Origin of the sequence: Enterobacter cloacae complex sp. 6730903, assembly GCF_048283985.1 — a bacterium.
Taxonomy (GTDB): Bacteria; Pseudomonadota; Gammaproteobacteria; order Enterobacterales; family Enterobacteriaceae; genus Enterobacter; species Enterobacter hormaechei_C.
The window spans coordinates 1-55,755 of sequence record NZ_JBLVXX010000017.1 but is presented as its reverse complement, the minus strand read 5'-3'; the positions used below and the strand labels follow the sequence as shown (position 1 = coordinate 55,755).

General features: G+C 58.9%; 54 protein-coding genes and 5 tRNA genes (1 of these 59 only partly in view). 35 read left to right on the top strand and 24 right to left on the bottom strand.

The genetic code is table 11. The features are described 5' to 3' along the window. Positions 1-209 carry the 3' portion of a non-oxidative hydroxyarylic acid decarboxylases subunit D gene (locus ACNQ0W_RS11480; RefSeq protein ID WP_003862116.1) on the top strand. The gene continues 13 nt to the left of window position 1, outside the view, so the window shows 209 of its 222 coding nt (coding positions 14-222); its start codon lies beyond the left edge, outside the window; its stop codon occupies positions 207-209. 140 nt (positions 210-349) lie between these two features. Here ACNQ0W_RS11480 and mutS read toward each other — a convergent pair whose 3' ends face one another. Further along, entirely contained in the window at positions 350-2,911 is a 2,562-nt protein-coding gene (mutS, locus tag ACNQ0W_RS11475; RefSeq protein ID WP_048982056.1) for a DNA mismatch repair protein MutS, read from the bottom strand. 113 nt (positions 2,912-3,024) lie between these two features. After that, complete coding sequence (locus ACNQ0W_RS11470) at positions 3,025-3,255, bottom strand: SymE family type I addiction module toxin (RefSeq protein WP_003862120.1); 231 nt, start codon at positions 3,253-3,255, stop codon at positions 3,025-3,027. Between the two features lie 175 nt (positions 3,256-3,430). Here ACNQ0W_RS11470 and ACNQ0W_RS11465 point away from each other — a divergent pair, with 175 nt between their 5' ends. After that, complete coding sequence (locus ACNQ0W_RS11465) at positions 3,431-3,775, top strand: nitrous oxide-stimulated promoter family protein (RefSeq protein WP_022649174.1); 345 nt, start codon at positions 3,431-3,433, stop codon at positions 3,773-3,775. A gap of 5 nt (positions 3,776-3,780) precedes the next feature. Here ACNQ0W_RS11465 and ACNQ0W_RS11460 read toward each other — a convergent pair whose 3' ends face one another. The 10 genes from ACNQ0W_RS11460 to hypA all read right to left on the bottom strand — a co-directional run bounded on the left by ACNQ0W_RS11460 (position 3,781) and on the right by hypA (position 13,711). Continuing rightward, complete coding sequence (locus ACNQ0W_RS11460; RefSeq protein ID WP_062933528.1) at positions 3,781-5,001, bottom strand: MDR family MFS transporter; 1,221 nt, start codon at positions 4,999-5,001, stop codon at positions 3,781-3,783. 15 nt (positions 5,002-5,016) lie between these two features. Beyond that, positions 5,017-5,778 (bottom strand): ABC transporter ATP-binding protein, encoded by a 762-nt coding sequence (locus tag ACNQ0W_RS11455; protein WP_116330000.1) that lies wholly within the window; start codon positions 5,776-5,778, stop codon positions 5,017-5,019. Further along, the gene (locus tag ACNQ0W_RS11450) at positions 5,778-6,815 is read right to left on the bottom strand and encodes a FecCD family ABC transporter permease (protein WP_062933530.1); all 1,038 of its coding nucleotides are present in this window, start codon (positions 6,813-6,815) and stop codon (positions 5,778-5,780) included. The genes ACNQ0W_RS11455 and ACNQ0W_RS11450 overlap by 1 nt, the downstream gene beginning before the upstream one ends. After that, positions 6,815-7,813, bottom strand: coding sequence for an ABC transporter substrate-binding protein (locus tag ACNQ0W_RS11445; RefSeq protein ID WP_062933531.1), 999 nt, complete (start codon positions 7,811-7,813; stop codon positions 6,815-6,817). The genes ACNQ0W_RS11450 and ACNQ0W_RS11445 overlap by 1 nt, the downstream gene beginning before the upstream one ends. 150 nt (positions 7,814-7,963) lie before the next feature. Next, the gene (gene flhA, locus ACNQ0W_RS11440; protein ID WP_062939375.1) at positions 7,964-10,036 is read right to left on the bottom strand and encodes a formate hydrogenlyase transcriptional activator FlhA; all 2,073 of its coding nucleotides are present in this window, start codon (positions 10,034-10,036) and stop codon (positions 7,964-7,966) included. A gap of 62 nt (positions 10,037-10,098) precedes the next feature. Beyond that, positions 10,099-11,109 carry a hydrogenase expression/formation protein HypE gene (gene hypE / locus ACNQ0W_RS11435; protein ID WP_062933533.1) on the bottom strand — a complete coding sequence of 337 codons (1,011 nt, stop codon included), beginning with the start codon at positions 11,107-11,109 and terminating at the stop codon, positions 10,099-10,101. Beyond that, positions 11,106-12,227, bottom strand: coding sequence for a hydrogenase formation protein HypD (gene hypD, locus ACNQ0W_RS11430; protein WP_062933534.1), 1,122 nt, complete (start codon positions 12,225-12,227; stop codon positions 11,106-11,108). Before hypD ends, hypE begins: the two co-directional genes overlap by 4 nt. A 3-nt stretch (positions 12,228-12,230) precedes the next feature. Further along, positions 12,231-12,503, bottom strand: a complete 273-nt coding sequence (locus ACNQ0W_RS11425) for a HypC/HybG/HupF family hydrogenase formation chaperone (RefSeq protein WP_003862132.1) — start codon at positions 12,501-12,503, stop codon at positions 12,231-12,233. Continuing rightward, positions 12,494-13,357, bottom strand: coding sequence for a hydrogenase nickel incorporation protein HypB (gene hypB / locus ACNQ0W_RS11420; protein ID WP_062933535.1), 864 nt, complete (start codon positions 13,355-13,357; stop codon positions 12,494-12,496). The genes ACNQ0W_RS11425 and hypB overlap by 10 nt, the downstream gene beginning before the upstream one ends. A gap of 3 nt (positions 13,358-13,360) precedes the next feature. Next, entirely contained in the window at positions 13,361-13,711 is a 351-nt protein-coding gene (hypA, locus tag ACNQ0W_RS11415; RefSeq protein WP_062933536.1) for a hydrogenase maturation nickel metallochaperone HypA, read from the bottom strand. 210 nt (positions 13,712-13,921) lie between these two features. Between hypA and hycA the strand changes: the two genes are divergently transcribed. The 9 genes from hycA (at position 13,922) to hycI (ending at position 21,701) form a co-directional block, all read left to right on the top strand. Beyond that, on the top strand, positions 13,922-14,386 hold the full coding sequence (gene hycA, locus ACNQ0W_RS11410) for a formate hydrogenlyase regulator HycA (RefSeq protein ID WP_017382804.1): 465 nt from the start codon (positions 13,922-13,924) through the stop codon (positions 14,384-14,386). Positions 14,387-14,457: 71 nt separating this feature from the next. Further along, the gene (locus ACNQ0W_RS11405; protein ID WP_017692772.1) at positions 14,458-15,066 is read left to right on the top strand and encodes a 4Fe-4S dicluster domain-containing protein; all 609 of its coding nucleotides are present in this window, start codon (positions 14,458-14,460) and stop codon (positions 15,064-15,066) included. Next, positions 15,063-16,877, top strand: a complete 1,815-nt coding sequence (gene hycC, locus ACNQ0W_RS11400; protein ID WP_062933537.1) for a formate hydrogenlyase subunit 3 — start codon at positions 15,063-15,065, stop codon at positions 16,875-16,877. Before ACNQ0W_RS11405 ends, hycC begins: the two co-directional genes overlap by 4 nt. Before the next feature lies 1 nt (position 16,878). Then, positions 16,879-17,802 carry a respiratory chain complex I subunit 1 family protein gene (locus ACNQ0W_RS11395; protein WP_022651742.1) on the top strand — a complete coding sequence of 308 codons (924 nt, stop codon included), beginning with the start codon at positions 16,879-16,881 and terminating at the stop codon, positions 17,800-17,802. A gap of 15 nt (positions 17,803-17,817) precedes the next feature. Further along, a complete protein-coding gene (hycE, locus tag ACNQ0W_RS11390; RefSeq protein WP_047726650.1) occupies positions 17,818-19,527 on the top strand; it encodes a formate hydrogenlyase subunit HycE in 1,710 nt (569 codons plus the stop codon). A gap of 9 nt (positions 19,528-19,536) precedes the next feature. Beyond that, complete coding sequence (locus tag ACNQ0W_RS11385; RefSeq protein WP_003862138.1) at positions 19,537-20,079, top strand: formate hydrogenlyase complex iron-sulfur subunit; 543 nt, start codon at positions 19,537-19,539, stop codon at positions 20,077-20,079. Next, the gene (locus tag ACNQ0W_RS11380) at positions 20,079-20,846 is read left to right on the top strand and encodes an NADH-quinone oxidoreductase subunit B family protein (protein WP_045338383.1); all 768 of its coding nucleotides are present in this window, start codon (positions 20,079-20,081) and stop codon (positions 20,844-20,846) included. The genes ACNQ0W_RS11385 and ACNQ0W_RS11380 overlap by 1 nt, the downstream gene beginning before the upstream one ends. After that, on the top strand, positions 20,843-21,253 hold the full coding sequence (locus ACNQ0W_RS11375) for a formate hydrogenlyase maturation HycH family protein (RefSeq protein ID WP_023304315.1): 411 nt from the start codon (positions 20,843-20,845) through the stop codon (positions 21,251-21,253). Before ACNQ0W_RS11380 ends, ACNQ0W_RS11375 begins: the two co-directional genes overlap by 4 nt. Next, positions 21,246-21,701 carry a hydrogenase maturation peptidase HycI gene (gene hycI / locus ACNQ0W_RS11370; protein WP_062933538.1) on the top strand — a complete coding sequence of 152 codons (456 nt, stop codon included), beginning with the start codon at positions 21,246-21,248 and terminating at the stop codon, positions 21,699-21,701. Before ACNQ0W_RS11375 ends, hycI begins: the two co-directional genes overlap by 8 nt. A gap of 88 nt (positions 21,702-21,789) precedes the next feature. Here hycI and ACNQ0W_RS11365 read toward each other — a convergent pair whose 3' ends face one another. Continuing rightward, positions 21,790-23,214, bottom strand: a complete 1,425-nt coding sequence (locus tag ACNQ0W_RS11365; protein WP_062933539.1) for a 6-phospho-beta-glucosidase — start codon at positions 23,212-23,214, stop codon at positions 21,790-21,792. Positions 23,215-23,232: 18 nt separating this feature from the next. Beyond that, positions 23,233-24,684, bottom strand: a complete 1,452-nt coding sequence (gene ascF / locus ACNQ0W_RS11360; RefSeq protein ID WP_116329999.1) for a PTS cellobiose/arbutin/salicin transporter subunit IIBC — start codon at positions 24,682-24,684, stop codon at positions 23,233-23,235. A gap of 189 nt (positions 24,685-24,873) precedes the next feature. On the opposite strand from ascF, the gene ACNQ0W_RS11355 reads away from it, so the two are divergent. The 4 genes from ACNQ0W_RS11355 (at position 24,874) to ACNQ0W_RS11340 (ending at position 29,837) form a co-directional block, all read left to right on the top strand. Beyond that, the gene (locus tag ACNQ0W_RS11355) at positions 24,874-25,911 is read left to right on the top strand and encodes a LacI family DNA-binding transcriptional regulator (RefSeq protein WP_323358203.1); all 1,038 of its coding nucleotides are present in this window, start codon (positions 24,874-24,876) and stop codon (positions 25,909-25,911) included. A gap of 133 nt (positions 25,912-26,044) precedes the next feature. Then, complete coding sequence (gene hydN, locus ACNQ0W_RS11350) at positions 26,045-26,590, top strand: electron transport protein HydN (RefSeq protein WP_017382793.1); 546 nt, start codon at positions 26,045-26,047, stop codon at positions 26,588-26,590. Between the two features lie 6 nt (positions 26,591-26,596). After that, positions 26,597-28,813: a carbamoyltransferase HypF gene (gene hypF, locus ACNQ0W_RS11345; RefSeq protein ID WP_062933542.1), complete on the top strand. Its 2,217-nt coding sequence runs from the start codon at positions 26,597-26,599 to the stop codon at positions 28,811-28,813. 1 nt (position 28,814) lies between these two features. Beyond that, the gene (locus ACNQ0W_RS11340) at positions 28,815-29,837 is read left to right on the top strand and encodes a HoxN/HupN/NixA family nickel/cobalt transporter (protein WP_062933543.1); all 1,023 of its coding nucleotides are present in this window, start codon (positions 28,815-28,817) and stop codon (positions 29,835-29,837) included. A 114-nt stretch (positions 29,838-29,951) separates the two neighbouring features. On the opposite strand, the gene norW is transcribed toward ACNQ0W_RS11340, so the two are convergent. Beyond that, the gene (gene norW, locus ACNQ0W_RS11335) at positions 29,952-31,085 is read right to left on the bottom strand and encodes an NADH:flavorubredoxin reductase NorW (RefSeq protein ID WP_062933544.1); all 1,134 of its coding nucleotides are present in this window, start codon (positions 31,083-31,085) and stop codon (positions 29,952-29,954) included. Then, the gene (gene norV / locus ACNQ0W_RS11330) at positions 31,082-32,530 is read right to left on the bottom strand and encodes an anaerobic nitric oxide reductase flavorubredoxin (RefSeq protein ID WP_417933195.1); all 1,449 of its coding nucleotides are present in this window, start codon (positions 32,528-32,530) and stop codon (positions 31,082-31,084) included. Before norV ends, norW begins: the two co-directional genes overlap by 4 nt. A 187-nt stretch (positions 32,531-32,717) precedes the next feature. Here norV and norR point away from each other — a divergent pair, with 187 nt between their 5' ends. Next, entirely contained in the window at positions 32,718-34,232 is a 1,515-nt protein-coding gene (norR, locus tag ACNQ0W_RS11325; RefSeq protein WP_062933545.1) for a nitric oxide reductase transcriptional regulator NorR, read from the top strand. On the opposite strand, the gene gutQ is transcribed toward norR, so the two are convergent. The 7 genes from gutQ to srlA form a co-directional block, all read right to left on the bottom strand. Further along, entirely contained in the window at positions 34,229-35,194 is a 966-nt protein-coding gene (gene gutQ / locus ACNQ0W_RS11320; RefSeq protein WP_062933546.1) for an arabinose-5-phosphate isomerase GutQ, read from the bottom strand. The two genes, norR and gutQ, sit on opposite strands and share 4 nt — an antisense overlap. Further along, positions 35,187-35,960 carry a glucitol operon DNA-binding transcriptional repressor SrlR gene (gene srlR / locus ACNQ0W_RS11315; protein WP_015571676.1) on the bottom strand — a complete coding sequence of 258 codons (774 nt, stop codon included), beginning with the start codon at positions 35,958-35,960 and terminating at the stop codon, positions 35,187-35,189. The genes gutQ and srlR overlap by 8 nt, the downstream gene beginning before the upstream one ends. Before the next feature lie 63 nt (positions 35,961-36,023). Next, the gene (gene gutM, locus ACNQ0W_RS11310) at positions 36,024-36,383 is read right to left on the bottom strand and encodes a transcriptional regulator GutM (protein ID WP_047052125.1); all 360 of its coding nucleotides are present in this window, start codon (positions 36,381-36,383) and stop codon (positions 36,024-36,026) included. Between the two features lie 67 nt (positions 36,384-36,450). Next, positions 36,451-37,230 (bottom strand): sorbitol-6-phosphate dehydrogenase, encoded by a 780-nt coding sequence (gene srlD / locus ACNQ0W_RS11305; protein WP_017382786.1) that lies wholly within the window; start codon positions 37,228-37,230, stop codon positions 36,451-36,453. Positions 37,231-37,244: 14 nt separating this feature from the next. Then, entirely contained in the window at positions 37,245-37,607 is a 363-nt protein-coding gene (gene srlB / locus ACNQ0W_RS11300) for a PTS glucitol/sorbitol transporter subunit IIA (protein ID WP_017382785.1), read from the bottom strand. Between the two features lie 12 nt (positions 37,608-37,619). Next, positions 37,620-38,579: a PTS glucitol/sorbitol transporter subunit IIB gene (locus ACNQ0W_RS11295; protein ID WP_045911262.1), complete on the bottom strand. Its 960-nt coding sequence runs from the start codon at positions 38,577-38,579 to the stop codon at positions 37,620-37,622. After that, positions 38,576-39,139, bottom strand: a complete 564-nt coding sequence (gene srlA, locus ACNQ0W_RS11290) for a PTS glucitol/sorbitol transporter subunit IIC (protein WP_015571673.1) — start codon at positions 39,137-39,139, stop codon at positions 38,576-38,578. The genes ACNQ0W_RS11295 and srlA overlap by 4 nt, the downstream gene beginning before the upstream one ends. A gap of 251 nt (positions 39,140-39,390) precedes the next feature. On the opposite strand from srlA, the gene mltB reads away from it, so the two are divergent. The 19 genes from mltB to ACNQ0W_RS11195 all read left to right on the top strand — a co-directional run bounded on the left by mltB (position 39,391) and on the right by ACNQ0W_RS11195 (position 53,940). Continuing rightward, positions 39,391-40,491 carry a lytic murein transglycosylase B gene (gene mltB / locus ACNQ0W_RS11285; protein WP_169802594.1) on the top strand — a complete coding sequence of 367 codons (1,101 nt, stop codon included), beginning with the start codon at positions 39,391-39,393 and terminating at the stop codon, positions 40,489-40,491. A gap of 290 nt (positions 40,492-40,781) precedes the next feature. Further along, positions 40,782-41,435 (top strand): metal ABC transporter ATP-binding protein, encoded by a 654-nt coding sequence (locus ACNQ0W_RS11280; protein WP_062933548.1) that lies wholly within the window; start codon positions 40,782-40,784, stop codon positions 41,433-41,435. Beyond that, the gene (locus tag ACNQ0W_RS11275) at positions 41,432-42,292 is read left to right on the top strand and encodes a metal ABC transporter permease (protein ID WP_015571669.1); all 861 of its coding nucleotides are present in this window, start codon (positions 41,432-41,434) and stop codon (positions 42,290-42,292) included. Before ACNQ0W_RS11280 ends, ACNQ0W_RS11275 begins: the two co-directional genes overlap by 4 nt. Positions 42,293-42,306: 14 nt before the next feature. Further along, positions 42,307-43,185 carry a metal ABC transporter substrate-binding protein gene (locus tag ACNQ0W_RS11270; RefSeq protein WP_022649141.1) on the top strand — a complete coding sequence of 293 codons (879 nt, stop codon included), beginning with the start codon at positions 42,307-42,309 and terminating at the stop codon, positions 43,183-43,185. 130 nt (positions 43,186-43,315) lie between these two features. Further along, complete coding sequence (gene pncC, locus ACNQ0W_RS11265; protein WP_003862172.1) at positions 43,316-43,813, top strand: nicotinamide-nucleotide amidase; 498 nt, start codon at positions 43,316-43,318, stop codon at positions 43,811-43,813. A gap of 89 nt (positions 43,814-43,902) precedes the next feature. Further along, complete coding sequence (gene recA, locus ACNQ0W_RS11260; protein WP_015571667.1) at positions 43,903-44,961, top strand: recombinase RecA; 1,059 nt, start codon at positions 43,903-43,905, stop codon at positions 44,959-44,961. A gap of 68 nt (positions 44,962-45,029) precedes the next feature. Continuing rightward, the gene (gene recX / locus ACNQ0W_RS11255) at positions 45,030-45,530 is read left to right on the top strand and encodes a recombination regulator RecX (RefSeq protein WP_017382782.1); all 501 of its coding nucleotides are present in this window, start codon (positions 45,030-45,032) and stop codon (positions 45,528-45,530) included. Between the two features lie 131 nt (positions 45,531-45,661). Then, positions 45,662-48,289, top strand: a complete 2,628-nt coding sequence (gene alaS / locus ACNQ0W_RS11250; protein ID WP_062933549.1) for an alanine--tRNA ligase — start codon at positions 45,662-45,664, stop codon at positions 48,287-48,289. Positions 48,290-48,530: 241 nt separating this feature from the next. Beyond that, a complete protein-coding gene (gene csrA, locus ACNQ0W_RS11245) occupies positions 48,531-48,716 on the top strand; it encodes a carbon storage regulator CsrA (protein WP_000906486.1) in 186 nt (61 codons plus the stop codon). A 342-nt stretch (positions 48,717-49,058) separates the two neighbouring features. Then, positions 49,059-49,151 (top strand) — tRNA-Ser (locus ACNQ0W_RS11240). A 4-nt stretch (positions 49,152-49,155) separates the two neighbouring features. After that, a tRNA-Arg gene (locus tag ACNQ0W_RS11235) sits at positions 49,156-49,232 on the top strand. Positions 49,233-49,296: 64 nt separating this feature from the next. After that, a tRNA-Arg gene (locus ACNQ0W_RS11230) sits at positions 49,297-49,373 on the top strand. A 29-nt stretch (positions 49,374-49,402) separates the two neighbouring features. Beyond that, positions 49,403-49,479: transfer RNA gene (locus tag ACNQ0W_RS11225), tRNA-Arg, on the top strand. A 161-nt stretch (positions 49,480-49,640) separates the two neighbouring features. Continuing rightward, positions 49,641-49,717, top strand: a tRNA-Arg gene (locus ACNQ0W_RS11220). A 117-nt stretch (positions 49,718-49,834) separates the two neighbouring features. After that, the gene (gene yqaB, locus ACNQ0W_RS11215) at positions 49,835-50,401 is read left to right on the top strand and encodes a fructose-1-phosphate/6-phosphogluconate phosphatase (RefSeq protein ID WP_015571665.1); all 567 of its coding nucleotides are present in this window, start codon (positions 49,835-49,837) and stop codon (positions 50,399-50,401) included. After that, positions 50,398-50,826: a YqaA family protein gene (locus tag ACNQ0W_RS11210; RefSeq protein WP_017692791.1), complete on the top strand. Its 429-nt coding sequence runs from the start codon at positions 50,398-50,400 to the stop codon at positions 50,824-50,826. The genes yqaB and ACNQ0W_RS11210 overlap by 4 nt, the downstream gene beginning before the upstream one ends. 83 nt (positions 50,827-50,909) lie before the next feature. Further along, complete coding sequence (gene gshA / locus ACNQ0W_RS11205; RefSeq protein WP_062933550.1) at positions 50,910-52,454, top strand: glutamate--cysteine ligase; 1,545 nt, start codon at positions 50,910-50,912, stop codon at positions 52,452-52,454. Positions 52,455-52,606: 152 nt separating this feature from the next. After that, a complete protein-coding gene (gene luxS, locus ACNQ0W_RS11200; protein WP_116330038.1) occupies positions 52,607-53,122 on the top strand; it encodes an S-ribosylhomocysteine lyase in 516 nt (171 codons plus the stop codon). Positions 53,123-53,175: 53 nt separating this feature from the next. Further along, positions 53,176-53,940 (top strand): AraC family transcriptional regulator, encoded by a 765-nt coding sequence (locus ACNQ0W_RS11195; protein ID WP_003862181.1) that lies wholly within the window; start codon positions 53,176-53,178, stop codon positions 53,938-53,940. On the opposite strand, the gene leuA is transcribed toward ACNQ0W_RS11195, so the two are convergent. Further along, positions 53,927-55,582, bottom strand: coding sequence for a 2-isopropylmalate synthase (leuA, locus tag ACNQ0W_RS11190; RefSeq protein ID WP_062933552.1), 1,656 nt, complete (start codon positions 55,580-55,582; stop codon positions 53,927-53,929). The genes ACNQ0W_RS11195 and leuA overlap by 14 nt on opposite strands. Between the last annotated feature and the right edge of the window lie 173 nt (positions 55,583-55,755).

The window sequence follows — 55,755 nt, the reverse complement described above, 5'->3', positions numbered from 1 at the left end:
GTTGTGCCGATGAACATATTGAAGTGATGGCAACATCACCGGTGAAAGGTGTCTGGACGGTATATCAGTGTCAGCACTGTCTGTATACCTGGCGCGATACCGAACCGCTGCGCCGTACCAGCCGCGAGCATTACCCGGAAGCGTTCCGCATGACGCAGAAGGATATTGATGAGGCGCCGCAGGTGCCGACGATCCCGCCGCTGCTGTAAAAAAAGCCCGGTGGCGGCTGCGCTTGCCGGGCGATAAAATTGTGCGGTCTTTTGCCCGGTGGCGCTACGCTTACCGGGCCTACGGGTTTTGTAGGCCGGGTAAGGCGAAGCCGCCACCCGGCAAAAAAGACCGCAGAGAACTAAACCAGACTCTTCAACCGATAAATCCACTCCAGCGCCTGTCGCGGCGTCAGCGAGTCCGGATCGAGATTTTCCAGCGCTTCCACGGCCGGAGAGGTCTCTTCCGGAACCGCCAGCAGTGACATCTGCGTACCATCTATCTGCGTCGCCGCCGCATTCGGTGACAAACTTTCCAGCTCACGCAGTTTTTGACGCGCGCGCTTGATCACCTCTTTTGGCACGCCCGCCAGCGCGGCGACGGCCAGGCCATAACTCTTGCTTGCCGCGCCGTCCTGCACCGTGTGCATAAAGGCGATGGTGTCGCCGTGCTCAAGCGCATCAAGGTGGACGTTAGCCACGCCTTCCATTTTCTCTGGCAGTTGCGTCAGTTCGAAATAGTGAGTTGCGAACAGCGTCAGCGCCTTGATTTTATTTGCCAGACTTTCCGCGCACGCCCAGGCCAGGGACAGGCCGTCATAGGTGGATGTACCGCGTCCTACTTCGTCCATCAACACCAGACTGTTCTCTGTCGCGTTATGCAGAATGTTGGCGGTTTCGGTCATCTCGACCATAAAGGTAGAGCGACCGCTCGCCAGATCGTCCGCCGCACCCACACGGGTGAAGATACGGTCAATAGGGCCAATCTCAACCTTCTGCGCCGGAACGTAGCTGCCGATGTAGGCGAGCAGCGCGATAAGGGCTGTCTGGCGCATATAGGTACTTTTACCGCCCATGTTGGGACCGGTAATGATCAGCATTCTTCGCTGCGGTGACAGGTTCAACGGGTTGGCAATAAATGGCTCGTTCAGCACCTGCTCAACCACCGGGTGGCGGCCTTCGGTAATGCGAATGCCGGGTTTGTCAGTAAAGGTCGGACAGGTGTAATTCAGCGTATCGGCGCGCTCGGCCAGGTTTACCAGGACATCCAGCTCGGCCAGGGCAGCGGCGCTCAGTTGCAGGTCAGCCAGGTGCGGCAACAGGATGTCGAACAGCTCGTCATACAGCTGTTTCTCCAGCGCCAGCGCTTTACCTTTCGACGTGAGCACTTTGTCTTCGTACTCTTTCAGCTCGGGAATAATGTAGCGCTCGGCATTTTTCAGCGTCTGGCGGCGAACGTAGTGAATCGGGGCCAGGTGGCTCTGCCCACGGCTGATCTGGATATAGTAACCGTGTACCGCGTTGTAGCCGACTTTCAGGGTGTCGAGCCCCAGACGTTCACGCTCGCGGATTTCCAGCTTATCCAGATAATCCGTCGCACCATCGGCCAGCGCACGCCATTCATCCAGCTCTTCGTTATAACCCGGAGCAATAACCCCGCCATCCCGCACCAGAACAGGCGGCGCATCAATGATGGCGCGTTCCAGCAGTTCGCGAAGCTCGGTAAATTCGCCCATGGTTTCGCGCAGCTTTTGCACTGGCGCGCTGTCGATCTCTCCCAGCTGGGCGCGCAGTTCCGGCAACTGCTGGAACGCGTGACGCATACGGGCGAGATCGCGTGGACGCGCGGTGCGCAAGGCCAGGCGCGCCAGGATACGCTCAAGATCCCCCACCTGACGCAGCACCGGCTGCAATTCGGTGTAACGATCCTGCAATGCGGCAATGGTTTGCTGGCGGCCGATCAGCGTGTCGGTATTGCGGATCGGCATATGCAGCCAGCGTTTGAGCATACGGCTGCCCATGGGGGTAACCGTGCTGTCGAGAACCGACGCCAGCGTATTTTCCATGCCGCCAGCGAGATTCTGAGTGATCTCCAGGTTGCGGCGGGTGGCGGCATCCATGATGATGCTGTCTTGCTGACGCTCCATGGTAATGGAACGGATATGGGGCAGGGCGGTACGCTGCGTATCCTTAACGTACTGCAACAGGCAGCCTGCGGCACACAGCCCGCGCGGGGCGTTTTCTACGCCAAAGCCAATCAAATCGCGCGTGCCAAATTGCAGGTTCAGCTGCTGGCGCGCGGTATCAATTTCAAACTCCCACAGTGGGCGACGACGCAGGCCGCGGCGACCTTCAATCAGCGCCATCTCGGCGAAATCCTCTGCATAAAGCAGTTCTGCCGGATTGGTGCGCTGTAGTTCAGCCGCCATGGTTTCACGGTCAGCCGGTTCACTCAGCCGAAAACGACCGGAGCTGATATCAAGCGTGGCGTAGCCAAACCCTTTACCGTCCTGCCAGATCGCCGCCAGCAGGTTATCCTGGCGCTCCTGAAGCAGGGCCTCATCGCTGATGGTTCCCGGCGTGACGATGCGCACGACCTTGCGCTCAACGGGGCCTTTCGACGTGGCCGGGTCGCCAATTTGTTCGCAGATAGCGACAGACTCGCCCTGGTTCACCAGCTTCGCCAGATAGTTTTCAACCGCGTGATGCGGGATACCAGCCATCGGGATGGGCTCGCCTGCCGACGCGCCACGTTTCGTCAGGGAAATGTCGAGCAGCTGAGACGCACGTTTCGCATCGTCATAAAAAAGCTCGTAAAAATCGCCCATACGGTAAAACAGCAGAATTTCCGGATGCTGGGCCTTCAGCTTCAGGTACTGCTGCATCATTGGCGTATGCGCGTCGAAATTGTCGATTGTGCTCATGGAGTTATGATATCCATTTCTTTGAAAATATTACGCTTTGAGCGGCTCAATGGCCGATTGTTCCTTCTATTGTCGCATGAAAAAAAGGTGCGGCGCAGAAAAAAGTCACGACTTTACGAGGCATCTTCCGCCATTAATTCAATGATGATTTTTCCGTGCTCGACGCCCACCCGAACCTGCGAGTTGGTGGTAAATCCCGCTTGCTCAAGCCAGTCGCCTTTCAGGCTCAGCGCTGCGTGTACGCTGTACCGTTTTGGAATTTTCGTTTTACGGTCTTCATGACGTTTTCTGAAGTAACCCACTTTCAAGTGACGATAGGGTTTGGCGATTGCGATCTCTTGCATAAGCGCTCCGGTGAATGCGGTCAAAGGTGGTTATTTATGCCTGTATAAAATACCAGTAAAACGCGGCGGGGGGCGGGGTAATTCTGGAAGGACGCTTCAGAAAACGGAATGCAATGACTGAAAATGTGCAGATAAAAAGGTATTATAAATGCACTTTATTGTTGAGGACGGCGTTATGTCCGGTAAACGTATTTCACGAGAAAAAAAGACGATCGCCAGAATGATCGCCCTGTATGAAAACAGGTGTCCGCACGCCATAAAAGAAGAGGGGCACTATTCGGCGCTCAAGGCTTATGCCGATAAGCGGCTGGATAAATGCGTGTTTGGTGAGGAAAAACCCGCCTGCAAACAGTGCCCGGTGCACTGTTATCAGCCCGCCCGACGGGAAGAGATGAAGCAGGTCATGCGCTGGGCAGGGCCACGTATGTTATGGCGTCATCCAATTCTGACCATCCGTCATCTGATCGACGATCGCCGTCCGGTTCCGGAATTACCCGAAAAGTATCGGCCCAAAAAATAATCAACTCAGCGCCGCAGTGGACGACAAATCACGCTCAGGGCGACGGCGCTGCACAGCGGAAATACCGCCAGCAGCAGCCAGGGGTAAATGGCTTGCGTTGAGGGCACCAGCGCCTTGTCCAGCAGGCCGCCTGACGCTAAATTCCCCGCCAGCACCGCGACGCCGCCAGCAGTTGAGAGCGCGCCATAGTGCGCCCCAAGCGTCGATTCGTCGGCAAAATGAGGGATCAAATCTTTTGCCGACGGCACCAGCAGCATCTGTCCAAGCGTTAAAAGGGTGACAAAGCTTGCAGAGGGCAGCAGGCGCAGCCAGCCTTCCGGCGGCTCTGTCGCGGCAAAAAGCGCCACGCTGGCAAACGCTGCGGAGAGCAGCAAAAAGCCCACCGGTAAAATCCTCACCGCGCCAACCTTTCGGGCGAAGCGGGCGAGGGGCAATTGCAGAACAATGATCAGCACCGAGGCGAGCATAAACAGCGGTCCCAGGTCTTTTTCGTTACCCCCGGCGCGCTGGATCTCCACCGGCAGCGCCAGATAGAGCTGGTTATAGCTTAACAGCCATGAACTGTAGGCAATGATAAAGGCGACGAAACGCGGCTGACGAAACGTCGTCCACCAGGGCAGAATTTTCAGCGGCTTCGTGCTGTGATGCGCCGCGGGCAGGCAGAAAAAGAGCACTACCAGCGCAACGATAAATATCCCTGCGCCAGCGAGCGCAACCTGGCGAAAACCCAGCCCCGTCAGCAGGGCGCCCATCACCGGGCCAAGAACGGCGCCAAGTTCACCGCACACCGCAAACAGCGCAAACCACTCCGCGCGGCTGCGTTTACCCTTCGCCTCGCTTTGCGTTCCCGCTTTGGCCAGCAGGGCTTCTATCGACGGTGAGAACAGCGCGCCGCCGACGCCCGTCAGACAGGCCCCCAGAATGACGGGCCACAGGGTTTGCCCAAAGGCCAGCAGCAGATAACCCGCCACACGAACTATGCAGCCGCTGAGGATCACGATCTTCGCGCCAAACCGGTCTGAAAGCGCGCCGCCGACAATAAACATCCCCTGCTGGGAAAAGGTGCGCAGCCCCAGCACCAGCCCAATCAACCCGCCGGAGAGCAGCATATCGTCACGTAAGAAGATCGCCAGGAAGGGGACGACCGCGTAAAAGCCGATATTAAACACAAACTGGCTGCCCAGCAGAACGGGCGGCCAGAGGGTATTGGCAGTGCGAAGAGGCATCGTTTTAGCTCACCCCTACACGATGAAATGGATGTGCTTTTTGCCGTGGTACGGCGAGATCTCGATTCTGGTTTTCACTCTGAAGACGTCCCAGAGTAGTTCCTCGGATAAGATTTCCTGCGGCGTTCCGGTTGCCACAATCTGCCCTTGCTGCATCACAATCAGCGAATCGCAGAACATGGACGCGTGATTAAGATCGTGAATGGCGACGATGCTGGTTACCGGCAGCTCACTGATAAGCTGCATGAGCTGCATCTGGTGATGAATGTCCAGGTGGTTGGTCGGTTCATCAAGCAGGATCTCAGTAGGCGTTTGCGCCAGGGCGCGGGCGATATGTTCCCGCTGACGCTCGCCGCCGGACAAGCTCAGCCAGCCCTGTTCGCTGCGATCCAGCATATCCACGCGTTGCAGGGCGGCGGTGACGGTTTCGTCATCCTGCGCGCTCCAGTTCGAGAAAGGAGAATGGTGCGGAATACGCCCCAGTTTGACGACGTCGCGCACGCGCATATTGGCGTCGGTCATTCCGTGCTGTTCAACAAACGCCACGCGGCGCGCCAGCTGCTTTTTGGCAATGCGGGCAATGTCCTGTCCGTCCAGCGTCACGCACCCGGCATCCGGGCGACGCAGACCTGCCAGTATGCGCAACAGCGAGGATTTACCACAGCCGTTAGGGCCAAGCAGGCCCACCGTTTCGCCCCGCGAAACCTTCAGCGAAACATGGTTCACGATAACCTTTTTACCTACCTTCCAGGTGATATTGTCGGCGCAGATGCTCATCATTTGTTCCTTGAGCGGTAGATAATCACGGCGAAGAACGGTACGCCCACCAGTGCGGTAACGACGCCAACCGGCAGACTTTGCGGGGCAATCAGCATCCGCGAGGCGATGTCGGCCAGCACCATCAGGATCGCCCCCGCCAGCGCGCTGGCTATCAGCAGCGTGCGGTGCAGCGGCCCGAACAGGAAACGCATAACGTGCGGCACGACCAGTCCGACAAAACCAATAGAGCCCGCCATGCTGACAATGGTCGCGGTGATCAGGGCGGTGGTGGTGAACAAGGCCAGGCGCACCCAGGGCACGGCAATGCCCAACGAGGCGGCGGCATCATCACCGAACGTAAAGGCGTCCAGCGCACGGGAATAATAAAGACAGACGGCCAGCCCCGCCAGCACCACCACCAGCGCCAGCTGGAATTCCGGCCAGCGTACGCCGCTAAAGCTGCCCAGCAGCCAGAACATCACGTCGCGCGCCTGTTGCGCGCTGGCAGAGGTGCTGATGGTATAGGCGGTAATGGCGTTAAACAGCTGAGAGGCCGCTACGCCCGCCAGGATCGTGCGTTCATTGCCGCCGCGCGCGCCGTTGGTCAGGAAGGCGACGAAGGCAAAGGCGGCGAAGGCTCCGGCAAACGCGCCCGCAGAAAGCGACACCGCGCCGCTGCCAATCCCCAATACGACGACCGACACCGCCCCGGTTGACGCTCCCGCCGACACGCCGAGCACGTAAGGTTCCGCCAACGCATTCTTCAAAAGGCTTTGCAGCACGGCCCCGCAGATGGCCAACCCGGCTCCGCAGCAGGCCGCCACCAGCGCGCGGCTCAGGCGAAAGTCCCAGATGACGCTCTCATAGATGCGGTTAAGCGGAACATTGGTCAGCCCCAGCTTATTGCTGATGGCGTAGAACACGTTATTGAGCGGGATAGACAACTCACCGATGCTGACGCCAAGGGCGATCACCAGAAACAACAGTACGAAGGCGAGCAGGCATGATGTGGTCAGGAGCACCCCCTGCCGCATCTGAAGCACGGCGGTGGTCATCAGTTCAGTCCCAGTTTTCTGAGCTGTTCGCCGACCTGCTCAGCACCGTAAAGCGTGCGAATCGTCGGGTTCATGGCCTGGCCGTCCATCACCACAATATGACCTTTCTTCACCGCCTCCATCTGGCTGACGGCTGGATCGCTTTTCAGGAATTTGATTTTTTCTTCGGCGTTGTCCAGCGCCCAGCGGTTACGATCCAGGCTGGAGACCACAATCACGTCCGGATTAGCGGCAATAATGCTTTCCCAGCCGACGGTCGGCCATTCGGTCTCAGAGGTAATGGCGTTATGGCCGCCCAGCACGTTAGCAATAAAGCCAGAGGCGCTGTTTTTGCCGCCGACATAGGCATCAGCCGAAGGTGAGGAGCTTGAGAACCAGAAAACAAAGGAGAGGTCTTTCTTGTTTTTGCCAAATTCCTGGCGCAGGTCGGCTTCACGTTTTTTGAAGTCTGCGATAACGGCCTGACCGCGCGCTTCCACGTTGAAAATCTTCGCGAAATCTTCAATCTCTTGATAAAGGTAGGTCATATCCCATAGCGTCTGGCGGCTGCCGTACATGTCCCCTGCGGCTTTTTTGGTGGCGCACATGCCCGGAGATAAATAGCTGTTTACCCCAACGGTGGCCAGGTCTTCGCGTTTCGCGACCTTACTTTCCGGCCCGAGCAGCAGCGGCAGCTGAGCAGGAACAAAATCAGGGTTTTGCGCAAGAATGGATTCAAGCGTCGGAATTTCGACGGTCAGGGTTTTGATTTTGGCGTTTTGCTCAGCCAGCTGCGGCAATACTTTGGTCGGCCAGAACGCGCTGGCTTTCACCTTATCTTCCAGACCCAACAGAAGCAGGATCTCGACGGTATTCTGACCCAGGGCCACAACGCGTTCCGGCGCTTTGGTGAAGGTTTCTTTATACCCGCAGTTTTCTATCGTCAGCGGGTACGTGGTAGCCAGAGCTGTACTCATTGATGCAACCGCCAGGCCTAACGCGCAGAGAACCTTTTTCATTAAACGCTACCCTTCATTAAAATTATTTTGATGCAAATGAAACGCATTATTAAGGCGGAATTTTATACAGAGGAAAATATATTGTGTCAATGTGGGACAATTACGCAGCGTGATGAAAGGCGGCGCCATATACGCCGCCGGAATGACGGGTTAATTCAGGCTCTCTTTATCGATTCCCAGACGCTTCATGCGCGAGAGCAGGGTGGTACGCTTCAGCCCCAGCCGTTGCGCCGCACCTTTCGGTCCGGCCACTACGCCGTTGGTCTCCTTCAGCACTCGCATAATGCGCTGATATTCATCTTCTCCCTCTTTCGCAGGCTCGGTTGCGGTCACGGTCGTTTCAGAGAGAGTAACCTCTGGCAGAGAGAGCTGGAGCACGTTCCCGCGCGTCAGCAGGACCGCGCGCTCAATGACGTTTTCCAGCTCGCGCACGTTCCCCGGCCACTCCATCGCCGAGAGGGTGCGTAGCGTTTCGGCAGGAATACTGTCGATATTTCGCCCCATCCGGCGGGCAATCTTCGCGGTAAAGGCTTTCACCAGCAGCGGAATATCTTCCGGGCGCTCGCGCAGCGGCGGCAGGCAGATCGGGAAGACGTTCAGGCGATAGTAAAGATCGCTGCGAAACTCGCGGTCGGCGACCATTTTTTTCAGATCGCGGTTGGTGGCGGCAATCAGACGCACGTCGGTCTGGATCAGCTTGTTGCTGCCGAGGCGCTCGAACTCCTGCTCCTGCAAAACGCGCAGCAGCTTGGGCTGAAGCTCCAGCGGCATATCGCCCACTTCGTCGAGGAACAACGAGCTTTTATCCGCCAGTTCAAAACGGCCCAGCCGCTGGCTGCTGGCGCCGGTAAACGCGCCGCGCTCGTGGCCGAACAGGTCGCTTTCCAGTAAGCCCGCAGGCATCGCCGCGCAGTTCATCTTCACCATCCGGCGGCTGTTGCGGTTGCTCAGGTTATGGATCGCCCGGGCAATCAGCTCTTTCCCGGTGCCGGTTTCACCGAGGATCAGCACCGTGCTGTCGCTCTGCGCCACCATTTCCACCTGCTTGAGCACGCTGTACATGGCATCGCTGCGCCCGATGATTTCGCCAAACTCGCTGTCCACGTTGTTGAGCTGCTCGGTCAGCGCCAGGTTTTCGTCCACCAGCCGCTCCTTCAGGCGATGGATCTCCTGATAGGCGAGGGCGTTATCCAGCGCAATGGAGATACGCTCGGCGATCTGGCGCAGCAGCTTCAGGTTGGCAGTGGTAAATACGGCTTCATCACACTGCGCAAGTTTAAGCACCCCGAGCATGGTGTTGCCGGACATCAGCGGCAGCAGACACAGGGTCTGGATCTTGTTGCCCCAGGTGTTGAACAGCATCCGCTCGTAGGGGGCTACCGGATCCTGTTCATTGAGATTGAGCAGCAGGATCTCTTTGCTTTTAAATACCCGCTCGGACAGCGTTCCCGCTTCATCCACTTCGCTCTGCTCGTGCGCCGGGTTAGCTTCATCAAGATAGTGGGTGGAGTAGATGTTCAGCTTGCCTTTCCGGTTGCCGCGTAGCGCAATGCTGATGGCATCGATTTTAAAATAGTGATGGATCTCTTTTGACACTTCGCTGACCAGCTCATCCATGTCCAGGCGGGAGAGCACGGCGTTGGTGATGGCAACCAGAATGCGGAAGTTATCGCGCTCGCGGCTCAGCAGGTCGTAGTCCACGTTATTGGTGACGCGGCTTTGGATCTGCTCCGCGACAACGGCCACAATCTGGGTAAAGGTGTGCAGGCGTTCGTACTCCGCCTCGCTCCAGGGCTGGTCGGTATCGCGGATAAACTCGCAGCCGCCAAAAATTTGCCCTTCCACCGCCAGCGGCAGCATGCTGTAGTGGCCGAACGGGTGGTAAAGGTTGCTTTCTGCCAGCTTCGGCCAGGCCTGGCGAAACTGGTCAAAATTGCAGTGCAGCGCTTCCGGGCGGGAGAGAATGCGCCGCACCGGGCCGTGGGCCAGAAACGTTTCATCTTCATATTCGAAGATTTTGCCGTTATCACGCGTTGAGAAATAGCTCGCGCGGTGGGTTGCGCTATGCCAGAGCACAATGGCGGCGCTGTCCGCCAGCGCTGATTGCCTGACCAGCCGCGTCAGGGCATCGCTCAGCGCGCCGAGATCGGGCTGTTGTAAAAGTGTGCGCGTGATGTCAAACAGGCCCTGCTGTCCAAGATCGCTCATCGGTGTATACGGCATTGTTGCTTTCCAATAGAAACTGGCAAAAAGAGAAATTCAGCGCTGACCGCTTTTGGCGCGGTCTAGCAAATTCGGGGTAACGGTTCAGCGTGCGGCAGATCCAGCGTGCGCTTCACGCCGTAAAGCCCGGTCAGGCGCACCCCTTTGCGCTCAACCACGTCGCCGATGATGGCCGCGTCTTTCCCTAATGGATGCGCGCGCAGCTGTGCAAGTACGGCTTCCGCCGACGCGCGTTCCACGCCGATCACCAGCTTGCCCTCATTGGCAAAGTTAAGCGGGTCTAGCCCTAATAGTTCGCACAGCCCGCGCACGGCAGCTTTTACAGGCAGGCCGCGCTCGGTCAGCTCAATCCCGCACCCGCAGCTTGCCGCGAACTCGTGCACCACGGCATTCACGCCGCCCCGCGTGGCGTCGCGCAAGGCTTTTACGCCCGGCATGTCGCGCAGCGTCTGGATCAGCGGCGTGAGTACCGCACAGTCACTGCGAAGTTCCCCGTCCAGCCCCAGGCCTTCACGCAGGTTCAGGATGGTTGCCCCGTGGCAGCCCAGCGTGCCGCTGACAATCAGCACGTCGCCTGCGCAAAGCTGCTGCGCGCCCCAGTGAATGTCGGCAGGGATCGCCCCCATCCCGGCGGTGTTGATGAAGAGCTTATCCGCCGCGCCGCGCTGCACCACCTTGGTATCCCCGGTGACGATGGCGATCCCCGCCTCGCGGGCGGTGTGCGCCATGCTGTTCACCACCGCCGTGAGCGTCTCCATCGGTAACCCTTCTTCGAGGATAAACCCGCAGGAGAGGTAGCGGGGGATCGCGCCGCTGACGGCGACGTCGTTTGCCGTGCCGCAGACGGCGAGCTTGCCGATATCGCCTCCCGGGAAGAACAGCGGGTCAATCACGTAGCTGTCGGTAGAGAAGGCCAGCCTGTCGCCGTGTGCGGTCAGGGTCGCGAGGTCAATACGCGCCTGATCTTCCTGCTCGGCGAGCCAGGGGTTATTAAAGGCTTCCATAAACAGCCGGTTAATCAGCTGCTGCATCGCCTGTCCACCGCTTCCGTGCGCCATTTCCACCGTGTTCATGCTTCACACTCCTGGTTGCGATAGTGATACCACGCGGCGCATGCCCCTTCGGAAGAGACCATCAGCGCGCCAAACGCGGTTTGCGGGTTACAGGCGTTGCCAAATAACGGGCAGTGATGAGGTTTGCATTTGCCGGTGAGTACGTCGCCACAGCGGGCGCGGGGATCGTCGCACACCTGCTGCGGTTGCGGGCGGAAATGCGCTTCGGCGTCGAAGGCGCGATACGCGGGCGTCAGGTGCACGCCGGATTCGGCAATCAGCCCCAGTCCGCGCCACTCGCTGTCGCCTTCGACGCTAAACACGTCGGCTATTGCCTGCTGTGCCCGTCTGTTACCTGCATCGGGCACCACGCGGCGATACTGATTTTCCACCGCACTCAGGGCCGCTATTTTCTGCTCAACCAGCATGGTCACGCCTTGCAGTAGATCAACTGGCTCGAAACCAGCCACCACTAACGGACGATTGTACTGTTCAGCGATAAAACCGTAGGCTTCTGTGCCGATCACCATGCTGACGTGGCCTGGCGCCAGAAACGCGTCGATACCGTTATCCGGCGCTTCAAGCAGGCTGCGCAGCGTGGGAATAAGCGTGATGTGCTGGCAGAAAAAGTAAAAGTTAGTGACGTTGCGGGCTTTCGCCTGCTGGAGGGTAATGGCGGTGGCGGGCATGGTGGTTTCAAAACCCAGCCCGAAAAAGACGACCTTACGCTCAGGATTAGCCATCGCCAGCGTCAGGGCATCCATCGGTGAGTAGACGATCCGCACGTCCGCGCCGCGCGCCTTCGCCTGGAGCAGCGAGCCATTTTTTCCCGGTACGCGCATGGCGTCGCCAAAGGTGCAAAAAATCACACCGGGACGGCTGGCGATGTCGAGACAGCTGTCGATGCGCCCCATCGGCAGCACGCACACCGGGCAGCCGGGGCCGTGGATAAACTCGATGTTCTCCGGCAGCAGCTGGTCGAGGCCAAATTTAAAGATGGCGTGGGTGTGTCCGCCGCACACCTCCATGATCCGCAGCGGTTTTTCTTTCGTGTAGTCCAGCAGGGACGCGCGGGTTTTCAGGCGATCGATAAGCTGCAACACCTGCTCCGGCGCGCGATATTCATCAACGTAACGCATGTGTTATCGCTCCTCGCCATACAGCAGGGCGCCTACGTCCGGCTCGACATCGAACATATTCTGTAGCGCGTCCAGCGTATCGCGGGCTTCTTCCTCATTAATCACGCTCATGGCAAAACCCACGTGGACCAGCACCCACTGGCCGAGACGCGATGCGCCGGTCTCATCGTGGCTGCCTACCAGCGTCAGGTCGACATCGCGCAGGATGCCGCAGACCTCCACTTTGGCCTGATTGCCGTCGATGGAATGAATTTGTCCGGGGACGCCTATGCACATCGTTCGTTCTCCAGCCAGTTCAGCCAGGCGTCCATCCCGTCGCCGCGCGTGGCGGAAACCAGCAGGATCTCAATGTCCGGGTTCACTTCCCGGGCGTAAGCCAGGCACTTATCCACGTCGAAATTCAGGTACGGCAGCAGGTCGACCTTGTTCAGCAGCATGAGGGAGGCGGCGGCAAACATATGCGGATATTTAAGCGGCTTGTCTTCCCCTTCGGTCACGGAGAGCACCGCCACTTTATGCCGCTCGCCGAGGTCGAAGCTTGCCGGGCAGACCAGGTTGCCGACGTTTTCAATAAACAGGATGCCGTTATCCGCCAGCGGCAGGCGCGGGGCGGCGTCGGCAATCATCTGCGCATCCAGGTGGCACCCTTTCCCGGTGTTGACCTGAATCGCAGGCGTACCGGTTTCGCGGATGCGCGCCGCGTCGTTTACCGTTTGCTGGTCACCTTCGATCACGGCGCAGGAGACGCGTTCGTTCAGACGTTTAAGGGTTTCGGTCAGCAGCGTGGTTTTACCGGAGCCGGGGCTGGAGACCAGGTTCAGCACCAGCTGTTCGCGCGCGGCAAAGCGGGCGCGATTGCGGGCGGCGAGCTGGTTATTCTTGTCCAGCACGTTGATCTCCACCTCCAGCATCTGGCGCTGGCTGATGCCCGGCGCATGCGTACCCGCTTCGCCGTGGCCGTAATGCAGGTCGCCCGCGTCGGAACGCTGCGGGGTAAAGGTGATGCCGGTCAGTGCCGCCGCGGGACGCGGGGCAGGGGAAAAGGGCGCGGAGCGAAACGCGGAGTGGGGACGGTGTTCATCCCCTTCTATATACAGGTTGCCTTCAGCGCAACCGCAGGTACTACACATACATTACTCCTTCTCGATTTCGAGGCGTTGGATCTGCATACCGTCATCCGCCACGATGCGCAGCCCGCTGCTCTGGCACTGCGGACAGCGCTGCACCTTCGATGACAGCAGCGTGACGTACTCCTGACACTGCTCGCACCAGCACTCTGCCTGCTGCTCTTCAATATGCAGCTCGCAGCCTTCCGCCAGCGTGCCGCGGCACACCAGCTCAAAACAGAAGGTGAGGGCGCTGGTCTCGACGCAGGAAAACGCCCCGACCTTCAGCCAGACGCCGGTGACGCGTTTCGCGTGGTTTTGCACTGCCTGCTGGTCGATAAGTTCCAGTGCCCGCTGGCAGAGGGTGATCTCGTGCATGACGCCTCCTTAATGAATTGCCCCTTCAATGCAATAACGGTGCCAGCTTGATTTGCGTTACGGCGTGACGATGTCAACGCTGTCGAAATGACACGTCGACACCGCGGCGATGACAGTACGCATCTCTTTAAAATTCATTTAAATCAATAAATTAAAAACTGGCACGAAATCTGCTTAACAGCCGCTAACTCCATTAACCGGATACCTTTTATGACTATTTGGGAAATTAGCGAAAAAGCGGATTACATTGCGCAACGTCACCAGCAGCTCCAGGAGCAATGGCACCTGTACTGCAATTCACTGATCCAGGGGATTACGCTGTCGAAGGCCCATCTGCATCACGCCATGAGCTGTGCGGCGCAGGGGGATATGCGTTTTGTTCTGTTCGGTCACTTTACGATTTACGTCACCCTGGCGGAGACCTTCAACAGCCACACGATTGAGTACTACGTCGAGACGAAAGAGGGCGACAGGCACTGCATCGCCCGGGCGCAGCTGATGGCGGACGGCATGGTGGACGGTCACGTCAGCAACCGCGATCGCCAGCAGGTGCTGGAGCACTATCTGGAGAAAATCGCGCCGGTTTATAACGGCCTCTACGCCGCCGTTGAGCACGATCGGCCAGTCAACCTGAAACAGCTGATCGACGGAAAATCCTCCGCGAACGTGGCCTGAAAAACGAGTGTCGAGAAGTGTCGATAAGACAGTTTTTTCGTCAAAAATGACCATCACCAGAGGATGACCCGGTGAACCGTTTTGTAATTGCTGACTCGACGGTCTGTATTGGCTGTCGGACCTGTGAGGCGGCGTGCTCGGAAACGCACCGCCTGCACGGGCTACAGTCCATGCCGCGCCTGCGCGTCATGCGTAATGAGAAAGAGTCTGCCCCGCAGCTCTGTCACCACTGTGAAGACGCCCCGTGCGCGGGCGTCTGTCCTGTCAATGCCATCACCCGCGTTGACGGCGCGGTACAGCTGAACGAAAGCCTGTGCGTGAGCTGCAAGCTGTGCGGCATCGCCTGTCCGTTCGGCGCCATTGAGTTTTCCGGCAGCCGTCCGCTGCATATTCCGGCGAATGCCAATACCCCGAAAGCGCCGCCTGCGCCGCCGGCTCCGGCACGCGTGAGTACGCTGCTGGACTGGGTGCCGGGCATTCGCGCCGTTGCGGTGAAGTGCGACCTGTGCAGCTTCGATGAGCAGGGTCCGGCCTGCGTGCGGACCTGCCCGACCCGGGCGCTGGTCCTGGTCAACATCCGCGATATCGCTCGCACCAGCAAACGCAAGCGCGAGCTGACCATCAATACCGACGTCGGCGATCTTTCGCTGCTGCGGGCGCTTAACGAGGGGGCGAAATGAACGCGATAGTTATGATGACCAGCGGCGTGGCCTGGTTTGCCGCCGCCGCTGTCCTGGCGCTGCTCCTCTCCTTCCATAAAACGCTGAGCGGCGCGATCGCCGGTATCGGCGGGGCGGTCGGCAGCCTGATGACGCTGGCGGCGGGCGGGGTTGTCCTGATCGACGGCCAGTCCGTCGACACCCTCATCCCGCTGATTCACCACGCCGTTGAGCTTACGCCGCTGAACGCCATCTGGCTGATAACCTTTGGCCTGTGCGGGCTGTTTATCAGCCTGTTTAATATCGACTGGCACCGCCATCAGCACACCAAAGCTAACGGCCTGCTGGTTAACCTGTTGATGGCTGCCGCGGTCTGTACCGTTGTCGCCAGCAACCTCGGCGCGCTGGTGGTGATGGCAGAAATCATGGCCCTGTGCGGCGTGTTCCTGACCGGATGCAGCGCCTCCGGCAAGCTGTGGTTTGCGCTGGGACGTCTCGGCACGCTGCTGCTGGCGCTGGCCTGCTGGCTGGTGTGGCAGCGTTTCGGCACGCTGGATTTTGCCGCGCTTAACGGTCAGCCGCTGGGCAACGACGTCTGGCTGTTGGGCGTAGTCGGTTTTGGCCTGCTGGCCGGGATTATCCCGCTGCACGGCTGGGTGCCGCAGGCGCATGCCAATGCCTCAGCCCCCGCCGCTGCGCTGTTCTCTACCGTGGTGATGAAGGTCGGTCTGTTCGGCATCCTGATGATAACCCTGACGGGCGGTCAGCCGCCGCTGTGGTGGGGCGTGGCGCTGCTGATTGCGGGGATGATCACCGCGTTCGTCGGTGGCCTCTACGCGCTGATGGAGCACAACATCCAGCGTCTGCTGGCGTACCACACCCTCGAGAACATCGGGATTATCCTGCTCGGCATGGGCGCGGGCGTCACCGGGCTGGCGCTCAACCAGCCGGCGCTGATTGCCGCCGGGTTTATTGGCGGTCTGTATCACCTTATCAACCACAGCCTGTTTAAAAGCACCCTGTTCCTCGGCGCGGGCAGCGTCTGGTTCCGCACCGGGCACCGCGATATTGAAAAGCTCGGTGGGATTGGCAAAAAAATGCCGATGATTTCACTGGCGATGCTGGTCGGGCTGATGGCGATGGCCGCGCTGCCGCCGCTGAACGGCTTTGCCGGCGAGTGGGTGATTTATCAGTCCTTCTTCGCCCTCGGCCAGAGCGAGGCGTTTATCGGGCGTTTACTCGGCCCGCTGCTGGCGGTGGGCCTGGCGATCACCGGCGCGCTGGCGGTGATGTGTATGGCGAAGGTTTACGGCGTCACCTTCCTGGGCGCGCCGCGCACCCGCGAAGCGGAGAACGCCTGCTGCGCCCCGGTACTGATGGCCACCAGCGTGGTCGCACTGGCGCTGTGCTGCATCGCGGGCGGCGTCGCCGCGCCGTGGCTGCTGCCGCTGCTGGGCCACGCCATTCCGCTGCCGCTGGTCACGGCGCATACCGTCGTTTCCCAGCCGATGATGGCGCTGCTGCTGATTGCTGCGCCGCTCCTGCCGTTCGTGCTGATGCTGTTCTTCAGACGCGACCGTCTCGCCTCCCGCTCGCGCGGCGCGGCGTGGGCCTGCGGCTACGAACACGAGCAGTCGATGGTCATCACCGCCCACGGTTTCGCCATGCCGGTGAAGGAAAACTTTGCCGCCGTGCTGAAGCTGCGCCACTGGCTGAACCCGGTGGGCTGGGTGCCGGGCTGGCATGGTGCCGCCGTGCCCGTGCTGTTCCGCCGCCTAGCGCTGATCGAGCTGGCGGTGCTGGTGGTGATTGTCATTTCACGAGGAGCCTGACATGAGTCTGTTACTGGCAATTCTTCAGGCGCTGGTGCTGTTCGCCGCCGCGCCGCTGCTGTCGGGCATCACGCGCGTGGCGCGCGCCCGGCTGCACAACCGTCGCGGGCCTGGCGTGCTCCAGGAGTACCGCGATCTCTTCAAACTGCTTTCCCGTCAGAGCGTCGCGCCGGATGCCGCAGGCTGGGTGTTCCGCCTGACGCCGTTCGTGATGGTGGGCGTGATGCTGACCATCGCCACCGCGCTGCCGGTGGTGACGGTGGCTTCGCCGCTGCCGGTGCTGGGCGATCTGATAACGCTGATCTACCTCTTCGCCATCGCGCGTTTCTTCTTTGCGATTGCGGGCCTGGATACCGGCAGCCCGTTTACGGGTATCGGCGCCAGCCGCGAGGCGATGCTCGGCGTGCTGGTTGAGCCAATTCTGCTGCTGGGGCTGTGGGTCGCCGCGCAGGTTGCAGGCTCGACCCACATCAGTTTTATCACCGACACCGTTTACCACTGGCCGGTTTCACGTTCGCTCCCGCTGGTGCTGGCGCTCTGCGCCTGCGCGTTCGCCACCTTTATCGAGATGGGCAAGCTGCCGTTCGATCTCGCGGAAGCGGAGCAGGAATTACAGGAGGGGCCGCTCACCGAGTACAGCGGCTACGGCTTTGCGGTGCTGAAGTGGGGCATCAGCCTCAAGCAGCTGGTGGTGTTGCAGATGTTCGTCGGCGTTTTCTTCCCGTGGGGGCAGATGACGCACTTCTCTGCGGGCGGCCTGCTGCTGGCCGTGGTGGTGGCTGTGCTCAAGCTGCTTATCGGCGTGCTGGTGATTGCCCTGTTTGAAAACAGCATGGCGCGCCTGCGTTTTGTCGAAACGTCACGCATCACCTGGGCCGGTTTTGGTTTTGCATTTTTAGCGTTCGTCTCCTTGCTGGTGGCGTGATTAAAGAGAGTGTTTATGTCTGAAGAAAAGAAAGGTCAGCAGTATCTCGCCGCATTGCATCAGGCTTTCCCGGGCGTGGTGCTTGAGGAGTCCTGGCAAACCAAAGACCAGATCACCGTCACCATTAAGGTGAACTATCTGCCGGAAGTGGTGGAGTTTCTGTACTACCAGCAGGGCGGCTGGCTGTCGGTGCTGTTCGGCAACGACGAGCGCCAGCTGTGCGGCAACTATGCGGTGTACTACGTGATGTCGATGGAGCAGGGGGAGAAGTGCTGGCTCACCGTGCGCGTAGAGGTCGATCCGGCTAAACCGGAATACCCCTCCGTCACGCCGCGCGTGCCTGCCGCCGTCTGGGGCGAGCGCGAAGTGCGCGATATGTATGGTCTGGTGCCGGTTGGCCTGCCGGACGAGCGCCGCCTGGTGCTGCCGGACGACTGGCCGGATGAACTCTATCCGCTGCGCAAGGACAGCATGGACTACCGCCAGCGTCCGGCCCCGACCACCGACAGCGAAACCTACGAGTTCATCAACGAGCTGGGCAGCAAGAAGAATAACGTGGTGCCGATTGGCCCGCTGCACGTCACCTCCGACGAACCGGGCCACTTCCGCCTGTTCGTCGACGGCGAGAACATTATCGACGCCGACTACCGCCTGTTCTACGTCCACCGCGGCATGGAGAAGCTGGCGGAGACCCGCATGGGCTACAACGAAGTCACGTTCCTCTCTGACCGCGTGTGCGGCATCTGCGGCTTTGCCCACAGCACCGCCTACACCACCTCGGTGGAAAACGGCATGGGGATCGTGGTGCCGGAACGCGCGCAGATGATCCGCGCCATTCTGCTGGAGGTGGAGCGCCTGCACTCGCACCTGCTCAACCTCGGCCTGGCCTGCCACTTCGTCGGCTTTGACTCCGGGTTTATGCAGTTCTTCCGCGTGCGCGAGGCGTCGATGAAGATGGCGGAGATCCTTACCGGGGCGCGTAAAACCTACGGCCTGAACCTGATCGGCGGGATCCGCCGCGACCTGCTGAAGGACGACATGATCCAGACCCGCCAGCTGGCGCAGCAGATGCGTCGGGACGTGCAGGAGCTGGTGGACATGCTGCTCAGCACGCCCAACATCGAGCAGCGCACCGTCGGCATCGGCCGTCTTGATCCGGAGATCGCCCGCGACTTCAGCAACGTCGGTCCGATGGTGCGCGCCAGCGGCCACGCCCGCGATACCCGCGCCGATCACCCGTTCGTCGGCTACGGCCTGCTGCCGATGACCGTGCACAGCGAGCAGGGCTGCGACGTCATCTCCCGCCTGAAGGTGCGCATCAACGAAGTATTCACCGCGCTGAACATGATCGACTTTGGCCTCGATAACCTGCCGGGCGGCCCGCTGATGGTGGAGGGCTTCACCTACATTCCAAACCGCTTTGCCCTCGGCTTTGCCGAAGCGCCACGCGGGGACGACATCCACTGGAGCATGACCGGCGACAACCAGAAGCTCTACCGCTGGCGCTGCCGCGCGGCGACCTACGCCAACTGGCCAACCCTGCGCTACATGCTGCGCGGCAACACCGTCTCTGACGCGCCGCTGATCATCGGCAGCCTCGACCCGTGCTACTCCTGCACCGACCGCATGACCGTCGTGGACGTGCGCAAGAAGAAAAGCCAGGTGGTGCCGTACAAAGAGCTTGAGCGCTACAGCATCGAGCGTAAGAACTCGCCGCTGAAATAAGGATTCGCCATGTTTACCTTCATCAAAAAAGTGATCAAAACCGGCGCGCAGACCAGCAGTTATCCGCTGGAGCCGATCCCGGTGGATAAAAACTTTCGCGGCAAGCCGGAGCACAACCCACAGCAGTGCATCGGCTGCGCGGCCTGCGTCAACGCCTGCCCGTCGAATGCCTTAACGGTGGAAACGGACCTGAAAACCGGCGAGCTGGCCTGGCAGTTTAACCTCGGGCGCTGCATCTTCTGCGGCCGCTGCGAGGAGGTCTGCCCGACGGTCGCCATTCGCCTGTCTCAGGAGTACGAGCTGGCGGTGTGGAAAAAAGAGGATTTCCTCCAGCAGTCGCGCTTTGCGCTGTGCAACTGCCGCGTCTGCAAGCGTCCGTTCGCCGTGCAAAAAGAGATCGACTACGCCATTGCGCTGCTGAAGCACAACGGCGACGTCCGCGCGGAGCATCACCGTGAAAGCTTCGAAACCTGCCCGGAGTGCAAGCGTCAGAAGTGCCTGCTGCCGTCTGATCGCATCGATTTAACCCGCCATATGAGAGAGGCCAGCTGATGGAAAACTTACTCGGCCCGCGCGACGCTAACGGCATTCCGGTGCCGCTGACGGTGGAGGAGTCCATCGCCAGCATGAAGGCGTCGCTGCTGAAAAAAATCAAACGCTCGGCCTACGTCTATCGCGTGGACTGCGGCGGCTGCAACGGCTGCGAGATTGAGATCTTCGCTACGCTGTCGCCGCTGTTTGACGCCGAACGCTTCGGCATCAAAGTGGTGCCGTCCCCGCGCCACGCGGATATCCTGCTGTTCACCGGCGCGGTCACCCGCGCGATGCGCTCGCCTGCGCTGCGCGCCTGGCAGTCTGCGCCGGATCCGAAAATCTGTATCTCGTACGGCGCCTGCGGCAACAGCGGCGGCATCTTCCACGATCTTTACTGCGTCTGGGGCGGCACCGACAAAATCGTGCCGGTGGACGTCTACATTCCGGGCTGCCCGCCGACGCCCGCCGCCACGCTGTACGGTTTTGCAATGGCGCTCGGCCTGCTGGAGCAGAAGATCCACGCTCGCGAGCCGGGCGAGCTGGACAACCAGCCAGCCACTCTCCTGCACCCGGATATGGTGCAGCCGCTGCGGGTGAAGATCGACCGCACGGCGCGCAGGCTGGCGGGCTACCGCTACGGACGCCAGATTGCCGACGATTACCTGCGTCTGCTGGGCCAGGGAGACCATCAGGTAGCGCGCTGGCTGGAGGCCGAGAACGATCCGCGTCTCAATGAGATCGTGGCGAACCTGAACAGCATTGTGGATGAGGCGCGTATCAGATGAGTGAAACGGTGGTGTTCAGCCAGCTGAGCCGTAAGTTTATTGATGAGAACGATGCCACGCCGGATGCGGCGCAGCAGGTGGTCTATTACAGCCTGGCGATTGGGCATCACCTCGGGGTGATCGACTGCCTTGAAACGGCGCTGAGCTGCCCGTGGCCGGAATACCTGGCGTGGATCGCCACGCTGGAGGAGGGCAGCGCGGCGCGGCGCAAAATGGAAGGCGTGCCGAAGTACGGCGAGATCGTGATCGACGCCAACCACATCACGATGCTCGCTAACGCCTTTGACGCGGCGCTGAGCGTACAAACCCCGGCGCAGCAGGCGTGGAGCAAAACGCTGCTCGGCATGCTGCACGATATTCATCAGGAGAGCGCCATCTACCTGATGGTGAGGAGATTACGTGACTGACGTTTTACTGTGTGTCGGCAACAGCATGATGGGCGACGACGGCGCGGGCCCGCTGCTGGCGGAACTGTGCGCCGCAAACCCGCCGGGCAACTGGGTGGTGATTGACGGCGGCAGCGCGCCGGAAAACGATGTGGTCGCCATTCGCGAGCTGCGTCCGGACAGGCTGTTAATCGTCGATGCCACCGATATGGGGCTCAACCCCGGCGAGATCCGCCTGATTGACCCGGACGACATCGCCGAGATGTTTATGATGACCACCCACAATATGCCGCTGAACTACCTGGTCGATCAGATTAAAGACGACGTGGGCGAGGTGCTGTTTTTGGGCATTCAGCCGGACATCGTCGGGTTTTATTATCCGATGACGCCGCCGGTGAAAGAGGCGGTGGACGTGGTGTATTCACGGCTTGCAGGGTGGGTTGGGGACGGGGGTTTTTCTCAGTTCTGAGCAGTGCCGGGTGGCGGCTTCGCCTTACCCGGCCTACCAAACCCATCTCCCTCTCCCACAGGGAGAGGGCTGGGGTGAGGGCAACAGGCTACTCCAGATCCCCCCCGTTACTCGCAATCACCTTCTTATACCACCAGAACGATTTCTTGCGCTTGCGGTCCAGCGTGCCGTTTCCGGCGTCGTCCCGGTCGACGTACACAAACCCGTAGCGCTTGCTCATTTCCCCCGTTGAGGCCGATACCAGATCAATGCAGCCCCAGGTGGTGTAGCCCAGCAGCGGTACGCCGTCCTCAATCGCGTCGCCCATCGCGCGGATATGCTCGCGCAGGTAGCTGATGCGGTAGTCGTCGTTGATCTCGCCGTTTTCATCAATGACGTCCTTCGCCCCCAGGCCGTTTTCCACCAGGAACAGCGGCTTCTGGTAGCGGTCGTACATCATGTTCATGGTGATGCGCAGGCCGAGCGGGTCGATGCCCCAGCCCCACTCGCTCACCTGAATGTGTGGGTTACGCAGGGACTTCACGATGTTCGCCGCGCTGGTGTTGCCCGCGTTCATGTCCGCCGACGCGCAGCGCGAGGCGTAATAGCTGAACGAGACAAAGTCGACGGTGTTTTTCAGCAGTTCATCGTCGCCGGGGTCTTTGACAATCACCACGCCTTTCTCGCGGAACACGCGGGCGGAGTAGGCCGGATAGCTGCCGCGCGCCTGCACGTCGATAAAGAACAGGTTCTCGCGGTCTTTCTCCAGCGCCATCCACACGTCTTCCGGCTTGCAGGAGTACGGGTAGAAATTGCCGCCCGCCAGCATGCAGCCGACCTGGTTTTCCGGGTTCACCTCGTGGGCGATTTTGGTCGCCAGCGCGCTCGCCACCAGCTCGTGGTGCGCGGCCTGGTATTTCACCTGATCTTCGTTTTCACCTTCCTCAAACACCAGCCCCGCGCCGGAGAACGGGCTATGCAGCATGATGTTGATTTCGTTGAAGGTCAGCCAGTATTTCACCAGCCCGTTAAATTCTTCAAAGCAGGTGTGGGCGTAGCGGGCGAAGAAATCCACCATCTTACGGTTGCGCCAGGAGCCGTACTCCGTCACCAGGTGCATCGGCACGTCGAAATGGCAGAGCGTCACCAGCGGCTCGATGTTGTACTTTTTACACTCCTCGAACACCGCGCGGTAGAAGGCAATGCCTTCCTGATTCGGCAGCGGTTCGTCGCCGTTCGGGTAGAGGCGGCTCCAGGCAATCGAGGTGCGGAACACCGTAAAGCCCATCTCCGCCATCAGGGCGATGTCTTCTTTGTAGCGATGGTAAAAATCAATCGCCTCGTGGCTCGGGTAGAATTCGTCGTCCCGCAACGAAAACCGTTTTTCCTTGCCGACTTTTACCGCCAGACGGTTTGCGCCGTGGGGGATCATATCGACCGTGGTCAGTCCTTTGCCGCCTTCACGGTAAGCCCCTTCACTCTGGTTGGCGGCAAGCGCGCCGCCCCATAAAAATCCTTGTGGAAAAACAGACATTCTTACCTCGCTTTCAGTTTATGCTTCTGCTGCTTTGTTCTGTACCGGTGCGGTTTGCAGGGCGCGTGCTTTTTCGGCTTCGTCTTCTACCGGGATATCCTCAAACCCTAACAGCAGGGTCAGCACAAACGACAGCACCACCGCCAGACCCATCACGCCAAACACCCAGACGATGGTCATCGGGTTGGCCGGGTCGAAGAACTGCACGCTGGTGAACAGCCCCGGCGCCGCCATCGAGTGGCTGGCAAGACCGGCCATGCCCGCCACCGCGCCGCAGATAAAACCGCTGATCAGGCTCGCAATCAGCGGACGCTTCAGGCGTACCGCCACGCCGTACAGGGCCGGTTCAGAGATCCCCGCCATGATGGCGGAGGCCGCCGCGGCCAGCGCCGTCTGGCGCAGTTCCGGGTTTTTGGTTTTCCACGCCACCGCCAGCGACGAACCGCCGAGCGACAGGTTGGCGCCGATTTCCGACGGCATCACCATCCCTTCTTTGCCCGTTTCGGCAATGGTCTGGATGATGGTCGGCGTAAACACGCGGTGCATCCCTGTCATCACCAGCAGCGGCCACAGCGCGCCCATAATGGCAACGGAGAGCCAGCCCAGATAGCCGTGAATGGTGTAGACCAGCGCGGAGATGGCGCTGCCGATCCAGATCCCCAGCGGGCCAATCAGTACGATGGCGAGCGGGGCGGCAATCAGCACGATCAGCATCGGCTTGAGGAAGTTTTTGGTCACCGCCGGGGTAATGCGATCCACCCAGCGTTCGATGTACGACAGGCACCAGGTCATCACCAGCGCCGGGATAACGGTGTAGGTGTATTTCACCGCCGTCACCGGAATGAAGGCGAACTCAACGTGCTCGCCCTGCGCGGCCTTGGCCATCAGTTCGATAAAGCTCGGGTGAACCAGTACGCCCGCGATGGCAATCGCCAGCGACATGTTGGTTTTGAACTTCACCGCTGCGGACGCCGCCACCATCAGCGGCAGGAAGAAGAACGCGCCGTCACCGATAACGGTCAGGATCGTCAGCGTCGGGTCGCCTTTGCCCAGCACGCCGGTCATCTCAAGGATCATCGCCAGCAGCTTGACCATCGACCCGCCGATGATCGCCGGGATCAGCGGAGACATGGTGCCGATCAGCGCGTCGAGGATCCCGGCGCCAATCCGGCGCAGCGTGAGCTTCTGTGGACCTTCCGCTACGGCAGGTTGCAGGTTAGCGGGCAGCAGGCTCACCACTTCACGGTATGCCTGGGACACGGTGTTGCCGATGATCACCTGACACTGGTTGTCGTTGCGCACCACGCCGAGCACGCCGCTGATGCTTTTCAGGCGTGCGGCGTCGGTAAGGCTTTCGTCTTTCAGAACGAAGCGCAGGCGCGTCATGCAGTGGATGACGGCGACGATGTTCTCTTTACCGCCCAGCGCGCTGACAACGTCGTTTGCCAGCGCAGCGTAATTTTTTGCCATCGGATGTGATCCTGTTATCGTTGTGTGAAATGTAGGAAACCGGTTTCACATAATCATCATGAGTTTCTTTTAATGAAACAAGACCACTTTTTATGCATTTTTTCGTTTCGTGATGACGATCACTCGTGGCCGTAAAAAGCGTGATAACGCCGCTGCGACAATTTTTCTGCGGTGCAGTACACTGCGCCCATCAGGTTCAGACGGAATAATAATATGACCACGATGCTGGAAGTGGCGAAGCGGGCAGGCGTGTCGAAAGCGACAGTATCCCGGGTGTTGTCGGGGAACGGTTACGTCAGCCAGGAGACGAAAGACCGCGTGTTTCAGGCCATCGAAGAGAGCGGGTATCGCCCCAATCTGCTGGCGCGAAACCTGGCGACCAAACGCACCCAGACCCTGGGGCTGGTGGTGACGAACACCCTGTACCATGGGGTCTACTTTAGCGAGCTGCTGTTTAACGCCGCGCGGATGACGGAAGAGAAGGGGCGTCAGCTGATCCTGGCGGACGGCAAGCACAGCGCCGAAGAGGAGCGCGAGGCGATCCAGTACCTGCTCGACATGCGCTGCGACGCGGTAATCATCTACCCGCGTTTTCTGAGCGTGGAAGCGCTGGACGAAATTATTGAGAAATGCGAGCAGCCGATCATGGTGCTCAACCGCCGTTTGCGGAAAAACAGCAGCCACAGCGTCTGGTCCGATCATAAAGCGTCGTGTCAGGACGCGGTATCGCAGCTGATTGAGAAAGGCCACCGGGAGATTGCGTTTATCACTGGCTCGCTGGATTCCCCCACCGGGGTGGAGCGTCTTTCCGGTTACAGGGACGCGCTGGCGCAGCACGGGATTGCAGTTCGCGACGCGCTGATCGCCGAAGGGAAGTGGAACCCGGCCAGCGGCGCGGCGGCGGTCTCTCAGCTGCTCACCCGCGGCGAAACGTTTACCGCGCTGGTGGCGAGTAACGACGATATGGCGATTGGCGCCATCAGGCAGCTGCACGAGAGCGGCGTCGCCACGCCGGGCGCAGTGTCCGTCATTGGCTTTGACGACGTGGCAATCGCGCCCTATATCGTGCCGTCCCTCTCTAGCGTGCGTATTCCGGTAACGGAGATGATCCAGGAGACCATCAGCCGCCTGATTTTCATGCTCGACGGCGGCGAGTTTAAGCCTCAGCAAACCTTCTCCGGCGAGCTTATCCTGCGCGACTCCGTCATTGACGGCCCGCATCGCTGACGTCGACATCTGTCATCGTCACTAATGACGATGACAGATCCTTCTCTTTTTATTTTCCCTATAAAATCAATGCATTAAATATTGGCACGGTTTATGAATAGCTTCGCGCATAACAGTTATGCCGGAGAAGCAGATGAACCGTTTTATTATGGCCGATGCCAGCAAATGCATTGGTTGCCGTACCTGTGAAGTGGCGTGCGTGGTGTCCCATCAGGCAGAGCAGGATTGCGCCTCTCTCACTCCTGATACCTTCCTGCCGCGTATCCACGTCATTAAAGGTGTGAATATTTCTACCGCCGCTATCTGTCGCCAGTGCGAAGACGCGCCGTGCGCCAACGTCTGTCCGAACGGGGCGATTAAGCGCGAGAAAGGCTTCGTGCATGTGATGCAGGAGCGCTGCATCGGGTGCAAAACCTGTGTGGTGGCGTGTCCGTATGGCGCGATGGAGGTGGTGGTTCGCCCGGTGGTGCGCAACAGCGGTATCGGGCTGAGCGTGCGCGCGGAGAAAGCCGAAGCCAATAAATGTGACCTTTGCTACCACCGCGACGCCGGTCCGGCGTGTATGGAAGCCTGTCCGACGCACGCGCTGGTCTGCGTCGATCGCGACAAGCTCGAACAGATGAGTGCCGAAAAACGCCGCCGCGCGGCGTTCGACACCTCGTCATCGCTGTTGTTTTAAATTGCGATGCGCGTTAACGGCGTACAGCTTCGGGTACGCGGCAAGGTGCAGGGGGTAGGATTTCGTCCTTTCGTCTGGCAGCTTGCGCAGCAGCTGGGGCTGGCAGGCGACGTCTGCAACGACGGAGAGGGTGTCCTGGTGCGTCTCGCGGGCAGTGGGGGTGACTTTACCGCGAGACTGCGCCAGGACTGCCCACCGCTGGCGCGCATCGATCGCGTTGAAACACAGCCGTTCAGCTGGACGACGCTGCCGGACGAGTTTGTCATCCGCCACAGCGAGAGTGGGGCGATGGACACGCAAATCGTTCCGGATGCCGCCACCTGTCCCGCATGCCTGGCGGAGATGCGCGATCCCCGCGAACGTCGCTACCGCTACCCCTTTATCAACTGCACCCACTGCGGGCCGCGGTTTACCATTATCCGCGCCATGCCCTATGACCGCCCGGCCACGTCAATGGCGCCATTCCCGCTCTGTGTGCCCTGTGAAACGGAGTACCGCAACCCGGCTGACCGGCGTTTTCACGCCCAGCCGGTGGCCTGCCCGGACTGCGGACCGCAGCTGGAGTGGCGAGCCGGAGACACTATTGCCACCCGCCAATCGGCGTTAAGCGCGGCGGTGGCGATGCTGAAAGGCGGCGGGATTGTGGCGGTGAAAGGGCTGGGCGGTTTTCACCTGGTCTGCGACGCGCTTAACCCGCAGGCGGTTCGGAAATTACGGGCACGCAAGCAGCGCCCGACCAGGCCGCTGGCGGTGATGATCCCGCATGCGGACGATCTGCCGGAGGCCATCCAGACGCTGTTACGTTCACCCGCTGCGCCGATTGTGCTGACGCCAAAAGCCTGCCTTCCTGTGTTTCCTGAGGAGATTGCGCCGGGGCTGAATACGGTTGGCGTGATGCTGCCTGCGAACCCGCTCCAGCATTTGCTGATGCTGGACTGCCAGCGCCCGCTGGTGATGACCTCCGGCAACCTCAGCGGCCATCCACCCGCCATAAGCAACCAGCAGGCGCTGGAAGAACTCAGTGACATCGCTGACGGCTTCCTGCTGCACAACCGCGACATCCTGCAACGGATGGATGATTCAGTGATGGACCAGGAGGGCACGATGCTGCGTCGCGCACGCGGTTTTGTGCCGGATGCCATCACATTGCCCGCCGGATTCCGCGACATCCCGCCCATGTTATGCACCGGCGCGGAGATGAAAAACACCTTCTGCCTGGTGCGTGGCAACCAGGCGGTACTGAGCCAGCATTTTGGCGATCTGAGCGACGAGGGGGTAGAGGCGCAGTGGCGCAGCGCGCTCTCGACGATGCAGGACATCTACGCCTTTCAGCCTGAGCGCGTGGTGTGCGATGCCCATCCGGGATATCACGCCCGACAGTGGGCCCGGGCGCAGGCGCTGCCCGTTGAGACCGTGCTGCATCATCATGCGCATGCGGCAGCGTGTCTGGCGGAGAATGGCTGGCCGCTCGACGGCGGGGATGTTATTGCCCTGACGCTGGACGGGATCGGCATAGGCGAGAACGGCGCGCTGTGGGGCGGCGAGTGCCTGCGGGTGAACTATCGCGACTGCGAACGGCTGGGCGGTCTGCCAGCCGTTGCGCTGCCGGGGGGCGATCTGGCGGCAAAACAGCCGTGGCGCAATTTGCTCGCCCACTGTCTGGCGTTCGTACCTGACTGGCAGCAGTACCCGGAAACGGAGGTGGTACAGCGTCAAAACTGGCCGCTGCTGGCAACGGCTGTGTCGCGCGGTATCAATGCGCCGCGGGCCTCCTCCTGTGGTCGTCTGTTCGACGCCGTGGCCTGTGCGCTGGGTATTGAAACGCAACGCTATGAGGGCGAAGCCGCGTGCCGGCTGGAGGCGCTGGCCGAACGCTGTGCAGGGGTTAATCATCCGGTGACGCTCCAGACGGATAACCTTGCGCTGTTCTGGCAGCAGTGGCTGGCCTGGCGGGCGGAACCCGGCGAGCGCGCCTGGGCCTTTCACGATGCGCTGGCAAAAGGGCTGAGCGAACTGGCGGCAACGCATGCCCGCCGACGGTCGCTCTCTACGGTGTGCTTCAGCGGCGGCGTCCTTCACAACCGCCTGCTGCGCGCGCGCCTTCGTCACTACCTTTCTGATTTCACGCTTCTTTTTCCTTCGCGCCTGCCCGCAGGCGACGGAGCGATCTCCTTCGGGCAGGCGGTGGTTGCTGCCGCCCGATCATGTTCACAAAGGATTTAAAATGTTACGACTTTTACGCAATGAACCTCGTGCAGCGTGCCTGCTGCTGGCTCTCGGGATGGCTAACCTGCTGGCCTGGGGGCTGGCGTGGCACACCTTTAGCGGCAGTACGGCGCTGATGGCGGCCAGCCTGCTGGCCTGGTGTTACGGACTGCGCCACGCGGTGGATGCCGACCATATCGCCGCGATTGATACCGTGACGCGTAAGATGATGCAGCAGGGTAAGCGCCCGTCCGGCGTGGGCGCATGGTTTTCACTCGGACACTCCACCATCGTGGTGCTGGCCTCCATTGCCATCGCCGCTACCGCCACGGCGTTTCAGAAAAACATGGCATGGTTCCACGAAACCGGCAGCCTGATTGGCACCGCCGTCTCCGCCACCTTCCTGCTGGCGATGGCGCTGGTGAATATGGTGATCCTGCGCGGCGTCTGGCGCAGTTTTCAGGCGCTGAAACGCGGCAGGCCGGTGCAGGGGGATATCACGCTGCCTGCACAGGGCGGCGTCATGAACTGGCTGTTCGGCAAAACCTTCCGCCTCGTCAATAAAAGCTGGCAGATGTACCTGGTCGGTTTCCTGTTCGGCCTGGGGTTCGACACCGCCACCGAAATCGGCGTGCTGGGGATCTCCGCCGCCAGCGCCTCCAGCGGGATGTCGGTGTGGTCGATCATGATCTTCCCGGCGCTCTTCGCCAGCGGCATGGCGCTGGTGGATACGCTCGATAACCTGCTGATGGTGGGCGCCTACGGCTGGGCGTTTAACAAGCCGCAGCGCAAGCTGTACTACAACATGACCATCACCGGCACTTCGGTGGTGGTGGCGCTGTTTATCGGCGGCCTGGAAGCGCTGGGTCTGCTGATGGACAAGTTCGCCCTCAGCGGTGGCGTGTGGGATCTGATTGGCGCGGTGAACGATAACCTGGGCGATGCCGGATTTGTGGTGGTCGGGCTGTTTGTCGCCTGCTGGCTGATCTCGATGGCGAATTACCGCTGGCGCGGTTATGACGCGCTGGTGTTGCGTTCCTGAGCCTGAAAAAAAAGCCCCGGGACATCGGGGCGGTGGACAACAAAATCCAAAGGTTAAGTAAGCGTGGCAGTACTGTAGGCCGGGTAAGCGGAGCGCCACCCGGCATGACGAGGGTTAAGCCGGTAACGATTTCAGCAGCGCAAAGGCCTCCTTCATTCTGTCTTCGCTGACGACAAAGGCGCGCATCTGACCGTCGGTATCGGTGCCGCGCGCCACCATGCCCTGAGGCGAAAGGACAATCTCCCAGTCCAGATCCTGACGCTGCGTTTCACCTGCGAGATGCAGCGGTAGTTCCGGCGTTTTTACCTTCACCAGCATGGCGGGTAATTTCACCGGGGCGTTGCCGCCGAGCAGGTTTTTCGCCAGGAACATGGCGCTTAACTGAATCGGTTGCAGGAACGGCAGCACCTGGCCGTTAATTTCCGCGCAGTCGCCCAGGGCATAAATGTCCGGCTGGGTGGTTTGCAGGTAGCTGTCCACCTTCACGCCGCGATTGATCTCTGCGCCTGCGCGGTGCGCCAGCGCGGTTTCCGGGCGCAACCCCGTCGCCGCAATAACCACATCCACTTCCACGCTGCGGTTGCGGTCGAGCGTCGCACAAATGCCGGTTTCGGTTTTGCTCAGGCTCTGTAACTGCGATTTCAGCAGCAGATGCACGCCCATGTCGGTCAGACGATGCTGTAAGCGACTGCTTACTTCTGCCGGCATCAGCGCTGACAGAATGCTGGCCGCGTGGTCAACCAGGGTAACGGATTTTCCCGCCCGGCAGAAGTCCATCGCCAGCTCGGTGCCAATCAGTCCGCCGCCGACAATCATCACCCGCGTGGCGTCGCGTAACAGGGTCTCGCTGGCCTGATACTCCTGCTGGCTGTTGAGCGTGACCATCAGCTCGCGCCCCTCAACCGGCGGCACAAACGCCGATGCCCCCGTCGCCAGCACCAGCTTGTCGTACTGCCAGGTTTTATCTTTCGCGTTCACCACGTGGGCGTCGGCGTCGATGTCGGTGACCCAGGTGTACGGAAACTGACGCAGGTTAAACTGTTCGGCAAACTCCCCCGCCGTCTGGCGGGTGAGATCGTCGGCGCGCTGATTCTGGCTAATGACGTGGCTTAAATCAGGCTTGTTGTACTCATCCATGCTGTCGGCGGCGATCACCGTCAACGGCACGTTAGCATCCTGTTTGCGGATATTTTTCACCAGCTGGCGGGCGGCAAAGCCCGAGCCGATAATGACGATGCCGTGGCTCATTTTGCCTCCGTTGCCAGTTCATCAAAGACGTCTTTCCCGAGGGAACATTCCGGGCAGAGGAAGTTGTCCGGCACCTCGCTCCACGGCGTACCCGGCGCGACATCCTGCAACGGCTCGCCCAGCTCAGGATCGTAAATCCACTGGCAGACGCTGCACTGCATGCAAGGGCCGAGGTCGGCAGCGGCAGGAGCGGCTTCTGCTACGGCTTCCGGCGTAACCGCTGCGGCGGGTGCGGTTTCCGGCAGCGGCGCAAGCGCCCACTGGCGGGCAATGTCGCGACCGTGCTGGCGACAGATTTCCAGCGCGTCGAGATCCGGACGCCATTTCGCCTTCAGGCTCAGGGACATCTCAAAACCGGCATCCTGTAAACGGGTGGAGAGACGGTCTACCGCGCCGCCGCTCCAGCCGTGTGAACCAAAGGCGCTGGCGCGTTTGTTACGAAAGCGCAGGCCGGTCATCTCTTCCACCAGTCCGGCAATTTTCGGCATCATCACGTTATTCATGGTGGAGGTACCCACCAGCACGCCTTTGGAGCGGAAGACGTTGGTCAGTACCTCATTCTTATCGCTGCGCGCCACGTTGAAGATTTTCACCGCCACGTTCGGGTCCACTTCGTTGATGCCCTGGGCAATGGCGTCCGCCATCATGCGGGTGTTGTTGGACATGGTGTCGTAGAAGATGGTGATGCGATCTTCCTGATAGTCCGCCGCCCACTTCAGGTACAGTTCGACAATCTGGGTTGGATTTTCACGCCATACCACGCCGTGGGAGGTGGCAATCATATCCACCGGCAGGTTGAAGCCGAGGATCTCGGTGATTTTTGGCGTGACCAGACGGCTGAACGGGGTCAGGATGTTGGCGTAGTAGCGCTGGCACTGTTCGAACAGCTCGGTCTGATCCACTTCGTCGTTGAACAGACGTTCGTCGCAGTAGTGCTGGCCGAAGGCGTCGTTACTGAACAGCACCGCGTCACCGGTCATGTAGGTCATCATGCTGTCCGGCCAGTGCAGCATTGGGGTTTCCACGAAGATCAGCTTTTTGCCATTGCCGATATCCAGCGTGTCGCCGGTTTTCACGGTGTGGAAGTTCCACTCCGGATGGTGGTGGTGACCGTTGATGGAGTCAATGGCGTTGGTGGTGCAGTAGATTGGGGTATCCGGAATGTGGGACATCAGCTCGGTCAGCGCCCCGGCATGATCCTCTTCCGCGTGGTTGATGATGATGTAGTCGATCTCATTCAGATCGATTTCGCTGCGCAGGTTCTGCACGAACTCGCGGCTGAATTTGTGATCGACGGTATCGATCAGGACGTTTTTACCTTCACGAATGAGATAGCTGTTGTAGCTGCTGCCGCGCAGCGTTTTGTATTCCGTCCCGTGAAAATCACGTACTTCCCAGTCACGTTGACCCACCCAATGAATGTTATTTTTAACCAGAATAGACATAGCAACCTCAACTTAATACGGCGTTTTCAAATAAGATGACTGTCATATATCAAGTTGCGTGCCAACTTTTTAACTCATTGAAAATAATGTATTTATATTTTGATGCTCCCTAATGGGTAGTCATTTTGACTATCTTAAAAATTGTCAATATGACACTATGCATTGTCAAAATGACAGTGAGGCAGAGATGAGCTTTTCCGTAGATGTGCTGGCGAAGATCGCCATAGAACTGCAAACCGGTATTGGTCATCAGGACCGCTTTCAGCGGCTGATCTCCACGTTGCGCCACGTGCTGGATTGCGATGCCTCGGCGCTGCTGCGTTACGAAGGGCGGCAGTTTATTCCGCTGGCTATCGACGGTCTGGCGAAGGACGTACTCGGGCGGCGCTTTACCCTGGAGGGCCACCCGCGTCTGGAAACTATCGCCCGTGCGGGTGACGTGGTGCGTTTTCCGGCAGACAGCGATCTGCCCGACCCGTACGACGGCCTGATCCCCGGACAGGAGAGCCTGAAGGTGCACGCCTGTATCGGCCTGCCGCTGTTTGCCGGGCAGAACCTGATTGGCGCGTTAACCCTCGACGGCATGTCGCCTGATCAGTTCGATACCTTCAGCGACGAAGAGCTACGGCTGATTGCCGCGCTGGCGGCCGGGGCGCTGAACAACGCCCTGCTGATAGAACAGCTGGAGAGCCAGAATATTCTTCCGGGTAGCCCGACGGCGTTTGAGCAGGTGGCGCACACCGAAATGATCGGCCTTTCGCCGGGCATGGCGCAGCTCAAAAAAGAGATTGAGATTGTCGCCGCGTCTGATTTGAACGTGCTGATCTTCGGGGAGACCGGCACCGGTAAAGAGCTGGTGGCAAAAGCGATCCACGAAGCCTCGCCCCGTGCGGTGAATCCGCTGGTCTATCTCAACTGCGCGGCGTTGCCGGAAAGCGTGGCGGAAAGCGAGCTGTTCGGACACGTCAAAGGGGCCTTTACCGGGGCGATCAGCAACCGCAGCGGCAAGTTCGAAATGGCTGATAACGGCACGCTGTTCCTCGATGAAATTGGCGAACTCTCCCTTTCGCTCCAGGCCAAACTGCTGCGGGTGTTGCAGTATGGCGATATTCAACGCGTGGGTGACGATCGCAGCTTACGCGTGGATGTGCGCGTGCTGGCGGCGACGAACCGCGATCTGCGCGAAGAGGTGCTGGCGGGGAATTTCCGCGCCGATCTGTTCCACCGTCTGAGCGTGTTCCCGATTACGGTGCCGCCGCTGCGCGAGCGGGGCGAGGATGTGGTGCTGCTGGCGGGCTTTTTCTGCGAACAGTGTCGGCTCAAAATGGGGCTTTCCCGCGTGGTGCTAAGCCCCGGCGCGAGGACGCACCTGCTGAGCTACGGCTGGCCGGGTAACGTGCGTGAGCTGGAACATGCGATTCACCGCGCGGTGGTGCTGGCGCGGGCTACGCGTTCGGGGGATGAAGTGGTTATTCATGCGCGCCATTTCGCGCTGCATGAGGAAACGACGCCGTCCGTGAAGCCGGTGATACCTGAGAGCGTGAACGAAAATCTGCGCGAGGCGACGGATGCGTTCCAGCGTCAGATGATCACCCGCGCGCTGGAGCATAATAACCGCAGCTGGGCGGCATGCGCGCGGGCGCTGGAGATGGACGTCGCCAACCTTCACAGGCTGGCGAAACGTCTGGGGCTGAAGAGTTAAATAATCCCCGCCTGGTAGAAGTCTTGCAGGTTGATCGCGCCGCACAGCCTGCCGTGCTCGTCCACCACCGGCGCGGCGGTGATTTTGCGCTTCATCAGCACCTCTTTGGCTTCAATGGCGCGGCTGTCGGCATTCAGCGTCAGCCCGCCTTTGGTCATGGCTTCCGACACGTTTGTTTCCAGCCTGCCACCGCCCACCAGCCAGCGGCGCAGGTCGCCGTCGGTGAAGACGCCCTTCACCTGACGGCCGTTGTCGCATACCGCAACCAGCCCCAGCCCGGTGCGGCTCAGTTCCAGCATGGCGTCCATCACGCTGGTGTCGAGTTTAACCTGCGGAATGGCATCGTCGGTGCACATCAGGTGGTGAACCTTGTTGAGCAGGCGTGCGCCGAGCGCACCTGCCGGATGCGAACGGGCGAAATCCTCTTCGTTAAAACCGCGCGCCTGCATCACCGCCATCGCCAGGGCGTCGCCCATCATCAGGGTGTTGACGGTGCTGGAGGTCGGTGCCAGGTGCATCGGGCAGGCTTCGCGCTCAACGGAAATATCCAGCGTTGCTTTCGCGGCCAGCGCCAGCGGCGAACGGGATTTGCCGGTCATCGCTAACAGGGCCACCGATTTTTCTTGCAGGCGAGGGATGATGAGATCCAGCTCTTTGGCTGAACCGGAGTAGGAGATAAACAGCATCACGTCGCGGCTTTCGATCATCCCCAGATCGCCGTGCAGCGCTTCGGCAGGATGCACGAAGAACGACGGGGTGCCGGTGCTGGCAAGCGTCGCGGCAATCTTCTTGCCGATATGACCGGATTTACCGATACCCGCCACGATCACTTTGCCCTCGCAGTGGATAATGGTGTTGGCTGCACGAACAAAATCTTCACCCAGACGCTCCGGCAGGCGGCTGGCTTCCTGTAGCTCCAGCAGCAGGGTCTGACGGCCTGCGTTTAACAGAAAATCACTCATTTTTCTCTCCGGTTACGATCACGTCGATGCCCTTCGCTTCCAGCGCTTTTTTAAATGCCGGATCGATACCTGCGTCGGTAATCAGCTTATCGACGCTTTCAAGGCTACAGACAATGTTGGGGCTTTTACGGCCAAACTTCGACGAGTCCGCCATCAAAATTACTTCCCGCGCGGCGTTGCACATCGCTTTGCTGACGCTGAACACCTCGTTGAAGGTGGTCACGCCCGCGTTGAGGTCGATGCCGTCGGTGCCCATAAACAGCTTATCGAAGCTGAAGTGGTCGAAGGCATTCTCCGCCAGTTGCCCGTGAAACGACGCCGATTTTTTACGGAAGGTGCCACCGGGCATCAGGATGGTCTGCTCGCTGTCGAACTCTGACAGGGCATTGACGATGTGCAGGCTGTTGGTCATCACGGTGATGTTATTAAAGCGGCTGAGCAGCGGGATCATCTGTAGGACGGTACTGCCTGCGTCGAGGATAATGGAATCGCCGTCCTGGATAAATTTGACGGCGGCTTCGGCAATCAGCGCTTTCTGGTGGGTATTGATCAGCGTTTTGTGGTCGATAGGCGGGTCGGCTTCGTCTTTATTGAGCACCACGCCGCCGTAGGTACGAATGACGGCGCCGGAGTTTTCGAGCAACACCAGGTCCTTGCGTATTGTCGTGCCGGTGGTGTCAAAGTAGTGGGCCAGATCCTCTACCGAGCACTTTCCCTGCTTTTGCAGATGCTCAAGTATGGCCGCCTGCCGCTGACGTGGTTTCATAGGCGCTTCGTTCCTTACGTTGCGAAATGATAATTCCGCAAGTTTATAACTTTCACAACGAAATTATCCATGTTTCAGATTAAGCGCTAATGATAGTGCATTCTGACAGAGTGAATCATGGGGGAAGATCACATCAGGTTGTAATTCATGCAGCGAAATGCCGTTGATCGCCTGGATTTTGGTCGGACGGGCAAACACCGTTACGCCGCGCATGATGAGGGAATCGCAGACCTTATTGTTTTCATCCAGCGCAACAGCGACGACAACTCGCGGTTTGAAGCGTCCGCCGGAACGCCCGACGCCCACGCGTCCCTTCTGACACAGGGCATCAAAGGCGCGGTTAAACTGACGGATTTGCCAGCCGCCAAACGCCATCTGGCAAAGCCAGGCGAGGGCGGCGACGGTGATGAGTGCAGTGACCATATCGGCTCCTTGTTTTGTTCCCTCTCCCCGTGGGAGAGGGTTAGGGTGAGGGCATCAGGCCGCTCGATCAGAACATCACCTGCCCACCGGTAACGTTAATCGACTGCCCGGTGCAGTACGAGGCTTTCGGGCTGGCGTAAAACAGCAGCATGTTCAGCACGTCCTGATAATCGCACCCGCGCTTCAGCGGCACTTTGTCGATGTAGTACTGTTCGACGTCCTCCGCTTTGATGCCAAGTTTGGCGGCATACTGCGGCAGCAGGGACTGGAACATCGGGGATTTCAGGAGGTTACCCAGCATCAGCGCGTGCACGGTAATCCCGTATTCGGCCAGATCCAGCGCCAGAGACTGCGTCAGCCCGACGCCGCCAAACTTCGCCGCGCTGTAGCCGGAGTTGTGCTTGCTGCCCACTTTCCCCGATTTTGAGTTGATCTGAATGATGCGACCCTGAATACCGTCGCGGATCATCAGACGGGAAAATTCGCGGGCGCAGAGGAAATAGCCCACCAGATTCACCTGCAACGAGCGATCAAAATCCCCCAGTTCGAAATCGCTGATAAAGGCCGCCTTCGCGATCCCCGCGCTGTAGACCAGCAGATCGGTGCGACCAAAAATCTCATCCACGCCGCGGGCCAGCGCCATCACGCTCTGCTCGCTGGTGGCGTCGGCGCCAAATCCATACGCCATCCCTTCGCCAAACTCAGTGTTGATGGCGTCCGCTACGCGGGCGGCTTTCTCACTCTGAATATCCACGACCGCCACGCGGTAGCCCTCTGCGGCAAGCCCATGGCAGAGGAACTCGCCTAAGGTTTGTCCCCCACCAATGACAACGGCAACCTGACTCATGTGTCTCTCCTTTATTACGAAATAAATTTTAACGTGCAGCCTGGGGTGACAGCCTGCGGAACCGGCCCCTCAACGTGAACCGTGCCGGGATACTCCGCCCGCGGCTGGCCGTCGAAACGCAAGGTGATGTGCCCCAGCTCGCGCAGGTTTTGCTCGGCGACCTCACCGACGGCGGTTACGGCATAGCGCGCCTTGCCCAGCTCCAGCTGGCCACCGGCCTTCAGCTCGCCGTTCAGCTCGCCGTGGCAGTGGATGAAGCAAAACTCTTCGATATCCGCAGGCGCCCCTTCGCGGAAGGTGATCAGCATCTGGTCGCTCAGCGCATCGGCCGCGCTCTGGCCGATGCGGGTAATGGTGGTCTGGTAAATCACGGTCATGGCAGGAACCTCTTATTGATAAATAAAGCCGGAGACAAACCAGGCAATCAGCACCGTTGGCGCGCCCGTCAGGAAGCGGCTCACCAGCACGGAGGGGACGCCCACGCGCACGGTCTCCTGGCGTGCTTCGGCCAGCGATAGCCCGACGGGGATGAAATCGCACGCCGCCTGGGCGTTAATGGCAAACAGGGCGGGCAGGGCGAGGTGCGGGGGAATATTCCCCAGACCAATCTGCACGCCAATCAGCACGCCGATGACCTGGGCAATCACCGCGCCCGGGCCGAGAAACGGCGACAGCAGCGGGAAGGAGCAGATCAGCGCCAGCGTCACCAGCCCGAGCGGGTGGCTGGCGAGCGGGGCGAGGCCGTGGGCAATCCAGTCGCCGAGGCCGGAGGCCATGATGATGCCGATCAGCGCCGAGACGAACGCCATAAACGGCAGAATGGTTTTCAGCACCGTGTCGATGGTGTCGCGCCCGGACTGGAACAGCACCGCCACGGCGGACCCCATCCCCATCCCGACCTTCGCCAGCAGGCCGTCGCTCTGCTCGGTGATCTTCTTGCTGGTGTCGTAGTCGCGCGGGGCCGCTTTTTGCGGCGCGGATGTGCCATTCACCAGCGTGATGTTGTCCTCCTTCACCCCAGAGACATAAATATCCTCAAGGATGTACTGCGCCAGCGGGCCTGACTTGCCCGTGGAGTGAATATTCACCGTCGGAATGCGGCGCTTCGGATAGATGCCGCAGCGCAGGGTGCCGCCGCAGTCGATCACCGCCACGCCGATTTCCGCTTCCGGCGGCTCACCCTCTTTGAAGCCGTCGACCGCTTCCCAGCCGGTCAGCTCGCGCAGCGTGTCGACGATCGCCGGGCGAGTGCCCGCGGTGATGTAGACGATCTTTTTGCCTTTGATGGCGTCGAACTCCAGCGGGCCGCCCCAGCCGCCCGTGCCTTTCTCTATGCGGATCCGGTTCATACTGTGGCTCCCGAAAGCTGAACTTTCTCATCAAGCTGAATGCCCATTTTTTTCTCAAAAATGGCGGTAGTGAGGTCCGTTACCCAGCCGCGGAAGAAGTTAGTCACCAGGCCGACCAGCAGATAGCTCACCGCCAGCGGGCCGAGCGGCAGTCCCAGCGTAGTGAGACCGCTGGCAATCCCGAGGTAAACAAACAGCTCGCCGGGGTTAATGTGCGGGAACAGGCCGTTCATTGAATGGCAGCTGTAGGAGGCGGCGGCGTAATAACTCGGCTTGTACTTCTCTGGCATAAAGCGGCCGAGGCTTAAGGTCATCGGGTTGCAGAACACAAAGGTGCCGATGAAGGGCAGGATCAGGTAGCGGGACAGCGGATTGCCGGCACAGCGCTGGGCGAAGCGTTCAATGCGCTGCTGGCCGATAAAGTTAATCAGCGCGTTCATGATCACCAGCAGGCTGATCAGCAGGGGCAGGATGCCGGTCACCATGCCGGTGAATACCTCGCCGCCTTTCTGAAACAGCCCGATGAACCACTCGGCGCCGTGGGTGATGGTTTCTATCATTCTTCTCTCCTGTAGGGCGTTTGTTTTTGTCTATCTGCGGCTAATAATAATCACTTTGAAAGGTTTTAAAGTGTTAATCAGATCTCACAATGAAAGAAAAATGTATTATCTTGAAAGTTTATTGATGAGGTGAATAATTTTTGGTGGAAAAAAGCACGGATTTGCGTCGGGGAGGTGCGTACCGCTTCCTTGAGGAGTTGGGGATGCTTTACCATACTGGGTTCTTACCGAACTCGTTAAATGGATGCCACATGTTCAAGCGTCGTTATGCAGCGCTGTTGCCTGCGCTTATTCTCCTGTCCGCCTGTAGTAGCAAACCCAAGACCGAAGCCGCTCAACCAACGGCGGGCGCGCCTTCCGGAGGATTCCTGCTGGAGCCGCAGCACAATATGATGCAGATGGGCGGCGACTTCGCGAATAACCCTGCGGCCGAACAGTTCATCGATAAAATGGTGAGCAAGCACGGTTTTGACCGCCAGCAGCTGCATGCCATTTTGTCTCAGGCGAAGCGTCTGGACTACGTGCTGCGCCTGATGGACAGGCAGGCGCCGACGGCCCAGGTGCCGACCGGGCCAAACGGCGCGTGGCTGCGCTATCGCAAACAGTTTATTACCCCGGACAACGTGCAGAATGGCGTGGCGTTCTGGAATCAGTATGAAGATGCCCTGAACCGCGCGTGGCAGGTCTATGGCGTGCCGCCGGAGATCATCGTCGGTATTATTGGGGTCGAGACCCGCTGGGGACGCATTATGGGTAAAACCCGCATCCTCGATGCGCTGGCGACGCTCTCCTTCAACTACCCGCGCCGCGCCGAGTATTTCTCTTCCGAGCTGGAAACCTTCCTGCTGATGGCGCGAGACGAACAGGACGATCCGCTCGATCTGAAAGGGTCGTTCGCCGGGGCAATGGGCTACGGCCAGTTTATGCCGTCCTCCTATAAGCAGTACGCGGTAGATTTTAACGGGGATGGTCACATCAACCTGTGGGATCCCGAAGACGCCATTGGCAGCGTGGCTAACTACTTCAAAGCGCACGGCTGGACGCCGGGCGGCCAGGTGGCGGTGCAGGCGAACGGCGAGGCGTTTGGTCTGGAAAACGGATTTAAAACCAAATACAGCGTGGCGCAGCTGGCAGCGGCAGGCTTAACGCCGTCGCAGCCGCTGGGCAATGTTGACCAGGTGAGCCTGCTGCGCCTGGATGTCGGAACCGGCTATCAGTACTGGTTCGGGCTGCCGAACTTCTACACCATTACCCGCTACAACCACAGCACGCACTATGCGATGGCGGTGTGGCAGCTGGGGCTGGCGGTGTCTCAGGCGCGTGTGCCCGCAGCGTCACCGTTTAGCCAGTAAGCTACCCCGACGGGTAGGCTGGGTAAGGCAACGCCGCCACCCGGCATGGCTGCCCGTATCCTGACCCTCTCCCACGGGAGAGGGAAGTTTGCAGAAACATTTCGCCACACTCCCATTTCACTCCCACCGTTTACATCTTAATCGTCTTTCATTATTGTTATGTTATAACATTATTATTGAATTGAGATTTCCATGTCCCTGTTTTCGCTCTCATCCCCGGTTCGGCTGCTGCTGGCGCTGGTGCTCATTCTGTTTCTCGGCCTGGCCGTGCGCTGGGCGGTGGCGTTGCCATGATCGTGATGAACGACCTGGTGGCGGGTTACGAACGCCAGCCCGTTACGCGCGCGCTGTCCGGCGTGATTGAACGCGGGAGCATGACCGCCATCGTCGGGGCCAACGGCTGCGGCAAATCCACGCTGCTGAAAACGCTCGCTGGCTTTATTCCGCCCGTCAGCGGTACGTTTCGCTGGCAGGGGAGACGTCCGGTGGTGGGCTGGCTGGCGCAGCGTCACGCGCTGGAGGCGCAATTTCCTCTGACCGTGCAGGACGTGGTGAGTATGGGCTGCTGGCCAGCAATATCACTGTTTGCCGGTTTTCGTCGGGATACCCGCATGCGCATTGCTGGCGCGCTGGAGCGCGTGGGGCTGGAGTCCATGGCGTTCTCTACCATAGATGAACTTTCCGGCGGCCAGTTTCAGCGCATGCTGTTTGCCCGCGTTCTGGTGCAGCAGGCGCCGCTGGTGATGCTGGATGAGCCTTTCACCGGCGTCGATGAAGCGACCTGCAACGTGCTGATGGATCTGATGCTGGAGATGTATATGCAGGGGCAGACCCTGCTGGCGGTACTGCACGACAGCGAACGCGTCTCGCGCCACTTCCCGCAGACGTTGCGGCTGGATGCTGATACGCCGCACTGGAAAACCGGGCGGGTGAGGGTGGCATGATCTGGCATCTCTTCTTCCAGCCGTTTATTGAGTACGGCTTTATGCGGCGCGCGCTGGTGGTTTGCCTGGCGCTCTCCGTCAGTACCACTGCGCTGGGCGTATTCCTTCAGCTGCGTCGGATGAGCCTGATGGGGGATGCCCTTTCTCACGCCATTTTGCCGGGTGTCGCGGTGGGCTATCTGCTCAGCGGGATGTCGCTGCTGGCAATGACTGTCGGCGGGTTTATTGCCGGGATCGCCGTTGCGCTGGTGGCCGGGCTGGTCAGCCGCCGCACACCGCTTAAAGAGGATGCCAGCTTCGCAGGGTTTTACCTGGGCTCGCTGGCGCTGGGCGTCACGCTGGTGTCGCTGCGCGGTTCAAATGTCGATCTGCTTCATCTTCTGTTTGGCTCCATTCTCGCCGTGGATAGCGCGTCAGCTCTTTTCGTGACGGGCGTTTGCATGTTCACGCTCCTCACGCTGGCGATTTTTTATCGGGGGCTGGTCAGCGAAGCGTTTGATACCGCGTGGTTGCAGGTGAACGCGCGCTGGCTGCCCGGGATGTTACACGGTCTGTTTCTGGCGCTGCTGGTGCTCAACCTGGTGGCCGGTTTTCAGGTGCTCGGCACGCTGATGGCCGTCGGGCTGATGATGTTACCCGCCGTGGCGGCACGCTGCTGGGTGCGCACACTGCCAGGGTTACTTTTGATGGCGGGTATCAGCGGTATTTTTTGCGCGTGGCTGGGCTTAAGCCTTTCCTGGGCAGTGAGTCTGCCCGCCGGGCCCTCCATTGTGCTGACCGCCAGCGCATTGTTCTTTATTTCAGTTTTATTTGGCACGCGCAGCAGGCTGGCGGATAGCCTGCGGGCGCTTTTTTAACGCAAGGGGAAACGATGAAACGTACAGGGTTAGCCGTGGCGCTCGCGCTCGGCATGATGACGCACGGCGTAATGGCGAAAACGCTTAATGTGGTGACCAGCTTTTCCATCCTGGGAGACATCACGCAGCAGGTTGGCGGCGATCGTGTGAAGGTGACGACGCTGGTGGGGCCGGACGGTGATCCCCATACTTTCGAACCCTCGCCCAAAGACAGCGCAGCGCTGAGTAAAGCTGACGTGGTGGTGGTCAATGGGCTGGGGCTGGAGGGCTGGCTCGACCGTCTGGTGAAAGCCTCCGGATTCAAAGGCCAGCTGGTGGTTGCTTCGGACGGCGTGAAAACGCACACGCTGGAAGAGGACGGTAAAACCGTGACCGATCCGCACGCGTGGAATAGCGCGGCGAACGGCGCGCTGTATGCGCAAAATATTCTCTCAGGGCTGGTGAAGGCCGATCCTGAAGATACGGCGGCGCTTGAAGCTACCGGCAAACCCTATATTGCGCAGCTCTCTCAGCTGGACGGCTGGGCTAAAAAGCGTTTCAGCGACATCCCACAGGCGAAGCGCAAAGTGCTGACCAGCCACGACGCTTTCGGCTATTTCAGCCGCGCCTACGGCGTGACGTTTATGGCACCGCAGGGGCTGTCGTCTGAGAGTGAAGCCAGCGCGGCGCAGGTAGCGGAGATCATCAATCAGATTAAAGCTGACGGCGTGAAAACCTGGTTTATGGAAAACCAGCTTGACCCGCGCCTGGTGAAGCAGATTGCGACCGCCACGGGCGCCCAGCCGGGTGGTGAACTTTACCCGGAAGCGCTGTCCGCGAAGGGCGGCGTGGCGGACACCTACGTCAAGGCGTTTCGCCACAATGTGGACACCCTCGCTAACAGCATGAAATAAGCGTCTCTCTGGCCGGTGCGCCCGCATCGGCTTTTTTCTGAAGCCCCCTCGTAAAACCCGACGCCCATCCCCATATTTGATGAGAAAGTGCTATCTTGTGCTGCATGTTTTTCTAAGGCCTGGAGCGAGAATGACTGACCATGAATTGATGCAGCTAAGCGAAGTGGTGGGGCTGGCGCTGAAACAACGCGGCGCGACTCTCACGACCGCAGAATCCTGCACCGGCGGCTGGGTGGCGAAAGCGATTACCGATATTGCTGGCAGTTCCGCCTGGTTTGAACGCGGCTTTGTGACCTACAGTAACGAGGCGAAAGCACAGATGATTGGCGTGCGTGAAGCCACGCTTGAGCAGCATGGCGCGGTCAGCGAGCCGGTGGTAATCGAGATGGCGATTGGCGCGCTAAAAGAGGCGCGCGCAGATTACGCTATCTCCATCAGCGGTATCGCGGGGCCGGACGGCGGCAGCGACGTGAAGCCTGTCGGCACCGTCTGGTTTGGCTTTGCCACCTCAAAAGGTGAAGGGATCACCCGCCGGGAATGCTTCAGCGGCGATCGCGAAAGCGTGCGTCGTCAGGCAACGGAATACGCGTTAAAAACGCTCTGGCAACAATTTCTACAAAATACTTGATACTGTATGACTATACAGTATAATTGCCTCAACAGAACAGAAGTCCATGGTGAAGCGCAGTTGCTTCTCCCGGCATGACAGGAGTAATAATGGCTATCGACGAAAACAAACAGAAAGCGTTGGCGGCAGCACTGGGCCAGATCGAAAAGCAATTCGGTAAAGGCTCCATCATGCGCCTGGGTGAAGACCGTTCCATGGATGTGGAAACTATCTCCACTGGTTCGCTTTCTCTTGATATCGCACTGGGCGCTGGCGGTTTGCCGATGGGCCGTATCGTAGAAATCTACGGTCCGGAATCCTCGGGTAAAACCACCCTGACGTTGCAGGTTGTTGCGGCGGCACAGCGCGAAGGTAAAACCTGTGCGTTTATCGATGCCGAGCACGCGCTGGACCCGGTCTATGCCCGTAAACTGGGCGTTGATATCGACAACCTGCTGTGCTCCCAGCCGGACACCGGCGAGCAGGCACTGGAAATCTGTGACGCGCTGGCGCGCTCAGGCGCGGTTGACGTGATCATCGTCGACTCCGTTGCGGCGCTGACGCCAAAAGCGGAAATTGAAGGTGAAATCGGTGACTCTCACATGGGCCTCGCGGCACGTATGATGAGCCAGGCGATGCGTAAGCTGGCGGGTAACCTGAAGCAGTCCAATACGCTGCTGATCTTCATCAACCAGATCCGTATGAAAATTGGTGTAATGTTCGGTAACCCGGAAACCACCACCGGTGGTAACGCTCTGAAATTCTACGCTTCTGTCCGTCTGGATATCCGCCGTATCGGCGCGGTGAAAGAGGGGGATAACGTAGTCGGTAGCGAAACCCGCGTGAAGGTTGTGAAGAACAAAATCGCAGCACCGTTCAAACAGGCTGAGTTCCAGATCCTCTACGGCGAAGGTATCAACTTCCTCGGCGAGCTGGTTGACCTGGGCGTGAAAGAGAAGCTGATTGAAAAAGCGGGCGCATGGTACAGCTACAACGGTGACAAGATTGGTCAGGGTAAAGCGAATGCTATCTCCTGGCTGAAAGAGAACCCGGCGGCGGCGAAAGAGATTGAGAAGAAGGTGCGTGAACTCCTGCTGAACAACCAGGACTCTAAACCTGATTTCGTGGTCGACGGCGCGGATGCTGAAGAAACCAACGAAGACTTTTAATCCTCTCGGATAAAAATGAAGGGCTGCTGATGCGGCCCTTTTTGCATTTCTGAATCGACAGGTTTTTTATGAGTGAACCGACATCACGCCGACCAGCCTACTCACGCTTGCTGGATCGGGCCGTGCGTATTCTTGCCGTGCGTGACCATAGCGAACAGGAGCTGCGGCGGAAACTGTCAGCGCCCGTCATGAGCAAAAACGGTCCGGAAGACATTGATGCCACCGCGGAAGATTATGACCGCGTGGTTGCCTGGTGCTATGAGCATCACTATCTGGATGACGGCCGTTTTGCCGCTCGCTTTCTTGCCAGCCGTGGTCGTAAAGGCTATGGGCCAGCGCGTATCCGCCAGGAGCTGAACCAGAAAGGCGTCGCCCGTGAATCGATTGAAAAAGCCATGCGCGAAAGTGAAATTGACTGGTGCGAACTGGCGCGTGAGCAGGCGGTAAGAAAGTACGGTGAGCCGCTGCCGCGTGAATTTTCAGAAAAAGTTAAAATCCAGCGCTTTTTGCTCTACCGCGGCTTCCTGATGGAAGATATTCAGGATATCTGGCGTAATTTTACCGATTGAACGCATGCGGGATTTTACTTCCCACTAAAGAAAACTTATCTTATTCCCACTTTTTCCAGTAGCTGGTCCGTCCAACTGTTTACAGATACAGATCTGCTGCGACATTTCGTTAGCTTGATTTCAGGATAATTATGAGCAAGAGCACCGCTGAGATCCGTCAGGCGTTTCTCGATTTTTTCCATAGTAAGGGACACCAGGTTGTTGCCAGCAGCTCCCTGGTACCGAACAATGACCCGACTCTGCTGTTTACCAACGCCGGGATGAACCAGTTCAAGGATGTGTTCCTTGGTCTCGACAAGCGTAATTATTCCCGCGCCACAACCTCACAGCGTTGCGTGCGTGCGGGCGGTAAACACAACGATCTGGAAAACGTCGGTTACACCGCGCGCCACCACACCTTCTTCGAAATGCTGGGTAACTTCAGCTTCGGCGACTATTTCAAACACGACGCCATTCAATACGCGTGGGAACTGCTGACCGGTGAAAACTGGTTCAATCTGCCGAAAGAGCGTCTGTGGGTGACCGTGTATGAGACCGATGACGAAGCGTTCGACATCTGGGAAAAAGAAGTGGGTATCCCTCGCGAACGTATCATCCGTATCGGTGACAACAAAGGCGCGCCTTACGCGTCTGATAACTTCTGGCAGATGGGCGACACCGGCCCTTGCGGTCCGTGCACCGAGATCTTCTACGATCATGGCGACCACATCTGGGGCGGCCCTCCGGGAAGCGCGGAAGAAGATGGCGATCGCTACATTGAGATCTGGAACATCGTCTTCATGCAGTTCAACCGTCAGGCCGACGGCACCATGGAGCCGCTGCCAAAACCGTCCGTAGATACCGGTATGGGCCTTGAGCGTATCGCGGCCGTTCTGCAACACGTTAACTCCAACTATGAGATTGACCTGTTCAGCACCCTGATCAAAGCCGTTGCTGAGGTAACGGGCGCAACCGATCTGAGCAACAAATCACTGCGCGTTATCGCAGACCATATTCGTTCCTGTGCGTTCCTGATTGCTGACGGCGTTATCCCGTCGAATGAAAACCGTGGCTATGTGCTGCGTCGTATCATTCGTCGTGCGATCCGCCATGGCAACATGCTGGGCGCGAAGGACACCTTCTTCTATAAACTCGTTGGGCCACTGATTGGCGTGATGGGCTCTGCCGGTGACGAGCTGAAACGCCAGCAGGCGCAGGTTGAACAGGTTCTGAAAACCGAAGAAGAGCAGTTTGCCCGTACGCTGGAGCGCGGTCTGGCGCTGCTGGACGACGAGCTGGCGAAACTCAAGGGCGACACGCTGGATGGCGAAACCGCTTTCCGCCTGTACGACACCTACGGCTTCCCGGTTGACCTGACGGCGGACGTTTGCCGCGAGCGCGACATCAAAGTTGACGAAGCAGGCTTTGAAGCCGCAATGGAAGAGCAGCGTCGTCGTGCGCGTGAATCCAGCGGTTTTGGCGCGGACTACAACGCGATGATCCGCGTTGATAGCGCGTCTGAATTTAAGGGCTACGAAGAGCTGGCCCTGACCAGCAACGTGACCGCGCTGTTTGTTGACGGTAAAGCCGTAGACAGCATTAGCGCGGGTCAGGACGCGGTTGTTATCCTGGATAAAACGCCGTTCTATGCGGAATCGGGCGGCCAGGTTGGCGATAAAGGCGAACTGAAAGGCAATGGCTTCAGCTTCAGCGTAAGCGATACCCAGAAATACGGTCAGGCAATTGGTCACCAGGGCAAACTGGTTTCCGGCTCTCTGAAAGTGGGCGAGGGCGTTCAGGCCAACGTTGACGAAGCTCGCCGCGCGCGCATTCGTCTGAACCACTCGGCAACCCACCTGATGCACGCAGCCCTGCGCGAAGTGCTGGGTACGCACGTTGCCCAGAAAGGTTCTCTGGTTAATGACAAAGTGCTGCGTTTCGACTTCTCGCATTTTGAAGCGATGAAGCCGTCTGAAATTCGTGCGGTGGAAGACCTGGTGAATGCCCAGATCCGCCGTAACCTGCCAATCGAAACCCACATCATGGATCTCGAGGCAGCGAAGAAGAAAGGTGCGATGGCGCTGTTTGGCGAGAAATATGACGACCGCGTTCGCGTGCTGAGCATGGGCGACTTCTCTACCGAACTGTGTGGTGGTACTCACGCATCCCGCACCGGTGACATCGGCTTGTTCCGCATCGTTTCCGAGTCGGGGACGGCGGCAGGCGTGCGTCGTATTGAGGCGGTGACCGGGGAGGGCGCAATTGCCAGCCTGCATGCGCAGAGCGACCAACTGCACGAGATCGCGCAGCTGCTGAAAGGCGATAGTCAGAACCTGGGCGAAAAAGTGCGTGTCGCGCTGGATCGTACCCGTCAGCTGGAAAAAGAACTCCAGCAGCTGAAAGAACAGGCTGCGGCGCAGGAGAGCGCAAACCTCTCCAGCAAAGCGGTAGACATTAAGGGCGTCAAACTGCTGGTCAGCGATCTGGCGGGCGTTGAGCCTAAGATGCTGCGTACCATGGTCGACGATCTGAAGAACCAGCTTGGTTCGACGGTTATCGTGCTGGCAACGGTCGCAGAGGGTAAGGTTTCTCTGATTGCGGGCGTCTCTAAGGATGTGACGGATCGTGTTAAAGCAGGGGAACTGATTGGCATGGTCGCCCAGCAGGTGGGTGGCAAAGGTGGCGGTCGTCCGGACATGGCGCAAGCCGGTGGTACGGATGCGGCGGCACTTCCCGCGGCATTAGCCAGCGTTGAAAGCTGGGTAAGCGCGAAACTGTAATAACTACAAAGCACAAGCAGACGCCATAGCGGTAACGTTATGGCGTCTTGCTCACTGCGCTATCGATAACGATAAAGTCAGGTTGAGTTTGTGTATATCGGCTAAACTTACGTTTAACAGAATGTGATGCCGTGACTGCTTACACTTTACGTGTTTGTCATCGCTTACTTTTTGGCGTTATATGATGGATAATGCCGGGATACAAGAGACCCGACTCTTTTAATCTTTCAAGGAGCAAAGAATGCTGATTCTGACTCGTCGAGTTGGTGAGACCCTCATGATTGGGGATGAGGTCACCGTGACAGTTTTAGGGGTAAAGGGTAACCAGGTACGTATTGGTGTTAACGCTCCTAAAGAAGTATCTGTCCACCGTGAAGAGATCTACCAGCGTATCCAGGCTGAAAAATCCCAGCAGTCCAGTTACTGATATTGTCGCGTCTCGCTGTCGGGCGAGACGCAACCCTCCTGCTATTTTTCCTGCATAAAGTTACCGTTCTATTTCAAACGCTTCGTTTTTGACCACTCTTATAATCTTATCTCACCTAAAAGACGCGCTTCTCTCAACACAATTCTGTGAAGATGCCTGCAAAATCCGCTTATAAAACACTCTCTTTGCGGCTTTTACATGCGAATTGCGTGCGAATTGTGCAAACGAAAAAAGCATGTGGAAAATTGTTTGACTTATAAGTCTCAGAAAGTAATATATGCGCCACGCAGCGACGAGAAGCTCTTAACGAGTTGCTCGAAGCACTCGAAAGAGGCGTTGTGTGGTGAGGTGGCCGAGAGGCTGAAGGCGCTCCCCTGCTAAGGGAGTATGCGGTCAAAAGCTGCATCCGGGGTTCGAATCCCCGCCTCACCGCCATTTTGCATCCGTAGCTCAGCTGGATAGAGTACTCGGCTACGAACCGAGCGGTCGGAGGTTCGAATCCTCCCGGATGCACCATCTATTACTTCATATTGCTTTCGAAGTGATATGAATATCGAGCAGTACAGTAGTAAATCCCGATGCATCCGTAGCTCAGCTGGATAGAGTACTCGGCTACGAACCGAGCGGTCGGAGGTTCGAATCCTCCCGGATGCACCATTTACTATTTCTGAAAGCAGTTCCCTGATGCATCCGTAGCTCAGCTGGATAGAGTACTCGGCTACGAACCGAGCGGTCGGAGGTTCGAATCCTCCCGGATGCACCATATTCTCCGAGATAACAGCGATACTGTTGTTTCAAGGTCTGCGAGTTAATCGCAAGCACCAGGGAGGATAACGTTGCTTTAGCAACGGCCCGAAGGGCGAGGCGCAGCCGAGTAATCCTCCCGGATGCACCATTTACTGTTTCTAAAAGCATTTCCCCGATGCATCCGTAGCTCAGCTGGATAGAGTACTCGGCTACGAACCGAGCGGTCGGAGGTTCGAATCCTCCCGGATGCACCATATTCTCCCCCTTTGTTTATTCCTTCGACGTTTCGTCAGCAATCACTCTCTCTGTCAGCGACAAAAATCCCCTTTTACGATAAAGTAATGCTTTGTTAATCGTTTAGCGAGAGCACGATGTACGCACAGTATGACGGTTTGATCTTCGACATGGACGGCACCCTCCTGGATACCGAACCCACACATCGTCAGGCCTGGACCGAAGTCCTGGGCCGTTACGGTATGCGTTTCGATTTACAGGCGATGATTGCCCTCAACGGATCGCCCACCTGGCGTATCGCACAGGCCGTGATTGAGCTGAATCAGGCCGATCTCGACCCGCATCAGCTCGCGCGTGAAAAAACCGACGCGGTAAAAGCCATACTGTTAGACACCGTGCAGCCTTTACCACTCATTGACGTCGTCAAGGAGTGGCATGGGCGTCGTCCTATGTCTGTCGGTACGGGCAGCGAGAGCGCGATTGCTGAAGCGCTCCTCAACCACCTTGGCCTGCGCCACTATTTTTCTGCCGTCGTTGCTGCCGATCATGTTAAACATCACAAACCCGCACCGGATACCTTCCTGCTCTGTGCAGAATTAATGGGTGTTCCACCTGCAAAATGCGTGGTGTTTGAAGATGCTGATTTTGGCATTCAGGCCGCGCGTGATGCCGGAATGGCGGCGGTGGACGTTCGCTTACTGTGAGTGACGCGCTGTCACTCGCTTCATTATTCGCCAGCAGTTTTTTAAGCTCCACCCTCTTACCGGGGAATTCGGAAGTGGTGCTGGTGGCGATGCTGTTGTCCGGCGTAAGTCAGCCCTGGTTGCTGGTCTTAATAGCAACAATGGGTAATAGCCTTGGAGGGCTGACTAACGTTATTCTTGGACGTTTCTTTCCGCTACGCGAAAAATCTCGCTGGCAGGAAAAGGCAGTGGGCTGGCTAAAACGCTATGGCGCTGCCACGCTGTTATTAAGCTGGATGCCTGTAATAGGCGATTTACTGTGTCTGCTGGCGGGATGGATGCGCATCTCCTGGGGACCGGTGCTCTTTTTTTTGTGCCTTGGCAAGGCGTTACGCTATGTTTTACTGGCATGGGTAACACTACAGGGTATGACGTGGTGGCACTAATTGGTGGAATGAATTCGCGACCTTCAATCGTCAACCATTACAATTATGCTGAGTGACAATTTTTTGACAGGCGGGAGGTCAAATTGATCCCGGACGTATCACAGGCGCTGGCCTGGCTGGAAAATCACCCTCAGGCACTGAAGGGGATTCAGCGTGGGCTTGAGCGCGAAACGCTGCGCGTAAATGCGGATGGTAGCTTAGCGACTACGGGACACCCGAAGGTGTTAGGCTCGGCGCTGACACATAAATGGATCACAACCGATTTCGCCGAAGCGCTGCTGGAGTTCATCACGCCAGTAGACGGTGATATTGATCATATGCTGACGATCATGCGCGACGTGCATCGCTTCACCGCCCGCAATCTTGGCGACGAGCGTATGTGGCCGCTCAGCATGCCGTGCTATATCGAGCAGGGGCAGGATATCGAGCTGGCGCAGTACGGCACCTCGAATATTGGTCGGCTGAAAACGCTGTATCGCGAAGGACTGAAAAATCGCTACGGCGCACTGATGCAGACGATCTCTGGCGTGCACTACAATTTCTCTCTGCCGATGGCGTTCTGGCAGGCGAAATGCGGTGAAACGGATAAAGAAGCGATCTCCGCGGGCTACTTCCGCCTGATCCGCAACTACTACCGTTTTGGCTGGGTTATTCCGTATCTGTTCGGCGCGTCCCCGGCCATCTGTTCATCGTTCCTGCAAGGGAAACCGACCACGCTGCCGTTCGAGAAGACCGAATGTGGCATGTATTACCTGCCGTACGCGACTTCCCTGCGCCTGAGCGACCTTGGCTATACCAATAAATCGCAAAGCAATCTCGGAATTACGTTTAACGATCTGCACGAATATGTGGCAGGCTTGAAGCGGGCGATAAAAACCCCGTCGGAAGAGTACGAAAAAATCGGCCTCGAAAAAGACGGTAAACGCCTGCAAATTAACACCAACGTGTTGCAGATTGAAAATGAACTGTATGCGCCGATTCGTCCGAAGCGCGTGACGCGCAGCGGTGAAACGCCGTCGGATGCGCTACAGCGCGGCGGGATTGAATACATTGAAGTGCGCTCGCTGGATATCAACCCGTTCTCACCGATTGGCGTTGACGAGCAGCAGGTTCGCTTCCTTGACCTGTTTATGGTCTGGTGCGTCCTGGCGGATGCGCCGGAAATGAGTTCCGACGAACTGCTTTGTACCCGTGCCAACTGGAATCGCGTGATTCTGGAAGGGCGCAAGCCGGGTCTGACGTTAGGTATTGGCTGTGAAACGGCTCAGTTCCCACTGTCTAAGGTAGGGAAGGATCTGTTCCATGACCTGAAGCGCGTAGCCCAGACGCTGGACAGCGTGTACGGCGGCGAAGCTTACCAGAAGGTCTGCGACGAACTGGTTGAAAGCTTTGATAACCCGGAACTGACATTCTCAGCACGTATTCTGCGTTCTATGATTGAGCAGGGAATTGGTGGCACAGGGCGTTCACTCTCAGCGGAGTACCGTGAGATGCTGATGCAGGAGCCGTTAGAGATCCTGAGCGAAGCGGATTTTGTGGCAGAGCGCGATGCGTCCGTTGTGCGTCAGAAAGAGGTCGAAGCGGCGGATACGGAGTCGTTTGAGGCGTTTCTGGCGAAGCAGGCCTGAACCAAAAGAAAAAGGCCACATCGCTGTGGCCAAAATATACATCTCTGAATTCAGGGATGATGATAACAAATGCGCGTCTTTCATATACTCAGACGCGCATTCTGTAGAAGAGTTCAGTTTATTTTAAAAAAAATCACTATCGGAGGTGACGTATGCCGTTATTAGATAGCTTTACTGTCGACCATACCCGTATGGAAGCACCCGCAGTCCGCGTGGCGAAGACCATGAACACCCCGCACGGCGACACGATCACCGTTTTCGACCTGCGCTTCTGCGTGCCGAATAAAGAAGTGATGCCAGAGAAAGGCATTCACACGCTGGAACACCTGTTCGCCGGATTCATGCGCGACCACCTGAACGGCAACGGCGTGGAGATCATCGATATCTCTCCGATGGGCTGCCGCACCGGTTTCTACATGAGCCTGATTGGTCAGCCTGATGAGAAACGCATCGCGGATGCGTGGAAAGCAGCGATGGAAGACGTGCTGAAGGTGAAAGAGCAGAACCAGATCCCTGAGCTGAACGTTTACCAGTGCGGCACTTACCAGATGCACTCTCTGGAAGAAGCTCAGGAGATTGCCCGTCATATCATCGAACGTGATGTTCGTGTAAACAGCAATGACGAGCTGACCCTGCCAAAAGAAAAACTTCAGGAACTGCACATTTAGTATCGTGCCTGTGGATGCCCGGTGGCGCTTCGCTGACCGGGCCTACAATCCTGATGACGACAACCACCACCTTCTCCTTTACCCATCGCCCGCTTGTGCCGTTTTCGCATGATTATGCTCATGGCGACAGCGAGCCGTGGCATCAGCACGACTGCGCGCAGCTCCTGCACAGCCTCACCGGCGTCGTGCGGGTGGATACCGCATCCGGCTGCTGGGTGGTGCCGCCCGGTCGCGGCGTCTGGCTACCTGCGGGTACGCAGCACGCCCTGCGCATCACCGGCAACGTTGCCGCCCGCACGCTGTTTATCGACCCGCTGGCGCGCGCCGATCTCCCGGCGACCTGCCAGATCGTGCAGATCTCGCCCCTGCTGCGCGAGCTGATCCTGACCTCCCTTACGCTTCCTGAATCTTACGCACCCGGAAGCCGCGATGAACGTGTTTATGAGCTGATCCTCGATGAAATTCGCCTCATGCCGGTACTGCCGTTTCACCTGCCCGAGCCGGAAAGCGAAGCGCTGCGCCACCTCTGCCAGCAGATTCGAATGGCCCCGGGAGAAAGCTGGAGCAGCGCCCAGGCCGCAGGTATTGTGGGGATGAGCGAACGCACGCTGAACCGTCATTTTCAGCAGCAGACAGGCCTGAGCTACGGCGAGTGGGTGAGAAGGGCGCGACTGCTGGAAGCCTTAGTGCGGCTGGCGCAGGGCCAGCCGGTATTACGCGTGGCGCTGGATCTGGGGTATGGCAGCCACAGCGCCTTTACGGCAATGTTTCGTCGGGTGATGGGTCTCTCACCCAGCGATTACTTCAGGAATGACTGACCGCGTTAAAAAGCGCCTGAATCGACGCGCGCGCCACGTCGCTGTCGATGCCCACGCCCCAGCGGCTGGTCCCGTCCTGGAACAGGCAGCGGATATAGGCCACCGAGCGGCTGTCGCTACGTTCGCCTAACGTATGTTCGTGATAATCCTTAATCACAAACGGCGCGTTGATCCAGCGGCTTAAGCCGTGAGCGGCGGCGGAGAGCAAACCGTTCCCCTGACCTTCCAGCTGGCGGGTGCCCCCTTGCGTGGCGACGCTTGCCGTCAGCCGCAGCTGGCCGTCCTGCTGGCTGTCGCTGCGGTACGATTGCAGCGCTAATGGCGGGCTCGCCACCAGGCCGTAGCGGGCGCGGAACAGCTGCCAGAGCGCATTCTGCGTCATCTCTTTTCCATGGTTATCCGTTTCCTGCTGCACGTGCTGGCTAAAATCCTGTTGCAGGGCGCGAGGCAATTTCAGACCATGGTTTTGCTCAATAAGCCAGGCGCTTCCGCTTTTTCCTGACTGGCTGTTCACGCGGATCACCGCTTCATAGGTACAGCCAATATCCTGCGGGTCGACGGGCAGATAGGGCATCTCCCAGCGTTCGCCAGGCTTACGGGCATCGAAACCTTTCTTGATGGCATCCTGGTGCGAGCCGGAGAAGGCGGTGTAAGCCAGACGACCGGCCCACGGATGGCGCGGATGGACGGGCAGCTGGTTGCAGGTTTCTACCGTTTCAACCACCCGATTCATATCGCTGAAATCCAGATTCGGGCTAATGCCCTGGCTGTAGAGGTTCATCGCCAGCGTCACCAGGCAGACGTTGCCCGTGCGCTCACCGTTACCAAACAGGCAGCCCTCCACGCGGTCAGCCCCGGCCATGACGGCCAGCTCCGCGCTGGCGACGCCCGTTCCGCGATCGTTATGCGGATGTACGCTGATACAGACGTCGCTGCGGCGGCTGAAGTGGCGGCAGAAATACTCGATCTGGTCGGCATAGACGTTCGGCGTGCTCACTTCGACGGTCGCGGGCAGGTTGACGATCATCGGACGCGCCGCGCACGGCTGCCAGATCTCCGCCACGGCTTCACAAATCTCCAGCGCAAACTCCGGTTCGGTAAAGCAGAAGGTTTCCGGGGAGTACTCGTACTGCCAGCGGGTGTCAGGGTTCTCTTCACACAGCTGACGAATCAGGCGCGTCGCGCGCGTCGCCAGCTCGACGATTTGCGCTTTCTCCATGCCGAATACCAGACGGCGGAACAGCGGGGCGGTGGCGTTATACAGGTGAACGGTGGCCTGCTTCGCGCCGCGCAGGGAGTCGAAAGTGCGACGGATAAGATCGTCCCGCGCCTGCGTTAACACCTGAATGGTGACGTCATCCGGGATGCGGTTCTCCTCAATCAGCTGGCGCACAAAATTGAAGTCCGTCTGCGAGGCGGACGGGAAGGCGACTTCTATTTCTTTAAACCCGCAGCTCAGCAGCAGATCCCAGAATTGCAGCTTGCGCGCGCTGTCCATCGGCTCGGCCAGCGCCTGGTTACCGTCGCGTAAGTCGGTCGAGAGCCAGCGCGGGGCGCGGGTGATAATCTGCTCCGGCCAGCGGCGGTCGGGCAACGAAAGGGTGGGGTAAGGCTGGTATTTGTCGGCGGGTGTGTTCAGCATGGTGCGCTCCTGTTGTCTTTTCACTATCGTGAATCGATTTCAGGCGCGCTGCTTTATCGGAACTGACAATCGCTGTCGCGTTTTGGACAAGGGGGGCGATTGTTGCCCGGTGGGGGGGGGGGGGGGGGCGGGGGGGGCCGCCCCCGCCGGAGGAGCCGCCCCGGCGCCCGCTC

What these genes read in the sequence shown, in the direction of transcription:
- pncC (WP_003862172.1), top strand. Translation starts at nt 43,316, where the DNA reads ATGACTGACCATGAATTGATGCAGCTAAGCGAAGTGGTGGGGCTGGCG.
- hycC (WP_062933537.1), top strand. Translation starts at nt 15,063, where the DNA reads ATGAACGCGATAGTTATGATGACCAGCGGCGTGGCCTGGTTTGCCGCC.
- ACNQ0W_RS11445 (WP_062933531.1), bottom strand. Translation starts at nt 7,813, where the DNA reads ATGAAAAAGGTTCTCTGCGCGTTAGGCCTGGCGGTTGCATCAATGAGT.
- ACNQ0W_RS11470 (WP_003862120.1), bottom strand. Translation starts at nt 3,255, where the DNA reads ATGCAAGAGATCGCAATCGCCAAACCCTATCGTCACTTGAAAGTGGGT.
- srlD (WP_017382786.1), bottom strand. Translation starts at nt 37,230, where the DNA reads ATGAGTCAGGTTGCCGTTGTCATTGGTGGGGGACAAACCTTAGGCGAG.
- srlR (WP_015571676.1), bottom strand. Translation starts at nt 35,960, where the DNA reads ATGAAACCACGTCAGCGGCAGGCGGCCATACTTGAGCATCTGCAAAAG.
- hypA (WP_062933536.1), bottom strand. Translation starts at nt 13,711, where the DNA reads ATGCACGAGATCACCCTCTGCCAGCGGGCACTGGAACTTATCGACCAG.
- recX (WP_017382782.1), top strand. Translation starts at nt 45,030, where the DNA reads ATGAGTGAACCGACATCACGCCGACCAGCCTACTCACGCTTGCTGGAT.
- hycE (WP_047726650.1), top strand. Translation starts at nt 17,818, where the DNA reads ATGTCTGAAGAAAAGAAAGGTCAGCAGTATCTCGCCGCATTGCATCAG.
- alaS (WP_062933549.1), top strand. Translation starts at nt 45,662, where the DNA reads ATGAGCAAGAGCACCGCTGAGATCCGTCAGGCGTTTCTCGATTTTTTC.
- ACNQ0W_RS11275 (WP_015571669.1), top strand. Translation starts at nt 41,432, where the DNA reads ATGATCTGGCATCTCTTCTTCCAGCCGTTTATTGAGTACGGCTTTATG.
- ACNQ0W_RS11340 (WP_062933543.1), top strand. Translation starts at nt 28,815, where the DNA reads ATGTTACGACTTTTACGCAATGAACCTCGTGCAGCGTGCCTGCTGCTG.
- mutS (WP_048982056.1), bottom strand. Translation starts at nt 2,911, where the DNA reads ATGAGCACAATCGACAATTTCGACGCGCATACGCCAATGATGCAGCAG.
- norV (WP_417933195.1), bottom strand. Translation starts at nt 32,530, where the DNA reads ATGTCTATTCTGGTTAAAAATAACATTCATTGGGTGGGTCAACGTGAC.
- ACNQ0W_RS11395 (WP_022651742.1), top strand. Translation starts at nt 16,879, where the DNA reads ATGAGTCTGTTACTGGCAATTCTTCAGGCGCTGGTGCTGTTCGCCGCC.
- hypE (WP_062933533.1), bottom strand. Translation starts at nt 11,109, where the DNA reads ATGAACACGGTGGAAATGGCGCACGGAAGCGGTGGACAGGCGATGCAG.
- ACNQ0W_RS11380 (WP_045338383.1), top strand. Translation starts at nt 20,079, where the DNA reads ATGGAAAACTTACTCGGCCCGCGCGACGCTAACGGCATTCCGGTGCCG.
- ACNQ0W_RS11455 (WP_116330000.1), bottom strand. Translation starts at nt 5,778, where the DNA reads ATGAGCATCTGCGCCGACAATATCACCTGGAAGGTAGGTAAAAAGGTT.
- hypD (WP_062933534.1), bottom strand. Translation starts at nt 12,227, where the DNA reads ATGCGTTACGTTGATGAATATCGCGCGCCGGAGCAGGTGTTGCAGCTT.
- ascF (WP_116329999.1), bottom strand. Translation starts at nt 24,684, where the DNA reads ATGGCAAAAAATTACGCTGCGCTGGCAAACGACGTTGTCAGCGCGCTG.
- mltB (WP_169802594.1), top strand. Translation starts at nt 39,391, where the DNA reads ATGTTCAAGCGTCGTTATGCAGCGCTGTTGCCTGCGCTTATTCTCCTG.
- srlA (WP_015571673.1), bottom strand. Translation starts at nt 39,139, where the DNA reads ATGATAGAAACCATCACCCACGGCGCCGAGTGGTTCATCGGGCTGTTT.
- gutM (WP_047052125.1), bottom strand. Translation starts at nt 36,383, where the DNA reads ATGGTCACTGCACTCATCACCGTCGCCGCCCTCGCCTGGCTTTGCCAG.
- csrA (WP_000906486.1), top strand. Translation starts at nt 48,531, where the DNA reads ATGCTGATTCTGACTCGTCGAGTTGGTGAGACCCTCATGATTGGGGAT.
- ACNQ0W_RS11295 (WP_045911262.1), bottom strand. Translation starts at nt 38,579, where the DNA reads ATGAACCGGATCCGCATAGAGAAAGGCACGGGCGGCTGGGGCGGCCCG.
- srlB (WP_017382785.1), bottom strand. Translation starts at nt 37,607, where the DNA reads ATGACCGTGATTTACCAGACCACCATTACCCGCATCGGCCAGAGCGCG.
- leuA (WP_062933552.1), bottom strand. Translation starts at nt 55,582, where the DNA reads ATGCTGAACACACCCGCCGACAAATACCAGCCTTACCCCACCCTTTCG.
- hypF (WP_062933542.1), top strand. Translation starts at nt 26,597, where the DNA reads ATGCGCGTTAACGGCGTACAGCTTCGGGTACGCGGCAAGGTGCAGGGG.
- norR (WP_062933545.1), top strand. Translation starts at nt 32,718, where the DNA reads ATGAGCTTTTCCGTAGATGTGCTGGCGAAGATCGCCATAGAACTGCAA.
- ACNQ0W_RS11450 (WP_062933530.1), bottom strand. Translation starts at nt 6,815, where the DNA reads ATGACCACCGCCGTGCTTCAGATGCGGCAGGGGGTGCTCCTGACCACA.
- gutQ (WP_062933546.1), bottom strand. Translation starts at nt 35,194, where the DNA reads ATGAGTGATTTTCTGTTAAACGCAGGCCGTCAGACCCTGCTGCTGGAG.
- recA (WP_015571667.1), top strand. Translation starts at nt 43,903, where the DNA reads ATGGCTATCGACGAAAACAAACAGAAAGCGTTGGCGGCAGCACTGGGC.
- yqaB (WP_015571665.1), top strand. Translation starts at nt 49,835, where the DNA reads ATGTACGCACAGTATGACGGTTTGATCTTCGACATGGACGGCACCCTC.
- luxS (WP_116330038.1), top strand. Translation starts at nt 52,607, where the DNA reads ATGCCGTTATTAGATAGCTTTACTGTCGACCATACCCGTATGGAAGCA.
- ACNQ0W_RS11385 (WP_003862138.1), top strand. Translation starts at nt 19,537, where the DNA reads ATGTTTACCTTCATCAAAAAAGTGATCAAAACCGGCGCGCAGACCAGC.
- ACNQ0W_RS11425 (WP_003862132.1), bottom strand. Translation starts at nt 12,503, where the DNA reads ATGTGCATAGGCGTCCCCGGACAAATTCATTCCATCGACGGCAATCAG.
- norW (WP_062933544.1), bottom strand. Translation starts at nt 31,085, where the DNA reads ATGAGCCACGGCATCGTCATTATCGGCTCGGGCTTTGCCGCCCGCCAG.
- ACNQ0W_RS11465 (WP_022649174.1), top strand. Translation starts at nt 3,431, where the DNA reads ATGTCCGGTAAACGTATTTCACGAGAAAAAAAGACGATCGCCAGAATG.
- ACNQ0W_RS11460 (WP_062933528.1), bottom strand. Translation starts at nt 5,001, where the DNA reads ATGCCTCTTCGCACTGCCAATACCCTCTGGCCGCCCGTTCTGCTGGGC.
- ACNQ0W_RS11280 (WP_062933548.1), top strand. Translation starts at nt 40,782, where the DNA reads ATGATCGTGATGAACGACCTGGTGGCGGGTTACGAACGCCAGCCCGTT.
- hycA (WP_017382804.1), top strand. Translation starts at nt 13,922, where the DNA reads ATGACTATTTGGGAAATTAGCGAAAAAGCGGATTACATTGCGCAACGT.
- ACNQ0W_RS11375 (WP_023304315.1), top strand. Translation starts at nt 20,843, where the DNA reads ATGAGTGAAACGGTGGTGTTCAGCCAGCTGAGCCGTAAGTTTATTGAT.
- ACNQ0W_RS11270 (WP_022649141.1), top strand. Translation starts at nt 42,307, where the DNA reads ATGAAACGTACAGGGTTAGCCGTGGCGCTCGCGCTCGGCATGATGACG.
- hydN (WP_017382793.1), top strand. Translation starts at nt 26,045, where the DNA reads ATGAACCGTTTTATTATGGCCGATGCCAGCAAATGCATTGGTTGCCGT.
- flhA (WP_062939375.1), bottom strand. Translation starts at nt 10,036, where the DNA reads ATGCCGTATACACCGATGAGCGATCTTGGACAGCAGGGCCTGTTTGAC.
- ACNQ0W_RS11365 (WP_062933539.1), bottom strand. Translation starts at nt 23,214, where the DNA reads ATGTCTGTTTTTCCACAAGGATTTTTATGGGGCGGCGCGCTTGCCGCC.
- ACNQ0W_RS11195 (WP_003862181.1), top strand. Translation starts at nt 53,176, where the DNA reads ATGACGACAACCACCACCTTCTCCTTTACCCATCGCCCGCTTGTGCCG.
- hypB (WP_062933535.1), bottom strand. Translation starts at nt 13,357, where the DNA reads ATGTGTAGTACCTGCGGTTGCGCTGAAGGCAACCTGTATATAGAAGGG.